The following is a 53,875-nucleotide window of genomic DNA, read 5'->3' as shown; positions in this document are numbered from 1 at the left end:
GGGCTTCTTGCCCACTGAGTTGGAATGGTGTGGGTCCGACGACCGTCGGCTTCTCGATGAAGTTCGGCATGTGCCCCATCCTGTCCCAGGGTGCCGGTAAATCGTTGGCGGCCCCGCCCGGGTGCTTGGGACCGTGGCGTGGACGGGGATTCACCCCGAAGCGAGCACGGGGGAAGGGGCGCCTCATGTCCACACTCAGGGTCACGGTCGAGCGGTTGGTCGTGCACGCACACCCCGACGCCGACGCGCTGGAGTTGGCCCAGGTCGGGCTGTACCGCGCCGTCGTCGCCAAGGGGGCCTATGCCACCGGTGACGTCGCGGTGTACATCCCGGAGCAGGCGGTGTTGCCGCACCCGCTGATCGAGGAACTCGGGCTCACCGGGCGGCTCGCCGGGTCGGCGAAGAACCGGGTCCGGGCGATCCGGCTGCGCGGCGAGCTCTCGCAGGGCATCGTGTGCCGGCCGGCCGCGCTGGCCGGCTTGGACTGGGAGGGCGCGCTCGCCGACGACAAGGACTTCGCCGAGTCACTCGGCATCGTCAAGTGGGTGCCGCCGATCCCGGTGCACATGAGCGGCGAGATCGTGCCCGCGGCCGAGCTGCTGCCGTGGGTCGACATCGAGAACGTGCGGCGCTACCCGGCGCTGTTCACGGCCGGTGAGCCGGTGGTGGCGACCGAGAAGGTCCACGGGACCGCGTGCCTGTACACCTACGTGGCCGACACCGGCGAGAGCTTCGTGTCCTCGAAGGGCTTCGGTGCCAGGTCCCAGGCGCTGGCCCGGGACGAGCACAACCTCTACTGGCGCAGCGTGCTCGCGCACCGGTTGCCCGAGGCCGCCGCGGAGTTGGCCGCGCGCTCGGGCGCGGCCCGGGTGGGCGTGTTCGGCGAGGTGTTCGGGCAGGGCGTGCAGGACCTGGCGTACGGGGCGCAGGGTCGGTCGGAGCTGCCGGGCTACGCGGTCTTCGACATCGCGCTCGCGGACGCCGCCGGCGCGGTGCGCCGGGTGGACGCCGAGCAACTCGCCGACCTGCTCGGCGGCTTGCGGACCGTGCTGCCGGTGGTGCCGACGCTGTATGCCGGGCCCTACGACGAGGCCGCGCTGCTGGCGCTGGCCGAGGGTCGGGAGACGGTCTCGGGCACGGCCGCGCACCTGCGGGAGGGGCTCGTGGTGCGCCCGGCTCGGGAGCGGTACAGCGACGTGGTCGGCGGGCGGGCGATCGGCAAGATCGTCTCCGCCGCCTACCTGACCCGCAAGGGCGGCACCGAGTACGAATAAGGGCTCGGGCGTGGCCCACCGGTCCGGACCGAATGAGAGAGGATGGCGTCCATACGTCTGGAGAGGATCCTTCATGAGCATCGACCCGTCCTCGCTTCCGAGGTCGACCTTCGTTCCGGCCGCACCGGTCGTCAAGCCGTCGGCGGATCTGATCAACCAGGTCCTCGACGAGCTTCAGGTGAACCATTTCACCGACGAGGAAGGTGACATCTGCGCGCCTTGGGACGGCTTCCGCGTCTACTTCATGCTGCGTGGGGACAAGCACGAGATCTTCACGGTCCGGATGTTCCTGGACCGTGAGTTCGACCCGGCCGACCGGCCGCGGATGCTGGAGCTGCTCGACGAGTGGCACCGCCAGTTCTTCTGGCCCAAGGTCTACACGCACGAGCACGAGGGCAAGCTGCGGCTGATCGGTGAGGCGCAGCTCGACTGCGAGCCCGGCATCAACCGCGAGCTGTTCGTGTTCACCACGCGCGCGTGGATCAGTACCTGCATCTCGTTCGGGAACTGGATCAACGAGCAGTACGGCCCCGAGGACAAGCCGGCGGCCGACGGCGAGGCGTAGCCGCCGCGGGTGTGTGGGGGCGCCCGCCCCCACACACGCCCGCCGGAGCCCCGGGTGAGGGTCCGGCTCAGTCGGTCGCCGCGAGCCGCTTGGCCGCCTCCTCCAACACCTCGACGCGCTTGCAGAAGGCGAACCGCACCAGCGGTCGGCCGACCTCGACGTCGTCGAAGAAGACCACCTCCGGGATCGCGACCACACCGCGCAGCTCGGGCAGCCGGCGGCAGAAGTCCAGGCCGTCGGCGTAGCCGAGCGCGGTGATGTCGGTGGTGGTGAAGTAGGTCCCCTGCGGTTCGTACACGGTCAGCCCGGCCGCGCGCAGGCCGCCGCCGAGCAGGTCGCGCTTGTGGCGCAGGTCCTCGCGCAGCCCGCTGAAGTAGTCGTCCGGCAGGCGCAGCGCGTGTGCGATGGCGGGCTGGAACGGCGCGCCCGAGGTGTAGGTCAGGAACTGTTTGGTCGTGCGGACCGCCGCGATCAGCTCCCGAGGCGCGCACACCCAGCCGATCTTCCAGCCGGTGAACGAGAAGGTCTTGCCCGCCGAGGAGATGGTGACGGTGCGCTCGCGCATGCCCGGCAGGGTGGAGATCGGGATGTGCTCGCCGGTGTAGACGAGGTGTTCGTACACCTCGTCGGTGACCACGATCAGGTCGTGTTCGATCGCGATCTCGGCGATCGTCTCCAGCTCGGCCCGGGTCAGCACGGTGCCGGTCGGGTTGTGCGGGCTGTTGAGCATGATCACCCGGGTGCGGTCGGTGATCGCCGCGCGCAGCTCGGCCGGGTCCGGCCGGAAGTGTGGGGGGCGCAGGGTGACGCCGACGCGGCGTGCGCCGGCCATCGCGATGCAGGCGGCGTAGGAGTCGTAGAACGGTTCGAGGGCGACCACCTCGTCGCCCGGTTCGAGCAGCGCGAGCAGGGCCGCGGCGATCGCCTCGGTCGCGCCGGTGGTGATCAGCACCTCGGAGTCGGGGTCGAAGGTCTGCCCGTAGAAGCGCTGCCGATGCTCGGCCACGGCCAGGCGTAGGTCGGGGATGCCGTCGCCCGGCGGGTATTGATTGGCGCCGTCGCGCATGGCGGCGACCGCGACCTCGAGCACCTCCGCCGGGCCGTCGGTGTCGGGAAAGCCCTGGCCGAGGTTGATCGCGCCGGTGGTGCGGGCGAGGGCGGACATCTCGGCGAAGATCGTGGTGCCCAGGCCGTCCAGGTGTCGGGCCAGCAGCGGTCGGTTCATCCGTACGGCTCCTTCGCGGGGTTTCGGTCTACCCGCCCATCCTCGCGTGCGGGTCGGGGCCGCCCACAGGGTGGCCTTCACCCATTCGTGTCAGTGCCTTTCACCTTCGCGGGTGACGACGCTGTGCCTTTGGGCACCTACGGTGAGTCATGTCCCCTGGTTTGCAACAGATTGCCGCCCCCGGGAGCCTCCCGTGTGGGTCTTCCCCGTTGCCCGGACAGATGAGCGCGAGAATGCACGCCACACTCACCACCACGTACACCGACACCCGTGCGGACGACCTCGGCTGGTGCCTGGGCCTGCCACCGCTTCCCGCGCTGGCCGAGCGCACCGTCGAACTCGGAGGGCTGAAGCTGGAGCTGCGGCTGCTGGGCGCGTCGCACCAGATGCTGCTCACCCCCGCACGGGGGGAGGGCGAACCGGTGTCGGAGACCGTCGCGTGCGTGCCGGGCGCCGCCACTCCGTTGCCCGCCCGGGCGGCCACCCGGCTCGGCGGGTGGGAGTACGAGTTCACCGCGCTCACCCAGCGCTTCGAGGACACGGCGTTCGTCGCGCGGGTGCGCGAGATCGTCACCCTGGCGAGCGGGCACGAGTACGGCCTGATCGGCGACTATCCGGGGTTGCCGTACGCGGTCACCGCGATGGTGGTCGAGCGGTGCGGGGCCGGTGCGGTCTGGTCCACCTGGCACACCTATCCACAGGAGTGCCGGATCGTGAACACCCGGAGTCGCGCGATGTGACCATCACACGAGGCGATCCGACACAATGACGCCCCATCGGATGATCCGACGACGATGGGGGACGGCGCCATGTTCAGGGACCTTGCGGAGGGTGTCGGCTACGCGTTCGCGTACGGGGGAGTGGGCATCGTGCTCATGGTCCTCGGGTTCGTGCTCGTGGACGTGCTGACGCCCGGCAACCTGGGCCGGCAGATCTGGATCGAACGCAATCGCAACGCGGCACTGGTGCTTTCCTCGGCACTGCTGGGCGTGGGCATGATCGTCACCACGGCCATCGCGACCACCTACGACGAGTTCGGCAAGGGCCTCGCCTCCACGGCGATGTTCGGCGTCTCCGGGCTGATCCTGATGGGCATCGCCTTCCTGGTGATCGACCTGGTCACCCCGGGCCGCCTCGGCGCCACCGTGGTCGAACGCGAACCGCACCCGTGCGTGTGGGTCACCGCGTCCTCCCAGATCGCGATCGCCGCGATCGTGTCGGCGTGCATCGCCTGAGCCGGCGGGGCGAGGCGGGGCCGGCCCGACCCACCCGACCCACCCGGCCCGACGTGGTCCGGCCCGACGCGGGCGACTCGACCTGATCAGGCGTGATCCGCCCGACGCGATCGACCCGCGCCGGGATCGGTGCCGCACGCGTGAACGGGCACCGGTTCCCGGCTTGCGGCATGCGCACTAGCCGGTTCGAGTGAATTGTCGGCGCGTTCCACGCCGCCCGCGTACTTCGCGCCTACCGTGCTCGGGTGAACTCCCCCGCGCCGCGCGCTCCGACCATCGCGCGCGTGTCCGCGGCCCGGCCGCGCCCGGCCGCGATCGCGCCCGGGCCGGCGCGGTTCGTGGTCCTGCTCGCCGTGCTGGTCTGCGCGGCGTGCGGGCTCGTCTACGAACTCGCACTGGCCGCGCTCGGCGGCACGCTCGGCGGCGACCCGGTGGTGGAGACCTCGATCGTGCTCTCGGTGATGGTCTTCGCGATGGGCGTCGGCGCACTGGCCGCCAAACCGCTCGCGCGCCGGGCCGCGGCGGCGTTCATCGCCGCCGAGATCCTGCTCGCGGTGTGCGGCGGGATGTGCGCGACCGTGTTGTACGCCGCGTTCGCCTGGTACGACGTCTACCGCTGGCCGATGATCGCCGTCTCGGCCGTGCTCGGGCTGCTGATCGGGGCCGAGATTCCGCTGCTGATGACGCTGGTGCAGCGAATCCGTCCGCAGGAGGCGGGCAGCGCGGTGGCCGACCTGTTCGCGGCCGACTACGTGGGCGCGCTGATCGGCGGCCTGCTCTTCCCGTTCCTGCTGCTGCCGCATCTGGGCCACCTGCGCACCGTGCTGCTCGCGGGCGGGGTCAACGCGATCGCGGGCGCGCTCGTGGTGTTGCGGTTGTTCCGCACCGATCTGCGGCTTCGGCTGCGGGTGGGCATGTACGCGGCGGTGGGCACGGCGCTCGCGCTGCTGGCCGGCACCTGGCTGTACACGCCCGCCATCGAACGGGCCGCGCGCGACGCGCTCTACGACGGGGAGGTGGTGTCCGCGCGCGAGGACGTGGTGCTCACCCACACCGGCGCCGGTCCCGAGGTGTACGTGGACGGCGAGCGGCGGGTGGCGGCCCCGGGGGCGAGCGAGGCCGCACAGGCGCTCGTGCACCCCGCGATGGCCGGCCGACACGAGCGGGTGCTCGTGCTCGGCGGCGGCGACGGGCTGGCGCTGCGCGAGGTGCTGCGCTACCCGGCCGTGCGCGAGGTGCAGCTCGTGGTCGCGCGCGTGGCCGAGACCGCGCCCGCGCGCACCGATCCGGTGCTGCGTGCGCTGGCCGGCGACGCGTTCGCCGATCCGCGTGTGCGGGTCGTGGGCGCCGACGCCTTCGCGTGGGTGCGGGCCGCCGCGGAGCGCTTCGACGTGGTCGTGGCCGACCTGCCCGGGCCCACCACGGGCGCCGCCGCGCGGCTGTACACGCAGGAGTTCTACGGCCTGACCCGAACCGTGCTGCGCCCGGCCGGCCGGATCGTGGTGCACGCGCCCGCGCCGGACGCGCACCCGCGCGCCTACTGGTGCGCGGAGGCCGGCCTGCGCGCCGCGGGCCTGCGCACCATGCCGTATCGGGTCACCGTGCCGGGCCCGGCCGACCGCGGCTTCGTACTCGCCGCGATCGCGCCCGGCGCCGGGCTGCGGGCCGCCGACGACGCGCCGGACCCGGCCGTGGTGCCGTTCCTGGCCGTCGACCGGCTGGCCCGGGCCGGCTGGTTCCCGCCTCACGAGGCGCGCGTGGACGTGCCGCCGTCCACCCTGAACAACCCGCGCATCGCCGACTACGCGCGCGGGTGAGCGGGCCGGGTACGGTCCTCGCCCACATGGCCCATCACGGCCGCACGGCCCTCGTACAGCCGCACGGCCCTCGTGGGGCTCTCAGCGGATCGACATGTACGCCCGGAACGCCTTGTGCAGCGCCGGCACCACCGGGTACTCCCACTCGCCCAGGTTCTCCACGACCCGCCCGTTGGTACCCAGCTTCCAGCGCAGCACGCCGAACAGCCGGTCGTCCGGGTCGATCACCGGGCTGACCCCGCGCATGTCGTAGACCGGCACGCCGCGTTCGTGCACGTCCTGGATCATCCGCCACTGGAGCGCGTGGCTCGGGCGCACCCCGCGCCCGTGGTCGGTGGACGCGCCGGTCTGGTACCAGACCCGTGAACCCGCGCTGATCAGCGTGTGCGCGGCGAGCAGCCGGTCCTCGAAGCGGGCCAGATAGAGCTTCATCCGGCCTGCGGACTCGGTATTCAGGGCACGGAACTGGCGTTCGTAGTACGGAAGTTCGCGACCCAGACGGAAGCCGTTGCGGCGCTCGGTGACCTGGAGCAACTCGAAGAACGCGGGCAGGTCCTCGTAACCGCCGACGGTGATGTCCACCCCGGACTTGCCCGCCTTGGCGATCGCCCGCTTCCACTCCTGGTTGAAGCCCGCCTTGACCTGGTCCAGCGGCCGGTCCTCGAAGGGCAACTCGAAGGTGTACCGGGGCTGTGCGTCCGCGCCGTCGCCCGATGTGCGCCAACCCAGGTCGCCCAGCCGCAGGGCGACGGTGGCGCCGAGCGGGTCGATCTCGTCGGGGGTGACCCGGTCCAGGTGCTTGAGACCGTGCTTGACCGCGTCCTTGACGGTCTGCGCCTGCCACCGCCGGTACGCCAGCGGTGGACCCATTCGCACGGTGAACACATTGCGCCTGCGCATGAGTTCGATCAGCGGGGCGAGCCAGCGCTGTGGATTCGGATCGGCCCAGTCGATCACCGGACCCTCGGGTAGATAGGCGAACCAGTACGGCACCTTGGGCATCTTGCGGTACAGCACCAGGGCCGACCCGACCACCACCCCGTTCGCGTCGTACCAGCCGATCCCCTCGCTGCGCCAACCCTCCTTGACCACGGCCCAGGAGGGGTATTGCAGGAAGCCCGCGTCGCCGCGTCCGTCCAGATGGGCCAGATGCGCGTCGGACGTCAGCCGGGCGACCCGCAGCTTCGGATCCCCCGGTGCGGTGGGCGCGACGGTGCCGGCGGCGGGTGCGGCGGGCGCCGCTGCGGGAACGTTCGAGCGCGCGGGCGGAGCCGGAAGCAGCGTGACCACGGGACGTCTCCTCGGGGACGGAGGGATGCGGGGGAGCCCCGCATTCCTTTAAGAGCCCGTGGCAGCGGGTTTCGTCACCAAGAAATTCGGATGCAACGGAAGTGGTCTCCCGAGGACTCAGACAACGGGGGAGCATGTCGCAAACCCCGATCGAGCCCGAATTGGAGTCGTTTGTGAGCCATGTCGTCTCGGCGCCGCCTCGGGGCAGGCACGCTCGTGATGAGGGCCGCGACCCCGCGTCCGGGACATCCGCCGCGCAGTCGGCGCGGTCGCCGGCAGCCGCTCGCGGCTCGGTCGCGGGAGGCGGTGCCGTGGCCGCCGGCCGGTCGGTGCTGCGTGGTGGCGCGAACCTTGCCCTGGGCTCCGCGGTGTCCCGGCTGACCGGCTTCGCCCGCAGCGCGACGGTGGTCGCGGCGCTGGGCACAGGGCTGTTCGCGGACGGCTACAACGTCGCGAACACGGTGCCCAACATCCTCTACATCCTGCTCGTCGGCGGCGCGCTCAACTCGGTCCTGGTGCCGCAACTGGTACGTGCCGCCCGGCGGGACGCGGACGGCGGAGCCGGCTACACCGACCGGCTGCTGACCGCGGTCGGCTGCGTGCTGCTCGTGCTCACCGTCGTGGGCGTGCTCGCCGCACCCGCGATCGTGACGGCCTACGCGGACTACGACGGCGCCCAGCGCGAACTGACCATCGCCCTGGCCCGGATGTGCCTGCCGCAGATCCTCTTCTACGGCGTGTTCGCCCTGGTCGGCGAAGTGCTCAACGCACGCGGCCGGTTCGGGCCGATGGCCTGGACGCCGATCCTGAACAACATCGTGGTGATCGCGGTCTTCGGATCCTTCCTGCTGGTCGCGCACGATGTACGGGACGCGGCGGGCATCACCCCGGCGCAGACCCGGCTGCTGGGCCTGGGCACCACGCTGGGGATCGTGGTGCAGGCCGCCGCGCTGGTGCCGTATCTGCGCGCCGCCGGGGTGCGCTGGCGACCGCGTTTCGACTGGCGCGGGCACGGACTCGGCACGCCGCTGCGGATGGCCGGTTGGGCGGTCGCCATGGTCGGCGTCTCGCAACTGGGCTATTGGCTGGTCACCCGGCTCGCGGTCGAGGTCTCCGACAAGGCGGTCGAGTCCGGGCTCGGCCATGGTGTGGGCTATACCGCCTACGCCAACGCCCAGTTGTTGTGGATCGTCCCGCACGGCGTGGTCACCGTGTCGATCGTGACCATGCTGATGCCCCGGATCAGCCGGGCCGCGGCGGACGGACACCCGGCACAGGTACGCGAGTTGATCTCCCGGGGCCTGCGGCTGAACGCGCTGGTGATCGTGCCGGTGTCGTTCCTGTTCCTGGCGCTGGGCCCGCAGGTGACCGCGGTGGTCTTCCAGCACGGCGTCACCACCGAGGCGGACACCCGCGCGATGGGACTGATGCTGACAGCCTTCGCGCCCGGGCTGATCGCGTACTCGGCGCAATACCTGATCCAGCGCGGGCTGTACGCGGTCCAGGACGCCCGCACGCCGTTCTGGGCCAATGCCGCGATGACCGCGGCCGGGGCACTGTTCTCGCTGGTGGCCTACTGGACGCTGCCCGCCGAGTGGGCGGTCACCGGGATGGCCGCCGGGTACAGCCTCGCGCAGCTGATCGGCCTGGTGTGGCTGGCCCTGGTGCTGCGCCGGCGGCTGCGCGGCCTGGACACGATTCGGGTGGCGCGTACCCACCTGGGCCTGGCGATCGTCTCCGCCGGCGCGGCGGGCGGCTCGTGGTTGTTCGCCCGCTGGTGTGCGCACGCGCTCGGCTCCGGGCCGCCGGGCGCGGCCCTCGCGTTGGCGGGGGCCGCGGTGTTGTTCGCGGGTCTGGTGGTGCCGGTCGCCTACCCGCGGGCGCGCCGGTTGCGGTTGCCCGAGGGGCCGGCGGTCCCGGACCCCGATCCCGAGGCGACGCCGCGCGTGATCGACCCGGACGCGCCGACCGGGCGGCACCGGCGCATGTGATGGGGTGGGTGGTAGCCGCCGACCGCACGGGTCGGTCCACGGGCACGCCGGTCGAGCATCGGCCGCTGCCACGAACGGGGAGAACGGATGCAGTACGAAGTCGTCGTGCCGATCCCGGTCCGATCGATCTGGGACACCTTCCACGACGCGGAACGACTGGCCCAGTGCGTGCCCGGCCTGCTGTTGGACGAGCCGGCCCGGACCGGTGCCGAGGGTGTCGAGCTGACCGGGCGGTGGCAGTTGCGGGTCGGCGCCGAGACGGTCACCTACCGCGGCACGCTGCGGCTCGCGGACGCGGTCGAGCCGCTGGCACTGGTCGCGAGTGTGGCGGGCACCGAGAGTGGCGCCGGGGACGCTGCGGGCCGGATCGGCGCCGAGTTCACCGTGCGGCTGTACGACTTGGTGGCGGACGAGCAGGACGGGCCGAGCGAGACCCGGATCGTGTTCGCCGACACGCCGGGACACACCGACGCGGATGTCGCGGGTGACCCGAGCGAGGCGGGCGACCGGACCGGTTCGCACCCGACTCGGCCGGACGCCGCGTTCGCCCGGGCCGCCGACCTGTTCGCCGCCGCGCTCGCCGACGAACTGGCCCCGGTGCCGGCGGCGGACACCCCGTTCGAGGCGGTCGAGCCGATCGCGGACCCGTTCGCGTCGGAGCGTGAGCGCATGCGTCGGGCGCAGCCGCCCGCGCCGCGGCCCGCCGCGGTCGACGCGGAGCCGGATCTGTGGTCCGAGGCCGGCCACGGCACCGGCCGTGCCGCGCGGCGCGCGATCCGGGTACTGGTGCCCGCCCTCGGCGCGCTGTTGGTCTGGCGCCTGGTGCACGTGCGCCGCCGTCGCGGCGCCTAGGCTCCGGGGCCTCCCCGGAATCCGTCGGACAAGCCCCGGGGCCTCCACCGGGATCCGCCGGAAAGGGCCTAGGCTCCCATGCCATGAGTTCCGACCGCGATGCGCTCCTCGACCAGATCAAGACCAAGGCCGTCGTGCACGGCAAGGTCGTCCTCTCCTCCGGCCGGGAGGCGGACTACTACGTCGACCTGCGCCGGATCACCCTGGACAGCGAGGCCGCGCCGCTGGTCGGCCGGGTCATGCTGGAGCTCACGTCGGACCTGGAGTTCGACGCGGTGGGCGGGCTGACCCTGGGCGCCGACCCGGTCGCCGGAGCGATGCTGCACGCCGCCGCCGCGCAGGGGCGCAAGCTGGACGCGTTCGTGGTGCGCAAGGCCGGCAAGGCGCACGGCCTTCAGCGCCGCATCGAGGGTCCGGACGTCAAGGGCCGTCGGGTGCTGGCCGTCGAGGACACCTCCACCACCGGTGGCTCGGTGCTGACCGCGGTGGAGGCGCTGCGCGAGGCCGGTGCCGAGGTCGTCGCGGTCGCGGTGATCGTCGAGCGCGGGGCCGCGCCGACGGTGGAAAATGCCGGCCTGGAGTACCGGGTCGCCTACCACCTGGAAGACCTCGAGCTGAACTGAATCAAATCCCCGGGGTCCATTCGACCGGCGGCCGCACCGTGTGATGCCTTACGCATGCATGGCGCGGCCGTTGCTTTTTTCGCGGTCTCGGATATTGTCGGTTCCGGTTCCGACGTCGGCGCTTCCGCCGACCGGACTTCCCGGGGGGGAAGTATGAATTCGTCGTGTATGTCGTCCTGCGCGCTCGCCGCGATCCCGCGATCGAGTCAATTCGCGCCGATCAGGACGTGAACACCCCTGCCCTTTCCCCTCGGGCCGCCGGGTCGGTTCCCCGTCCGACCCGGCGGCCATCTCCACCGTCGGTACCGCGCTCGGCGCGCGTGCCGCCGCAGGAGCGGCGCTCCACCCGACCGGTGGACGCCGCACCGAAAGCCGCCCTGCTCCCGGTCCCCGTCCGGGGGCAGGGTGTTTTCGTCACCCCGTAATAGGCGCGGATCGGCCCGACGCACGGCGGCCTGAAAAGGTTGTACGCCCGCGCATTTCAATTCGGCCGATTGGCGGCGCCGGCGCGGACAACGAAAAGCGGCGGTGCGCAATGGCACACCGCCGCTTCGCAGCGTATGTGTTCAGTTACTCGACGACGATGAGGCGGCTTCGCGCTTCGCCTCGCGCTTGCTGCGAATGACCTCGATGATGATCGGCAGCAACGAGATCAGCACGATGACGAACACCCCCGGCAGCAGGTACTTGTCGATACTGCTGCCGATCGTGTCGCCCAGCTTGTAGCCGAGCAGGATGATTCCGTCGGTCCACACCAGGCCGCCGATGACGTTCCACAGGAAGAACGTGCGCGCGGGCATCTCCAGGACGCCGGCGACGGGGTTCAGGAAGGTGCGGACGATCGGGATGAACCGGGCGAGCAGCACCGCCTTGGCCGGGCCGAACTTCTCGAAGTACTGCTCGGCCTTGGTCACATACTCGGCCTTGAACAGCTTCGAGTCCGGTTTGTTGAACATCTTCGTGCCGAACCGGGCGCCCAGGAAGTGGCCGAGTTGGGCGCCGGCGATCGCGCACAGCGGTGCGCCCAGGAGCAACCAGGGCAGCGAGATGGACGTGCCGACGATCTCTTCCGCCGACGAGGACGCGGCGACGCCGGCCAGGAACAGCATCGAGTCGCCGGGGAAGAAGAACCCGACCAGCAGACCCGTCTCCGCGAAGATGATCGCGAGGATGCCGATGAGTCCGAACGTCGAGATGAGGGACGTCGCGTCGAGGACGTTGACAGCTTGGAATTCCACCTCTGGAGGGTAGTCCGCGCGGCGCGTGCCTCGTCACCCGTCCCCACCTCGGACCCCGCATCATTACCAGGTCGGGACCTTGCCGACGGGGACGGCGCGCCTCGTCGACGGCGGCCGGGCACTCACGGGCACACGCACGCACACAGAGTCAGGGGTAGTACGTGGGTATCGAGCGGCTGGTGGTGATCGGCGGCGACGCCGCCGGAATGAGTGCGGCGTCCCAGGCCCGACGGCGGCGTGGTGAGGACGATCTGGAGATCGTCGTGATCGAGCGCGGCCGGTTCTCCTCGTACTCCGCGTGCGGCATCCCGTATCTGGTGTCCGGCGAGGTGGACGGCCTCGACGCGCTGATCGCGCGCACTCCGCAGGAGCACCGCAAGCGCGGGATGGATCTGCGGATGGGGGTCGAGGCGGAGGGCCTGGACCTGGATCGGCGCGAGATCGCGGTCCGTGACCTGGGTACCGGACGGGCCGACCGGATCGGCTTCGACCAGCTCGTGCTCGCCACCGGCGCGGTGCCGATCAGGCCGCCGCTGCCGGGCATCGACGCGCCCGGCGTGTACGGCGTGCAGACCCTGGAGGACGCACGCGAGCTGACCGGGTGGCTGGCTCCCGAGCACCGTACGGCGGTGGTGATCGGCGGCGGGTACATCGGCATCGAGATGGCCGAGGCGATGGTCCGCAAGGGCCTGCGGGTCACCGTCGTGGACCGGTCCGCGCACCCGATGTCCACGCTCGACCCGGACATGGGCGCGCTGGTGCAGGAGGCGATGGAGGGGATGGGCATCGAGGTCGTGACCGGGACCGAGGCCCGGGAGATCGAGGTGGTGGACGGTCGGGCGAGTGCCGTGCTGACCGCCGACGGCCGCTTTCCCGCGGACATCGTGGTGCTCGGCCTGGGTGTGCGGCCCGCCACCGAACTGGCCCGCGAGGCGGGTCTGCCGCTGGGTGCGAGCGGTGGTCTGCACACCGACGTGCGGATGCGGGTCGGCTCGGACGGCATCTGGGCGGGCGGGGACTGCGTCGAGGTGCTCAACCTGGTCTCCGGCCGCCGACAGCACATCGCGCTCGGCACCCATGCGAACAAACACGGCCGGGTGATCGGCACCAACATCGGCGGCGACTACGCGACCTTCCCCGGCGTGGTCGGCACCGCGGTGAGCAAGGTCTGCGACCTGGAGATCGGCCGGTCCGGGCTGCGCGAGAAGGACGCCGCCGCCGCGGGCTACGAGTTCGTGACCGCGACCATCGAGTCCACCGGACGGGCCGGCTACTACCCGGGCGCGCGGTCGATGACGGTCAAGATGATCGCGGAACGGCTCACCGGTCGGCTCCTGGGCGTGCAGATCGTCGGCCGGGACGGCGCCGCGAAGCGGATCGACACCGCGGCGGTCGCGCTCACACACCGGATGACGGTCGAGGAGATGACCTCCCTGGACCTCGGCTACGCGCCGCCGTTCTCGCCGGTGTGGGACCCGATCCTGGTCGCGGCGCGCAAGGCGGCACAGAAGGTGGCCGAGGGCCACTGACCACACCCACCACGGCGCGGACCGCGGCCCGTGCCGTGGTGGGTGTGGTCGGAGATCAGTCGGTCGTGCGGGGCTTGAAGCCCGACAGGTCCACGGACGCGACCACGCGGTCGATGGCGGTGTCCGCCTTCGCGTCCGCGCTGGTCGCGAAGATCTCGATGCCCAGATCCGGCATCGACCAGGTCCGCACCTTGAAGTCCTGGCCGCCCTTGCAGGTCACCGAGATCACGCGGTACTCCGCGCCGTGCCCACCGACCGTGCGCTTGTCCCGGGTCACCACCTTGGGCGTGATCGTCTCGGTGCTCTCCAGCAGGACCAGGTGCCCGTCCTTCGCGCACATCGGCTGGGTGGCGTAGTTGTACGCGGAGACATCCAGCGATTTCGCGTAGCTCCATACGTCCGGATCGCCGACCCGGTTGATCAGGATCCGCGCGGAGTCGAGATCGCAGGGGTACTTGACCTCCCCCGTCACGGGCGCGGAGAAGCAGCGGCTGGGGATCGTGCCGTCGCTCAGGGGGGCACCGGGCTGGTCGCGCCACCCCGACGGCACGGTCACCTTGATCGCCTGGGCCCCGAACGTTTTGCTCGCCGTCCGGGTGCCCGTCGGCAGGCTCTGGGTGCTCGGACGACTCGGGGGTGTCGTCGACGGAGTGCTCTCGGGCGGTGGCTCCGAGGCCGGCACCGACGCGGGAGCGGTGGTTCCGGGTGCGCTCGGCGAGGTCGCCGCGAGCGGCGGCGCCTCGGACACCGCGGTGTGCTCTCGGGTCGGCAGCGCGCTCACCGACATCGGCCGGTCCGCGGGTGCGCCGGCGGTGTGCTTTGGCGCGCCGATCAGGGACACTCCGCCGAAGGCCGCGGCCGCTGCGGCCAGCACGGCGAGCGGAACGCCGATCCTCCCGAGCCGACTCCGGTGATCGTTCCCGGACGTGGGTGGGCCCGGCGGTCGCAGCGAGCCGAGCGTGACTGAGTCGGCGCGCGAGGCCAGGGCCGCGCGCAGCAGATCCTCCATCGATTCGTCGCGCGCATCGCGTTCGGTCACGACTGTTCGTCCTTCATGAGTTTTTCGAGGGCGTCGATGGCACGGCTTGCCGTGGACTTCACCGCTCCACGGGAAAGCCCGAGGGTCTCGGCTATCTGGGCCTCCGTCATATCGGACCAATAGCGCAGCACCAGCACTTCGCGCTGTCGCGGGGCCAGGCGTTGCACCGCACCGAGCACCCGCAGGTGCTCCTCGGACAGGACCACCGCGTCCTCGGGCGAGGAGGCGTCGGGTTCGTGCGGGGGCACGTAGGCACGGGCGGTACGCCGGCGGCGCAGTACCGAACGCGAGAGGTTGACCACGGAGGTGCGCAGGTAGGCCAGCGCGTTGTCGACGTCCTCCAGTTCCTCACCGAAGCGTCGGTACAGCGCGGTGAAGGCGTCCTGGACGACGTCCTCGGCGGTGCCGAGGTCGTCGACGAGCAGGATGGACAGCCGGACCATGCCGAGCCGTTGGGCGTGATAGAGCTCGGTCAACGTCGGGCGGGCCGGCGGTTCCCCGCCGCCGCCCCGCAGGATGCGAAATCGCGACCGACGTGATGCCTCGGGCGCCACCGTGTTCTCCGACGGGGAGCCGGACGACTGCTGGTCGCCCCCGAATGCCGGCATGCTCAGCAGCGCCACAGCTCCGCCGCCCCCTTCGCTGTCATGTGACCGCCCCCTCCGTGCACAGCCTGTGTCCTGGTGACGCCCCGCACCCCGAGGGGTTGCGTGATGACCCGAAGTTCTTTTCCTCGTAGCTCAGTTGGTGCGTCGCGGCGGTTCGGTTCCCGACCCGACCCGACGCCGCCGCATCGCGACGATGGGCATCCGCCCATCGATCTTCACAAAGACACTCATAACGGGCGCGCGCATGACAGGGGTGTCCCCTGGGGAAGGTTGTGGACAAGGAAACGAGGTTTCCCGAGATCCCGGCGCCACCCGCGACGCCGACCTGACGCTTCGTCAGGCATGGCATCCGGTCCCCCGAACGGGGAGGGCGGGATGCGGTGTCGTCCGGAGCGGTCTGCCAGGATGGGCGGCAAGCGGGGATACGGCCATCCGTGTCCGAAAACCCTCATATCACCGCTTGGCTGAGCAACGAGGAGCAGACGCATGCCCATCGCAACTCCCGAGGTCTACGCCGAGATGCTCGACCGGGCGAAGGCCGGTCGATTCGCCTACCCGGCGATCAACGTGACCTCGTCCCAGACCCTGAACGCCGCCCTGCGCGGCTTCGCCGAGGCGGAGAGCGACGGCATCGTCCAGGTGTCCACGGGCGGCGCGGAGTTCCTGTCCGGCACCACCGTCAAGGACATGGTCGTGGGCTCGGTCGCGTTCGCCGAGTACGCGAAGGTGGTCGCGGAGAAGTACTCGGTGAACATCGCCCTGCACACCGACCACTGCCCCAAGGACAAGCTCGACGGGTTCATGCGCCCGCTGATCGACATCTCCGCGGAGCGGGTGGCCAAGGGGCAGGACCCGCTGTTCCAGTCGCACATGTGGGACGGCTCGGCGGTACCGCTGGACGAGAACCTGGAGATCGCGCGTGAGCTGATCGCCAAGTGCGCCGCCGCGCGGATCATCATGGAGCTGGAGATCGGCGTCGTCGGCGGCGAGGAGGACGGCGTCGACAACGAGATCAACGACAAGCTCTACACGACCCCGGCCGACGCGCTGGAGACGGTCGAGGCGATCGGCCTGGGCGAGAAGGGCCGCTACATGCTGGCCGCGACGTTCGGCAACGTGCACGGTGTGTACAAGCCGGGCAACGTCAAGCTGCGCCCGAGCATCCTCAAGGACATCCAGGACGCGGTCGCCGCCAAGTACGGCCGGGAGAAGCCGTTCGACCTGGTCTTCCACGGCGGCTCGGGCTCGCTCCTGGAGGAGATCCGCGAGGCGCTCGACTACGGCGTGGTCAAGATGAACGTCGACACCGACACCCAGTACGCCTTCACCCGCCCCGTCGTGGACCACATGCTGCGCAACTACGACGGCGTGCTCAAGGTGGACGGCGAGGTCGGCAACAAGAAGCTGTACGACCCGCGTTCGTACGGCAAGGCGGCCGAGACCGGGATGGCCGAGCGCGTGGTCGTGGCCTGCCGGGACCTGCGCTCCGCGGGCACCCGGCTGAAGTAGGCGACACCCGAGCCCGACCCGCGGCACCGAAGCCCGCGACCACGAGGTCGCGGGCTTCGCGTCGTGATGGGCGATCATGGGCACCATGACCATCGATCAGAACCTTTTCGGCGGACCCGACCCCACCTACCTGCCCGAGGAAGCCGAGCCGCTGGCGCTGCTCGTCGACGGTGTGCCGCCGGCCGAGGTGGCCGCGAAGTTCCCGACCTTCTCGCTCGCGTGGGCCGACCTGGCCGACGACGCGTTCGCCAAGGGCAACGTGATCGAGTCCTACGCCTACGCCCGAGTCGGCTACCACCGCGGCCTGGACGCACTGCGCCGCTCCGGCTGGCGCGGCCACGGTCCGGTGCCGTGGGAGCACGAGCCCAACCGCGGCTTCCTGCGCTCGCTGCACGCGCTGGCGCGGGCGGCGGGGGCGATCGGCGAGGAGGAGGAGTACTCGCGCTGCACGATCTTCCTGCGGGACAGCAGCCCGGCGGGTGCGGACGCGCTGGAGGGCTGAACCACGGCCTTGGGCCGAGGTGGCCTCGAAAGGCCGGGCTGAACTCTCTTCGGCCCGGCCGGTCTCCTCGGCCGCGGTTCCGGCCCGCCGGTTTGCCGGCGGTTCCGGTGCCGGGCTATGCGGGGACGAACAGGCGCCATCCCGTCGGCCGCACCGTCCAGGTGCGCAGCCGTACCGGTCCGGTCGCCATGCCGTCCGCCGCATAGGTGAAGTCGCGACCGCACACCGTGATCTCGTGTGCGCGCAATTGCACGAGTGCGTCGCGGGCCTGGGCCGCGCCGAACCGGGTCGCCCCCGGATGCCCGGTGATCATCACGCTCGCCGTCCCGGCACCGTTCGCACCGTTCGCGTTGGATGCTCGATTGCTCCTGTTCGTGCCATTCAGGCTGTTCGGGCCGTTCATACCGTTCACGCCATGGGTGCCTTCGGACCCGTTGGACGTGACTTCCGTCATCTTCGACCCGGGTGTCACCAAGCCGTCGCAGCCCAGATGCACGGACAACACCGGCCGATCCGTGTCGGCCACGACACACCCGTCCGCCTCGATCCGCAGCCGGTGCCCCGCGGGCCCCACCGCCGCGCCGACGGTGTTCGACACGGTCCGTACGGCGTGGTCGACCAGGTCGCGCCAGCCCCGCCCCGACGTCGGCCGCACCGGCGCCGAACGGGTCGAGCGGACCCCGTGACCGATCCGGACCGAGCGCAGCGCGAGGCCGCCCAGGTCGTCCGACATCAGGTCGAAGGAACGTTCGTTCTCGCCCAGTGCCACCCGTGCCGCCTTGGCGGGCTCGGCCGGCAGGCCCAATGCCTCGGCCAGTCCGTGGCCGCTTCCGGTGTCCACCGGGACGATGCCCAAGGGCGTGTCGCCGAGCTCGCCCGCACGATCGAGTAACCGCGCCACGGCGTGCACTCCGGCATCCCCGCCGATCACCACGACACGCCGACGCCCCCGCCGCGCGAGCGCGCGCTGCAGGTCGGCGGTGTCCGTGGGAATGACGATCTTGCTGGGGGCGCAGGCCCGCAGAACATCGAGCGCGACCCGGACGGATTCGCCGTCCGCCGAGCGAGCCGCAGGGTCCGTGATCACGAGCAGCGAGCGCTCGGCCGACACCGGTCGTCCTTCCTCAGGTAACCTCTCCCCGCAAGAGCCCCTTGCCGCGCACCGCGTCAAGGGGCTTGGACCGTCCGGGGCTCCCGTTGTCAAACATGCCCCGCCTGGAAGGGGTGTACGCCTCATGCCCGCACTCGTACTCGTCGGCGCCCAATGGGGAGACGAGGGCAAGGGGAAGGCTACCGACCTGCTCGGCGGATCCGTCGACTACGTGGTCCGGTACCAGGGCGGCAACAATGCCGGCCATACCGTTGTCATCGGCGATCAGAAGTATGCCCTCCACCTGTTGCCCTCCGGCATCCTCACGCCCGAGTGCACGCCCGTCATCGGCAACGGTGTCGTGGTCGACCCGGGGGTGCTGCTCCACGAGATCAGCACCCTGGTCGAACGCGGCATCGACACCTCCAAGTTGCTCATCTCGGGCAACGCGCACCTGATCACGCCGTACCACCGCACCCTCGACAAGGTGACGGAACGGTTCCTCGGCAAGCGCAAGATCGGCACCACCGGGCGCGGTATCGGCCCGGCCTACGCCGACAAGATCAACCGGGTCGGGATCCGCGTCCAGGACCTGTTCGACGTCGGCATCCTGACCCAAAAGGTCGAGAGCGCGCTGTCGGACAAGAACCAGATGCTGGTCAAGATGTACAACCGCCGCGAGCTGCGGGTCGAGGAGGTGGTCGAGGAATACCTCGGCTACGCCGAGCAGCTCAAGCCGTACGTCGCCGACACCACGCTGGTCCTGAACCGAGCCCTGGACCAGGGCAGGGTGGTCCTGCTCGAAGGTGGGCAGGGCACGCTGCTGGACGTGGACCACGGCACGTATCCGTTCGTGACGTCCTCCAACCCGACGGCGGGCGGCGCGTGTGCCGGATCCGGCATCGGCCCGACCAAGATCACCGGCGTGATCGGCATTCTCAAGGCGTACACCACGCGCGTGGGTGCCGGACCGTTCCCGACCGAGCTCTTCGACGAGGACGGCGAGGCGCTGCGTCGGATCGGCCACGAGCGCGGGGTGACCACCGGTCGCGACCGGCGCTGCGGGTGGTTCGACGCGGTCATCGCGCGCTACGCGACCCGGGTCAACGGGCTCACCGACTTCTTCCTGACCAAGCTGGACGTGCTGACCGGCTGGGAGGAGATCCCGGTCTGCGTCGCGTACGACATCGACGGCGTGCGGTACGACGAACTGCCGATGTCGCAGACCGACTTCCACCACGCGAAGCCGATCTACGAGAAGCTCCCCGGCTGGACCGAGGACATCACCGGCGCGCAGACCTTCGAGGACCTGCCCAAGAACGCGCGGGCGTACGTCCGGGCCCTGGAGGACATGTCCGGCGCCCCGATCTCGGCGATCGGCGTCGGCCCCGGCCGCACGCAGACCATCGAGATCAACAGCCTGCTCCGCGGCAAGTAGCCGACGGCGAAACGCAGCACCGGCCCCGGTCCGACACACTGTCGGCCGGGGCCGGTGATCGTTGACAATCTGACGGTTCGAGCGGCGTTTGTCCGGCCGTAGGGTGGCCGCATGAGCACTCTGGACCCGGCGGCCGGGCAGGCCGTCTACGACGCCGACCGCGCCCATGTCTTCCACTCCTGGTCCGCGCAGGGGCTCATCAGCCCGCTGGCGGTCGCGGGTGCCGAAGGTTCCTATTTCTGGGACTACGACGGCAACCGGTACCTGGACTTCGCGTCGCAGCTGGTCAACACCAACATCGGACACCAGCACCCCAAGGTCGTCGCGGCGATCAAGGCGCAGGCCGACAAGCTGTGCATGATCCAGCCGGCCTTCGCCAACGACGCCCGCAGCGAGGCCGCGCGGCTGATCACCGAACTCGCCCCCGGCGACCTCAACCGAGTCTTCTTCACCAACGGCGGCGCCGAGGCGAACGAGAACGCGATCCGGATGGCGCGCCTGCACACCGGCCGGCACAAGGTGCTCTCCACCTACCGCTCGTACCACGGCGCCACCGCCAACGCGATCGCGCTGACCGGCGACCCGCGCCGCTGGCCGAACGAGACCGGCGTGTCCGGCATCGTGCACTTCTGGGGTCCGTACGCCTACCGCTCCGCCTTCCACGCGGACGGCGAGGCGCAGGAGTGCGAGCGCGCGCTGGCGCACCTGGAGAACACCATCGTGTTCGAGGGCGCCCAGACGATCGCCGCGATCGTGCTGGAGACCGTGGTCGGCACCGCGGGCATCCTGGTGCCGCCGGCCGGCTACCTCGCCGGTGTCCGGGCGCTGTGCGACAAGTACGGGATCATCTTCATCGCCGACGAGGTGATGGCCGGCTTCGGCCGCACCGGCGCGTGGTTCGCGGTGGACAACTGGGACATCACCCCGGATCTGATCACCTTCGCCAAGGGCGTCAACTCCGGATACGTCCCGCTCGGCGGCGTGATCATCTCCGACCGCATCTTCGAGACGTTCCGCGAGCGCCCGTTCCCCGGCGGCCTGACCTACTCCGGTCACCCGCTCGCGTGCGCCGCCGCCGTCGCGACGATCACCGCGATGCGCGAGGAGAAGATCGTCGAGAACGCCAAGTGGCTCGGCGAGAGCGTGATCGGCCCCGAGCTGCGCGCGATGGCCGAGCGGCACGCGAGCGTCGGCGAGGTCCGCGGCCTCGGCGTGTTCTGGGCGATCGAGCTGGTCAAGGACAAGGAGACCCGCGAGCCGCTGGTCGCCTACAACGCCGCGGGCCCGGCCGCGCAGCCGATGAACGAGTTCACCGCGGCCTGCAAGGCCCGCGGCCTGTGGCCGTTCGTCAACATGAACCGCACCCACGTGGTGCCGCCGTGCACGAGCACCGAGGGTGAGGTCAAGGAGGGCCTGGCCATCCTGGACGAGGCGCTGACCGTCGCGGACGCGTTCTGCGCGTAAGCACCCGCCGGCCCCTTCCGCGGATCCGCCCGACCGCCTCGGGCGGTCCGGGTCGGGCCCACGCAACGAGCCGTACCCGCACCCCGACCGGTGCGGGTACGGCTTTTTCGGCGTCCGCGGCCCGCCGTCGGCGGATCCGACGGACGAACTCCCGACGTCGCGGGCGAAATCGGATGGGCACGTTGCTCCCCAAATCGGATATCCGTTCATATGATCGACGCGATCGACTTGATCGGACGGATGCCCGTCGACGCGACGGCGTCGACGGCCGGCGGGAAGAGACCGCGTGCAGTCGGCACAGGGCAGTGTTTTAGACGGCGGCCTGTTTTTCGGCGCGGCCGATCCCCTCGGCGGGAAGGCCCCGTTGCGGCGGATCAGCCTGCGCCAGGAGATCGCCGAAGTGCTCAGCGACGACCTGGTGACCGGGCGACTCGCGGCCGGCACCTCGCTCACCGTCAACGAGACCGCGCAACGCTTCGGGGTCTCGGCAACTCCCGTGCGGGAGGCGCTGATCCAACTGGCCGCGCAGGGTCTGCTGCTCGGCGGCCACCACCGCGGCTTCCAGGTGTGCACCTTCACCTGGACCGACTTCGCCGAGATCGTCGAGTCCCGCCGACTGCTCGGCGTGCCGCTGATCGGCCGGGTCGCGCGCACCGCGCCGGAGGAGGCGATGCCCGCGCTGCGTGCGCTCGGCGACCGGCTCGACGCCGCGCGGTGGAACGGCGACGTGTCCGAGGTGGCCCTGCTCGATCGCCGCTTCTTCGCCGAACTCGGGCGCTGGAGCGGCAATCGCCGACTGGCGGACGTGCTCGCCGTGCTCCGGGTCCAGGCCTGGATGTACATCGTTCCCTACCTGCGCGACGCACCGCCGACCACGTCGGGCTGGGGCCGCTACCGCGAACTCGCCGACCGGGTCGCGCGGCGCGACGCGGAGGCGGCGATGGCGCTGATGCGCGACTACACCTCGGTCGGCCGCCGGCTCGCCCGCGAACTGGCGGACGCGCGCTGACGATCGCTTCGCCGCAGGACGGTACGGTGGCGCCCTGACCCGCCACCCGCACCGACAAGACCGGGAGCTGCACCGTGGATTGCGACGTCTGGCTCGTTCCGCTGGTGGACGCGCTGTGTCACAACCCGGAGAATCCGTTCCGCGACGAGCTGGCCGCCTACGATGCCGCGCTCGTCGTCAACGGCCTGCCGGCCGTGCCGGTGCGCACGTGGCAGCCGGGCACCGCCGAGGTACGCCTCGCGGGCGCGTTCGACCACGAATCGCTGCACTACCTGCGCCGCGCCTATCTGCTGCACCGCACGGGGTTCCCGGTCACCCCGGTGGAGCGGCTGGGCGAGGACTACGACCGCCTCCTGGAGACCTTCGAGGCGGCCGCCCAGTTCTCCCACCTGGTCTGGCACTACGACCACGCGGGCGCCTACCTGCCCGTCGACTTCCCGCAGCCGCTGATGGACGACCCGCTGCCCGAGGACGGCGGGCCGTTGGGCTCCAGCCTGGGCATGCTGCGCGAGCTGGAGGACCTGGCCCCCTACATCGGGGTGGACCTGCTCGACCCGCCCCGGCCCACGCCCACCTACGACGGCGCGCCCTTCGCCCGCGAGCGCTTCGTGTGGGCGACCCTGTACGCCGCAGCCCAGGAAAGTGTGACGCTGGGCGCGATGGTGGTCTTCGCCTGAGTTCGGTGCTCGTGGCGCACGGCACTAGGCTGCCGGTGTGAAGGTCCTCGTGATTGGCAGCGGTGCCCGTGAGCACGCGCTGTGCCGCTCGCTCTCCCTCGACTCCGCGGTCTCCGCCGTCTACTGCGCGCCCGGCAACGCCGGCATCGCCCAGGTGGCCGAGCTGCGCCAGGTCGACGCCCTCAACGCCGGGGACGTGGCCGACCTCGCGCAACGGCTCGGCGTCGACCTCGTCGTCGTCGGCCCCGAGGCGCCGCTGGTCGCCGGGGTCGCGGACGCCGTGCGCGCCCGTGGCATCGACTGCTTCGGCCCGTCCGGCACCGCCGCCCGGCTGGAAGGCTCCAAGGCGTTCGCCAAGGAGGTGATGGCCGCGGCCGGCGTGCCCACCGCGCGCAGCTACGTGTGCACCACCCCCGAGGAGGCCGACCACGCGCTGGACGCGTTCGGGCCGCCCTACGTGGTCAAGGACGACGGCCTCGCCGCCGGCAAGGGCGTCGTGGTCACCGACGACATCGAGGTCGCCCGCGCGCACGCCGCCTCCTGCGACCGTGTGGTGATCGAGGAGTTCCTGGACGGCCCCGAGGTCTCGCTGTTCGTGCTGTGCGACGGCAACGACGTGGTGGCCCTGCAGCCCGCCCAGGACTTCAAGCGGGTCGGCGACGACGACGCGGGCCCCAACACCGGCGGCATGGGCGCCTACACCCCGCTCCCGTGGGCCCCCGAGGGCCTGACCGAGGACCTGGTGCGCACCGTCGCCCAACCCACCGTGGACGAGATGCGCCGCCGGGGCACCCCGTTCTCCGGTGTGCTGTTCATCGGGCTGGCGCTGACCTCGCGCGGCCCGCGCGTGATCGAGTACAACTGCCGGTTCGGCGACCCGGAGACCCAGGTCGTGTTGGCGAGCCTGGCCACCCCGCTGGCCGGCGTGCTGCACGCGTCCGCCACCGGGCGCCTGGGCGGGCTGGAGCCGCTGCGCTGGCACGAGGGCGCGGCGGTGACCGTCGTGGTGGCCGCGGAGAACTACCCGGCCACCCCGCGCACCGGCGACCCGATCAAGGGCCTGGCCGAGGTGGCCAAGCTCCCGCACACCTACGTCCTGCACGGCGGCACCCGCCGCGGCGAGGCCGGCGACGTGTTGTCCTCCGGTGGCCGGGTGCTCTCGGTGACCGGCACCGGGGCGACCCTGGAGCAGGCCCGCGACCGCGCGTACGAGGGTGTCGCGCTGATCGGCCTGCCCGGCTCGCACCATCGCACCGACATCGCCGCCAAGGCGATCCGGGGCGAGATCAGCGTCGCCGGTGGGGTCGCGAACGGCTGAATTCGGCCGTTCGCGAGCGTCATCGGTCGGCTCAAACACACGCAGCCGTCCGGCCCCGGATCTCACTCGCAGGGATGGTGTTCCGCCCGAAGGGGCTGAACACCCGAACTCGTCGCATTATCGTGCGAGCACCGCGGGTCGTGACCGACGACCCGGACGAGTGATCCCCGGATCCAGGATCGGATGGGGGCGATGCGTGTGGGCGAGTCGGCCGAACCGCTGGCGCTGGCCGAGGCGCGCGCGCGGGCGCGCGCTGTGTTGTGGGTGCGCAACGGCGCTGTCCTTGCCACGCTCGCGGCCGCCGGCCTGCTGCTGTACGGCGCCTCGCGCACCTACGGCGAAAGCGCGTCGGGAACGCTGCTCGCCGCCTTGGCGGCGGCCCTGGTGGCCGTGCTCGCCTGGGTCGCACTCGACCTCGCGCTGGTGCGCAGGACCGGCGTCCCGGCGATCACGCTGAACCCACGGGACGCCCCCGAACTGCACACGATGGTGCGCGCACTGGCCGAGGAACTGCGCGTCCCGACGCCGGACGGCATCCGGCTGTGCCCCGAATGCGACAGCTGGCTGGAACCCGACCCCCGACGGGCCCGGCGCACCGTGCTGGTGATCGGCGCCCCGTTCCTGTGGTGGCTGCGGGAGGGCGAACTGCGCGCCCTGCTCGCCCCGGTCGTGGCGGGCACCGAGGCATCGGCCGAACCTGCCGTCGCGGGCGCGCGCCGCTGGGTGCGCAGACTGGACGCCGTCGCCGACGTACGACGCTCGCCCGGCCCGCGCCCGCTGCGCCCGGCCCGCCGCGTCTCCCGCGCGTTCGCCCGGCAACTGCTGGGCCTGTGCCGGGGGCACGCCGAGCTGATGGAACGCGAGATCGCGGTCGGCGCGGCGGCGCTGGCCATCCCGCTGGAGCCGGAACTGCGGGCCGCCGCACACGAACAGGTCGGCCTGGCCTACGCGGGCTGGGACCGGCTGCTGACCCGGCTGGCGGCCCCCGCCTGGACGATCGGACGGCGCCCGGACGCGCTGATGGCGGGCGTGGTGTCGGCGCTGACCGAGCTGTCCCGGCGGGACAAGCTCGCCGACGCGTTCGGCGCGCGGCTGGCCGAGCGGCCCGCCAGCGACCTGCTCACCGACCCGATCGCCATGGACGGCGAGGTCTCCCGCCTCGCGGCGGACATCTTCGCGGACGGCCCGACCCCGGACCCGGTCCGCTGGGCGGACTACCCGCGAGCGGTCATCGAGCCGGTCTGGCGGGCGAGGGCCGAGGCGTTCGCGGCCCCGGTCGACGACGCCCTGGCGGGGCTGCGCCGGGATCCGGACGAGGGCCGGCGCGAGGCCGCCGACCACCTGTTCGCGGTGGTCGCGTGCGCGGCCCTGGACACCGGCCGGATGCGGCCGGCGGTGGACTGGCTGGACGGCCCGGTCCTGGTCGACGGCGCCGGCCGGGCGGTCGACCTGGCGACCCTGATCACCCGCGCCGTCGACGAGGGCAACGACGCCCCGCTGCGCACGTGGCTGGCCCGCATCGGCATCCCCACCCGAGAACCGGTCCACCCGGGCGGCTCGGCGGCCTGAACCCGGTCCGGCGAACCCTGGAGCGGACGCGTCGCCCGGGGCACCGCATCCGAGGCGCGGGCTCCTCGCCGCACCGGCGAACAGCCGATCGGACCACCGCGCGGCTGCTTCCCCGGGCGCGCACGCCGGACGCGCTCCGCGCGCTCCGGGGAAACCGCCGATCACAGACCACTACGCGGCTGCTTCCCCGGCACGCCGAGGCACGCCGCCGTACGACGCCGTGGCCCGACCCACCGGAATCCGCCGGCCGTGGCTTGGGTCGGGCCGTCCGGCATCCACGCACGAGCGGCCCCGCCGTCGGCCCGGCGCGTTCCGGCGTCGACCGGTGCCGTGAAAGACTCGGCTCGCCTCGCCCCGGCGCACACGCGGCGAGCCCACGACCCGAGAAAGTGCTGGTTTCAGTGAGCGGATTCGTCACCAAGCCCGAGCCGGTCGAGGTTCCCGGCCTGACCCACATCCACACCGGCAAGGTGCGTGATCTGTACACCGACGCCGAGGGCAACCTCGTGATGGTGGCGAGCAACCGGATGTCGGCCTTCGACTGGGTCCTGGACCCGGAGATCCCGGATAAGGGCCGGATCCTCACCAGCATGTCGCTGTGGTGGTTCGAGCTGCTCGCGGACCTGTGTGCCAACCACGTGATCTCCACCGAGGTACCGGCCGGCGCCCCCGCCGACTGGGCCGGCCGCGCGCTGGTGTGCCGACGCCTGGACATGGTGCCGGTCGAGTGCGTGGCGCGCGGCTACCTGGCCGGATCCGGCCTGGTGGAATACCGCTCCTCGCGCACGGTGTGCGGGATCACGCTGCCCGAGGGCCTGACCGACGGCTCCGAACTGCCCGCACCGATCTTCACCCCGGCCACCAAGGCCGAGGTCGGCGAGCACGACGAGAACGTCTCGTACGACTACGTCGCCGAGAACCACGGCGCCGAACTGGCCACGTCGCTGCGCCAGGCCACGCTGGCCGTCTACAGCCGGGCCCGGGACATCGCCCGCGAACGCGGGATCATCCTGGCCGACACCAAGTTCGAGTTCGGCTTCGATACGGATGGCCGGCTCGTGCTGGCCGACGAGGTGCTCACTCCCGACTCGTCGCGTTTTTGGCCGGCCGACGAATGGGAGCCCGGCCACGCCCAGCCGTCCTTCGACAAGCAGTACGTGCGCGACTGGCTGGCCTCGCCCGAGTCCGGCTGGGACCGCGCGGCGGACACCCCGCCGCCGGCTCTGCCCGAGGAGGTCGTCCGGCGTACGCACGAGAAGTACGTCGAGGCGTACGAGCGGCTGACCGGCCGCCGCTGGGCCTGACCACGACACCCGATCACCGCCGGACCCCCGCCGGGTCCGGCGGTGTCGCCGTCTCGGCCCCGCGCGCCCGCTTCCCACGGGCCCGGGAGATGCGGCACACGCTTTTCGCGCACAGCAAGAAGGCCGGATCACAAGTGATCCGGCCTTCTCATGGAGCGGACGACGAGATTCGAACTCGCGACCCTCACCTTGGCAAGGTGATGCTCTACCAACTGAGCCACGTCCGCACGACCCGGGGTTTTGCCCCGCGTTGTGTCCCCAACCCTACCCGATCCGCGGAGGTGGTTGCCACCGACCTCGGTTCGAGGGGTCGAGCAGAGCAGGCGACAGGAATCGAACACTGCGTCTCCCCCTTGGAAAGGGGGCGCTCTACCACTGAGCTACGCCTGCGTGTGTTCCCCGGTTTCCCGGGTGCAAGAGAACTCTATAGGACCCCCGGAGGTGCCAAGCACGCTCCGGAGTCGGATCGTTACGGATGTCCGACTTTGCCGGAAAAGTTCTTTCGCGGTTGCCCCGATCCCCGCCCTGCCGACTGGTGCGGGACGGGGATCGGAAGGCCCGGCCGGGCGTCGATCGCGGGGGGCGCCGGGAGGGTGGTGATGTCAGTTGGCGGTGTTGGCGGCCTCGAATTCCGCGTACACGCGGGCCGGGATGCGCCCGCGGGCGGGCACGTCCATGCCGCGCGCCCGAGCCCAGGCCCGCACCGCCGCGGGGTCGGAGGCGACGGTCGTCTGACGGAACGGCTTTCCCGTGCGCGCGGTTCGCCGTGCGACCGCGAGATAAGGGGCCAGGGCATCCCGCATCTGCTGAACGTGCTCTTCCGAAAGGTCGATTTCATACGACTTGCCGTCGAGGCCGAAACGGATGGTTTCCGTGGCCTCGCTTCCGTCGATGTCGTCGTGCAGGCTGACGACTACACGCTGGGCCATGGCGGTGTCCTCTCGGGTGATAGCACCGAGGCGAAAAACAAAACTACATTGCCGAGTCTAAGCGCTAAACGCGAAGCGTCGCGGTGTGGTCCGCAGTTCTTCGGTTCGGTAAGCGCTAATTTACCGGTCGGCGATTCGTTTTCACGATACGCGAGATATTCCTCTCGCCGGGCGCGGGTGGGCGTGTCCGTCCGCCGGCCGACGGAGGATCCACAGCCTGTGGATAACATTCGGCCGCACTCGCGGCCCGGGAGGGCCGAGCGGGGAACATTGCCCGTTTGGAGGCGATTTATTGACATCAGGGCTCGATGGGCACGCCTGTGGACAACCCCAAAGCTGTGGATAACTTGACGTCGGGGCGGTCGCCCGGAGGCGGCCGGTACCCTGATACCGCCGATCCATCGGGTGCCGGCGTCGACCGACCCGATCCAGCAGCAGGGTCCGAACCCCCGTATCCCGGATACGGACCGGCCCGAACCATCACAGTGGGAGTGCCTGTGGCACGCGTCGTCGTCGACGTCATGCTCAAGCCGGAAATCCTCGATCCCCAGGGGCAGGCCGTGCAGCGCGCGCTGCCGCGTCTGGGATTCGACGGAATCACCGACGTCCGCCAAGGCAAGCGTTTCGAACTGGAGCTGGAGGGACCGGTCGACGAGGCCGCCCTCGCCCGCATCCGCGAAGCCGCCGAGTCGTTCCTCGCCAACACCGTGATCGAGGACTTCGTGGTCCGCGTCGAGACGGAGGAGGAGAAGTGACGATCCGCGTCGGCGTCGTCACCTTCCCCGGCTCGCTCGACGACCGCGACGCCCAGCGCGCGGTGCGTATCGCCGGTGCCGAGCCGGTCGCGCTGTGGCACAAGGACAAGAACCTCCAGCAGGTCGACGCGGTCGTCCTGCCCGGTGGATTCTCGTACGGCGACTACCTACGTTGCGGCGCGATCTCGCGCTTCTCGCCGGTCATGGAATCGGTGATCGAGCAGGCGCAGGCCGGCCTTCCGGTATTGGGCATCTGCAACGGTTTCCAAATTCTTTGCGAATCCCACCTGCTGCCGGGCGCGCTCACCCGCAACGATCACCTGCACTTCATCTGCCGTGACCAAAAGTTGCGCATCGAGAACGTGTCCAGCGCATGGACGTCGGACTTCGCGCCGGGGCAGGAGATCACCGTTCCGCTCAAGAACATCGATGGCGGTTTCGTCGCCGACGAGCGCACCCTGGACATGTTGGAGGCCGAGGGGCGCGTGGTCGCGCGATACCTCGACGTCAACCCGAACGGATCGCGTCGCGACATCGCCGGCATCAGCAACGCCGCCGGGAATGTGGTCGGCCTGATGCCGCACCCCGAACACGCGGTCGAGCCGCTGACCGGTCCCACGACCGAGGGCCTTCCGTTCTTCACCTCGATCCTGAAGCGCCTGGTGAACGCCTGATGAGCCTGGACACCGTCAAGAACGCGCTCGAGCACCCCGGGGTCGAGCAGCCCTTCGCCGAACTCGGCCTCAAGCCGGACGAGTACACGCGCATCCGGGAGATCCTCGGCCGCCGGCCGACCTCTTCCGAGTTGGCGATGTACTCGGTCATGTGGTCCGAGCACTGCTCGTACAAGTCGAGCAAGGTGCACCTGCGCCAGTTCGGCGACAAGATGCCCGAGAACGACGCCATGCTCGTGGGCATCGGCGAGAACGCCGGCGTCGTCGACGTCGGCCAGGGCTACGCGGTGACCTTCAAGGTCGAGTCGCACAACCACCCCTCCTACGTGGAGCCCTACCAGGGCGCCGCGACCGGCATCGGTGGCATCGTGCGCGACATCCTGGCGATGGGCGCCCGCCCGGTCGCGGTGATGGACCCGCTGCGGTTCGGCGCTGCCGAGCACCCCGACACCCGGCGTGTGCTGCCCGGCGTGGTCGCGGGCATCGGCGGCTACGGCAACTGCCTGGGCCTGCCCAACATCGGCGGCGAGATCGTCTTCGACCCCTGCTACCAGGGCAACCCGCTGGTCAACGCCCTGTGTGTGGGTGTGATGAAGCACGAGGACATCCACCTCGCGCAGGCGTCCGGCGCGGGCAACCTGGTGATCCTGTACGGCGCCCGCACCGGCGGCGACGGGATCGGCGGCGTCTCGGTCCTGGCCTCGGAGACCTTCACCGAAAACGATGGTGGTGGGTCCGGCCCGGCCAAGCGCCCGGCCGTCCAGGTCGGTGACCCCTTCCAGGAGAAGCTGCTGATCGAGTGCACCCTGGAGCTGTTCCGCGAGCACCTGGTCGCGGGCATCCAGGACCTCGGCGGCGCTGGGCTGTCCTGCGCCACCTCCGAGCTGGCCTCGGCCGGCTCCGGTGGCATGCGGGTCGAGCTGGACACCGTTCCGCTGCGCGACCACACGCTCTCGCCCGAAGAGATCCTGATGAGCGAGTCGCAGGAGCGCATGTGCGCGATCGTGGAGCCGGCCCACGTGGCCCGCTTCATGGAGATCTGCGACAAGTGGGACGTGATCGCCACCGTCGTCGGCGAGGTCACCGAGGGCGACCGGCTGGAGATCTTCTGGCACGGCGAGCAGATCGTCGACGTGCCGCCGCGCACGGTCGCGCACGAGGGTCCCGTCTACGAGCGCCCCTACGCCCGCCCGCAATGGCAGGACACGCTCCAGGCGGACGCCGCCGAGCGGCTGCCGCGCCCGGGTACGGCCGAGGAGCTCAAGGCAACCCTGCTGAAGGTTGTCGCCTCGCCGAACCTGGCGGACAAGTCGTGGGTCACCGCGCAGTACGACAAGTACGTGCTCGGCAACACCGTGCTGGCCCAGCCGGAGGATTCCGGCATGGTCCGGATCGACGAGGAGAGCGGCCTGGGCGTCGCGCTCGCCACCGACGGCAACGGCCGCTTCTGCAAGCTCGACCCGTACACCGGTGCGCAGCTCGCACTGGCCGAGGCGTACCGCAACGTGGCCACCACCGGCGCCAAGCCGCTGGCCGTCACCGACTGCCTGAACTTCGGCTCGCCCGAGGACCCGGCGGTGATGTGGCAGTTCGCCGAGACCACGCGTGGTCTCGCCGATGCGTGCCAGATCCTGGGCACGCCGGTGACCGGCGGCAACGTGTCCTTCTACAACCAGACCGGCGAGACGGCGATCCACCCGACGCCGGTGGTCGGCGTGCTGGGTGTGATCGACGACGTCGAGCGGCGCACGCCGATCGGCTTCGCCGAGGAGGGGCAGATCATCCTGCTCCTGGGCGACACGCACGAGGAGCTCTCCGGCTCGGCCTGGGCCCAGGTGGCCCACGACCACCTGGGCGGCCTGCCGCCGAAGGTCGACCTGGAGCGCGAGCGGCTGCTCGCCGAGATCCTGATCGCGGGTTCGCGGGACGGCATGATCGACGCCGCGCACGACCTCGCCGACGGCGGCCTGGCCCAGGCGCTGGTCGAGGCGTGCCTGACCGGCGGCAACGGCGCCCGGGTGGTGCTGGCCGAGGACCTGGACCCGACCGTCGCGCTGTTCAGCGAGTCGGCGGGCCGGGCGATCGTCGCGGTGCCGCGGAGCGAGGAACTGCGCTTCAGCGACATGTGCAAGGTGCGCGGCCTGCCGTGTGCCCGGATCGGCGTGGTCGACGGCGACACCCTCGACTTCCAGGGCCACTTCACGGTGGCGCTGGACGAGGTGCGCGCCGCCCACGAGGGGACCCTGAAGGGTCTGTTCGGCTGAGCCGCCCGCACCGAGGGTGCCCGTGCGACGTGCTTTGCGCACGCCGCACGGGCACCTTCGGCGTTTCGACCGCACGATCCGATCGAAGCGCGCCCGCACCGCCGACCCCGCCGGGGACCGCGCGGTGCTACGTCCCCAACCGATATGGGCGGAAGGTGCCGTGTCCGGGCCAGTACGGATAGGGCACCGTGCCGTGGTGCGCGCCCTTCGAGGCGCTCTCCTCGTACGCGTGGTAGCTCGTGTGCGCCGCATCGGCCCAGCCCGCGAAGATCAGCGTGTGTCCGGCCGCCCCCGGCGCGGTGTTCAACAGGATGTCGCCCGGCCGCAGGTCGTCCTCGGCGATCCGGTGGGACACCTCCGGCAGGGTCACCGTGGTCAGCCCCGGGGGCGGCAGCCCCCAGGCCATCGAGACCAGCCCCGAACAATCGGTGCGGTAGCCGTCGTGCAGTCCGCTCATGCTGTAGCGCAGGCGCAGGTCGGCCCACCGCTTCGCCCGGGCCACGATCTCGTCCGCATCCGGCACCGATGACGCGACGGGAGTGACCGACGCGGCCGGTGTGTCGACGGCGACCGGTGTGATCCGGGTGATGCCCGCGCCGCGGCCGATCGGCCGGACGGTGACCGGTCCGTCGAACGCCTCGGGCAGCGTGAACGGCGGTTCGGCGACCCGGACCGAGGCGGCGGCCGGCGGGGCGGCGCCATTCGGCGCGGCCAGGTCGAGCAGTCGGGTCGCCGCGACCGAGTCCACATCCGCGTACGCCCGAGCGTTTTCGGCCAGCCGATCGGCCAGATCCACCCCGGTGCGCTCGGCCCGATCCAGTGTCTCCACCGCCTCGCGCAGCCGAGCGAGCACCGCCTCGAAGGTGGGTGGCGCCAGCGGCCGACTCGCCGCCACATCGACCGCCGCGACGCGCTCGCGCAGCGCCCACACCTCGCCGGCGATGGCACGCAGCCGGCCCGCGAGCGCCACCAGCACATCCGGTGCCGCGCTGAAGGCGCCGGTCACCGCGGCGCCCACAGCTCGTCCAACCAGGCCGCGCTGCCGCCGGCCGGAAAGTGCTCGTGCCCGCCGGGCCCGGCCGCCTCCCGGGCCGCCCGCTCGTTGGCCGCGATCCGGGCGAGCGCGGCCCGCATCGCCGCCGCGTGCGCCCGCAGCGCCTCGACCACCGCGAGCACGGCCGGCTCGGTCGCCGCGCACTCCCGCCGCCAGGTCTGCGCGCGAACCGCGAAGGCGTCCGCCGCGTCGCCGTGCCAGTCGGCGGCGATGACCGGCCCGGGCCGTACCCGTTCGGTCGCCGCCGCCAACTCGGCCGCGATCGTGTCGATGCGGCCCGGATCCCCGTAATTGCTCATGCGCCCAGCGTCACGATTTGTTGGCCGGTCCGGGTGATCGCGTGCCGAATCTGTGCAGAAACGAATCGGCTACGCGCGCTCGGCCACGCGCTCCGGGCCTCGTCCGGTGGACCCGCCGAGATCCGCCGGACAGGGCCTAGCCTGCACCCATGACGAGCCGCCCCGCCGCCCCCCGCCCCCGCAAGGTCGACCCGGTCAAGGTGCGTGCCGCACTGGTCGCGCAGTGGCGCGCGATCGTGGACGTCACGGCACGGTTGACCCCGGCCCAGCTCGCCGCCCCCTCCGGCCTGACCGGCTGGTCCACCGCCAACCTGGTCGGGCACTTGGCCGCGAGTATCCAGGCCGTGCCGCGCTGGCTCGCCGAGCCGACCCCGACCGGCCCGGTGATCACCGTGGAGCAGTGGGCGAACGGCACCTCCGCGTACGCCGCCGTGATCTCCTCCATCGCCGACGAGATGGCCGAGGCCGGCCACACCCCCGCCGACTACGCGGACGCCGCGATCGCGGCCCTGGACGGCGTCTCGGACACCCGGATCACCATCACCCGGATCGGCCCGATGCGCGTCGCCGACATGCTCGTGACCCGCCTGGTCGAGGGCGTCGTGCACGCCGACGACCTCGAACGTGCCACCGGCGAGCCGTTCCCGCACGACCGGCACGCACTGGCCACCGTGGTCCGGGCACTGGCCGACGCGCTGGCGAGCCGGGTGCCCGGCCACTCGGTCGAGGTCCGCGTCCCGCCGTTCGCCGTAGTGCAGTGCGTCACAGGCCCCCGGCACACTCGGGGCGTTCCGCCCAACGTGGTCGAGACCGACCCAAGGACCTGGATCCGACTCGCCACCGGCCGCCTGACCTGGGCGGACGCGGTCGAGGACGGTCGGGTGCTGGCCAGTGGCGAACGCAGCGACTTGTCCGGATACCTGCCACTGATGGGGTGATCCGCGACTGATCCGGCGCTGTCGTAGACTCGATCACGTGCCACGTGGCGATGGACGACTCAACCACGATCTCTTCCCCGGCGAGAAGGGCCCGCAGGATGCCTGCGGCGTCTTCGGCGTTTGGGCCCCCGGCGAAGAGGTCGCAAAACTCACCTACTTCGGTCTCTACGCATTGCAGCACCGCGGAACGGAATCCGCCGGGATAGCTGTGAGCAACGGATCCCAGATCCTGGTCTTCAAGGACATGGGCCTGGTTTCCCAGGTCTTCGACGAAACCACCCTGGGCTCGCTCCGCGGGCACATGGCCGTCGGCCATGCCCGCTACTCGACCACCGGTTCGTCGGTCTGGGAGAACGCCCAGCCGACCTTCCGGGCAACCGCGACCGGCAGCATCGCGCTCGGCCACAACGGAAACCTCACCAACACGGGTGAGCTGTCCCGTCTGGTCGCCGAGCAGGGCCCCGATCGCGGCGAACTGAACTACCCCTACCAGGGCCGGATCGAGGCCAGCAGCGACACGGATCTGCTGACCTCGCTCCTGGCCGGCAGTCCGGACCTGTCCCTGGAACAGACCGCGATGCAGGTGTTGCCCCAGGTCAAGGGCGCCTTCTCGCTGGTCTTCATGGACGAGACCACGCTCTACGCCGCGCGCGATCCCCAGGGCATCCGGCCCCTCGTGCTCGGTCGGCTCGAACGCGGCTGGGTGGTCGCGAGCGAGACCGCGGCCCTGGACATCGTCGGTGCCTCGTTCATCCGCGAGATCGAGCCGGGCGAGCTGATCGCGGTCGACGAGCACGGCCTGCGCACCCGACGCTTCGCCGAGGCCAAGCCCAAGGGCTGCGTCTTCGAATACGTCTACCTGGCCCGCCCGGACACCACGATCGCCGGCCGCGGCGTCTACGCGTCCCGGGTCGAGATGGGCCGCCGACTGGCCCAGGAGTTCCCGGTCGACGCCGACCTGGTCATGCCGACCCCGGAATCGGGCACCCCCGCCGCGATCGGCTACGCCGAACAGTCCGGCATCCCGTACGGAAACGGCCTGGTCAAGAACTCCTACGTGGGCCGGACCTTCATCCAGCCCAGCCAGACCATCCGGCAACTGGGCATCCGGCTCAAGCTCAATCCGCTGCGCGAGGTCATCCAGGGCAAGCGACTGGTCGTCGTCGACGACTCGATCGTGCGCGGCAACACCCAGCGGGCGCTGGTGCGCATGTTGCGCGAGGCCGGCGCGGCCGAGGTGCACGTGCGGATCTCCTCGCCGCCGGTGAAGTGGCCGTGCTTCTTCGGCATCGACTTCGCCACCCGGGCCGAGCTGATCGCCAACGGTCTCTCGGTCGACGAGATCGCCAAGTCCCTCGGGGCCGACTCGCTCGCCTACATCTCGATCGACGCGATGGTCGAGGCGACCACCATCCCCAAGGACCGGCTGTGCCGGGCCTGCTTCGACGGGGAATACCCGATCGAACTGCCCGATCCCGAGCGGCTGGGCAAGCACCTCCTCGAAGGCATCGAGCAGACCGTCCGCACCGACGTGGACGGCGTGCAGGCCCTCCTCGGCGGTGGCGGGGCCGAGGACGCGCTCCGCCGTCCCTGATCAGCCGAGTCCCCGAGTTCTCTTCTTCGGATCGCCACGTCGTGTCCCCTTCCCGGGGGGCACGACGGGGCGTCCGAGGAGATCCACCGACCCGACCCGAAAGGGCCGCCGCCGTGAGCGACCAGTCCACCCCCACCCCCCGCACCGCGACCTATGCCGCGGCCGGCGTCGACATCGAGGCCGGTGACCGCGCCGTCGAACTCATGAAGCAATGGGTCGGCAAGGCCACCCGGCCCGAGGTCGTCGGCGGCCTGGGCGGCTTCGCGGGCCTGTTCGACGTGTCCGCGTTCAAGCGGTACGAACGCCCCCTGCTGGCCACCGCGACCGACGGGGTGGGAACCAAGGTCGCCATCGCGCAGGCGATGGACAAGCACGACACGATCGGCCACGACCTGGTCGGCATGGTCGTCGACGACCTGGTCGTGTGCGGCGCCGAGCCGCTGTTCATGACCGACTACATCGCCACCGGCAAGGTCGTTCCCGAACGCATCGCGGCGATCGTCAAGGGCATCGCCGAGGGCTGCGTACTGGCCGGCTGCGCGCTGGTCGGCGGCGAGACGGCCGAGCACCCCGGCCTGCTCGACCCGAACGAGTACGACGTCGCGGGCGCCGGCACCGGGGTCGTGGAGGCCGACGGCCTGCTCGGCGCGGCGCGGGTGCGCGAGGGCGACGTGGTGCTCGCGATGGCCGCCTCCGGTCTGCACTCGAACGGCTACTCGCTGGCCCGCCACGTGTTCTTCACCCTCGCCGGCTGGAGCCTGGACCGGGACGTCCCGGAACTGGGCCGCACGCTCGGCGAGGAACTGCTCGAGCCGACCCGGATCTACTCGCTCGACTGCCTCGACCTGGCCCGGCGTACCGACGTGCACGCCTACTCGCACGTCACCGGAGGCGGCCTGGAGGCCAACCTCGCGCGCGTGCTTCCGACCCACCTGGACGCGCGCCTGGACCGCTCGACCTGGACGCCGGCCCCGGTCTTCGGCCTGGTCGGCGCGCTCGGCGACGTGGCCCGCGCCGAGTTGGAGAAGACGCTGAACATGGGTGTGGGCATGGTCGCGGTGGTCGCCGCCGACGCGGCCGACGCGGCGCTCGCGGTGCTCGCCGAGCGCGGCGTACCGGCCTGGATCCTGGGCGACGTCGTCACCGGCTCCGGCCGGGCCGTACTGAGCGGTGATCACAAGGCATGACGAAGGCACCCTCGGCGGTGGCCGTCGTCCCGGATCGGGACGGCGGTGCCTCCGTGGGCGCGTTCGCGAACACGCCAAACGGCCCGGGGTCGAGTAGTCGTCCTACTCGGTCCCGGACCGGGCGGTGTCACAGCGCACGGGCGCCCCGGCTGAAGAGGGCGTTCGTTCCCGTGCCCGAGAACGAAGAACGCAGGGTCAACGATGGCGCGATCGGCCGTCGTCTTCCTCGTCTTCGTCATCGTTGTAACGAGCCGAATACCCCGCGTAGGGGTCGTCGAACTCGTCTTCACTCGTGTCGTCGTCAACCTCAGGCTTGCCGATCGGCAAGTCGGTTGGCGACGACGCGCCCAGCTCTTCAGCCAGACGGCTCAGATCCGTCCCGCCGCTGTTGTACTTCAGCTGGCGGGCGACCTTTGTCTGCTTGGCCTTGGCCCGGCCGCGCCCCATGGCTCGACCCCCTCAACGACGGGGCTCACGGCCCCGGGTCTTGACACGCGTTCATAGTCAGGGTCGGTTCGATGGCACTTGAGAACCGGCCCGTAGGGGATTAACGGTACCTGCTTCCGCCGCCGGACGGTACGTCGCATGGGTGACAGCGGGGCTCGGACCCCGACCGGGCTGTGCCGTTCCGGCTGGTCAGGGGCCTGGTCTGGGGTCCTTTGCCGAGTCTGACGATACCGTGTCGGTCAGCTTTGGAGGTAGATGTCACGCAGGCGGCCCACATCCGCCATGCGCCGCTCGGCCAATCGGTCCGCCGCGACGGCCGGTGGCACACCCTCCTCGTCGGCCAGCGCGAAGATCTTCGCGGTCGTCGCGCGGATGCCCGTGGCCTTGCGCTTGGCCCGTTCGAAGTTGAATCCGTGCCGCTCGTCGGCGACCTGGATCACCCCGCCGGAGTTGACCACGTAGTCCGGCGCGTAGAGCACGCCGCGTTCGGCGAGCGCCTTCTCGATGCCGGGGTGGGCCAATTGGTTGTTGGCCGCACCGCACACCACGGCGGCGGTCAGCACCGGCACGGTGTCGTCGTCGAGCGCGCCGCCCAACGCGCACGGCGCGTACACGTCCAGGTCCGAGAGCCGGATCAGGGTGTCGGTGTCGGCCACGGAGTCCACCTCGGGGTGCTCGTGCCGCACGTGCGCCACCGCACGCTCGTCCACGTCGGTGATCACCACCGAGGCGCCGTCCGCGACCAGGTGCCCGACCAGATGCCGGCCGACCTTCCCGACGCCCGCCACGCCCACTCGGCGCCCGCGCAGCGTCGGGGTGCCCCAGCGGTGCTCGGCGGACGCCAGCATGCCCTGGAAGACCCCGTAGGCGGTCAGCACGGACGAGTCGCCCGCACCGCCGTTCTCGGGGGAGCGGCCGGTGACGTAGGCGCACTCCTTGGCCACCACGTCCATGTCGTCGACGTAGGTGCCCACGTCGCAGGCGGTGATGTAGCGACCACCCAGCGATTGCACGAAGCGTCCGTAGGCGCGCAGCAGCGCCTCGCTCTTGTCCCGGTTCGGGTCGCCGATGATCACGGCCTTGCCGCCGCCGTGGTCGAGTCCGGCGAGGGCGTTCTTGTAGGCCATGCCGCGGGAGAGGTTGAGGACGTCCGCGACGGCCGCTTCCTCGGTCTCGTAGGGGTGGAACCTGGTGCCGCCGAGGGCGGGTCCCAGGGCACTGGAGTAGATCGCGATGATCGCGCGCAGGCCGCTCGCGCGGTCCTGGCAGAAGACGACCTGTTCGTGGCCGGTCGACCTGCCGAACACCAGGCCCGACGTCGTGCCGTCGGGGCCATCCATCCTGTCGGTCACTGTGGTGACTCCATGGGATCGTGGTGATGTATCCGCCGCGCGGATCTGCGCGGCTGTCCAAGCCTAGAACCCGGGCGGATCACCGGGTTGGACCTTCTTCACGTCGGGGCCGGGCCGACGTGCCAAGATTCGTTCGTGCGGACTTCGGTGGTTGCCCCCTACGCGGCGTACCTGCGGGTGTACGAGCCGCTTGCCGCGTTTCCCGAACCGGAACGCGAGCGGTGGGCCGCCTACGCCGCCACACAGCCGGCAGGCACCCCCGCGTCGCCCGAGGCACCCTCGCCCGCCGGGCTGACCGCGCAGGAGCACCGGAGCGGCCTGGAGAACCTCCTGGCCACCCCTCCCGTGATCGCGCCGCCGCACGAGAGCGAGGACGCCTACGTGCACGTCCTGGACGGCGTCACGGTGATCTGCCCGCGGCAGACCCGGCTGCGCTGCTGGACGGCGCTGGCCGAGCTGCGTCGGGAGTATCCGGCGACGGTGCTGGACGTGTTCTGGCCGCGGATGGTGATCGATCAGGCGCACGTGGAGCACGAGCGGTGGAAGTCCGCGCATCCCGACGTGCAGCCGCACATCCACAGCAGCACGTGGCACGTGCCGGTGCGCTGGTTCGTGCTGTTCGCCCCGGACGAGCGGGTCCTGGTGCCCGCGGCCGAGGACGCGTCGGCGGGGCCGGGCGAGCTCTACTACCGGACGCCGATGGTGCAGGCCCGACGTCGGGTCGCCCGGGCGCTGAAGGTGCTCCGCGAGACGGTCGAGGACGGTGCGCTGATCACCGGGTTGGAGAACGTGGGCCGCTGGCTGGAGGAGTTCCATCCGCGCGCGCTGGTCGAACTGGACTACGGCGGTCTGGTGCGACTGCTCGGAACGGGTGATCCGGCGGCCGAGAACTCGGTCGGGGACGTCGCGGAGGGCATCGCCGCGCTGGGTTCCGGTGACGGAGCGCGAGCATCGGCGGCCTACCGCAGGATTACGGAGCGTTGGCAATCGGTACGTGCGCTGGAGCACGCGAGCTGAGCAAGCGTCCGCATTTCATGAAGTTTCGGCGTGACCGTCGTCACTCTTTCGTGTTCACTCACCCTGCGATCTGAAAGCCTCTCAACCTGCTGGTTCGAGTTGTGGGACTCCCAGCCCTCCAGGTTGGTGGAGATCGACTCACAACAAGGTGCATACGCCAGCGAATGGTTCGTATATGATGAAAAGGACAAACCAGATGTAGTCGGTCTGGTCCGGTCGGGTCATCGGGGATACTTCGTTGCTGGTGGGACGGGGTGGACACGAGGGGCCGATCGGGCTTGAGTGACTCATCGTCACAGTCGAGTGACTGTCCGCTATGCCTGGTCCTTCGGGATCGCGTGGCTTGAACCCTGGGATGCCAATTCCGGCGGTTTGACCAACCGGGTGCGGCGGATGGTGTACTTGTACTGTGAAGGACAAGCCGTTCGTCCTATAACCGACTTGGCCCTCGTGAACTATTTAGGACATCGTGGGTCAAGGTGCAGAATTTGAAGAAAGAACCGTGTTGGTTCGGTTCTCCCGAGGAGGCCGCTCATGACCGCTCGTACGCCTGATGCCGAGCCGCTGCTGACGCCGGCCGAGGTTGCCAGCATGTTCCGCGTCGACCCCAAGACGGTGACGCGCTGGGCCAAGGCCGGCAAGCTCACGTCGATCCGCACGCTCGGCGGACACCGTCGCTACCGCGAGGTGGAGGTTCGCGCCCTGCTCGCGGGCATTCCGCAGCAGCGCAGCGAAGCCTGAGGGCTGCGTCGAAAGCTTTTCCCCCGAGTGCTGCACCGGACCCCGCCGGGTCCGGTGCAGCACTCTTTTGTGCGCCCGGTGAGGTCGATCCGGCGTGCCGGTCGGCCCGGCGTCGCTTCGCTGCTGCTCCGGGGGCCGGCCCGGGGTCCGGACGGCGGGTCGGATGGCGGCTCGCCGGCGTCCGGCACGGTCGGTCGGGGCGCCACGGGGGGCCCGCCGGGCCGTTTTCACCGGGGATCCATGACGGCGTCCAGTAAAATATCACATAGAATGAACGGTCGATTTCCGGCCGTCGATGAAAACCATTTCCAGTCAAAACAGTGACCTTGGTCACACAGGTGTTCCCGGTCGGCCCGCGCGGGCGCTCGGGGCAGTGGTCCGGACCTTTCCCCGGTCCGGCCGATCGACGAAGCCCTCGGCGGGGCGGCGCGAGCCCGTGGGACACCGGGAGCCCCCGCCCGGTGGCGGGGATGCCGCGGGCGTCGGGACGCCGGTGGGCGCCGTAGGGGCCGCTCGCGGCGCGGTCGGCCGGGGGACGCCGCGGCGCGGCTCGGTGGACTCGGGGTCTTCGCGCCCCATTCGGGTCGCGCGGACACGACGACCGGGGGCATCGGGGCGGATTCGACGGGCCCGGCCCGACAACGCCGATTGAACACGCTGAGTGAGGATTCGAGTGTTCGCGGCGCGATTTCGATTTCGCCGAATCGCCGGCCTTGGTGACTGTGCGCAATCAACGTGGGCGTGCGCGCGGTGGTGGGTCGGTCAGTCCTCGTCGAGCCAGGCGAGCCGGGTGTCCTCGTCCGGCGCCGGGCCGTCGATCACGTGCGGCAGGAAGCGCGCGTACCCGTCGGTGACCGGGCCGCTGGACTCGCGGATGCCGACGCCCGCGGACTTCCCGTCCACCACCCATGCGCCGAGCACGGGCTTGTTGCCGTCGAAGTCGGGCAGCGGCACGTACTCCTGGAAGCACCAGCCCTCGTCGCCGTACGCCTCGGCGGGCTGGATGTGCTCGCCGGCCGGGGTGACGATCCGGATCGCGTCGCCCTCGCGCCCGTGCAGCGGCTTGGCCACGTACGACTCCATACCGCGCGGTGAGTCCAGGAAGGCGGGCAGCAGGTTCGGGTGGCCGGGATACAGCTCCCACAGCACCGCGAGCAGCGCCTTGTTGGACAGGATCGCCTTCCAGGCCGGTTCGATGAACAGGCACGAGCGGGGGTGGCTCACCAGGTGCTTCCCGAACGGCTCGGCGAGCATGTCCTCCCACGGATAGAGCATGAACATCGTGTCGATGCCCCGCTCCTCCAGGTCGACGAAGCGCAGCCGCTCGCTGTCCCAGCCGATCTCGGCGACCTCCAGGCCGATCGTGGTCAGTCCGGCCTCGGACGCGGTGTCGCGGAGGTAGGCGGTGTGCAGCCACTCCTCCTCGTCCTCGGTGCCCTCCACGTGCGCGAAGTGCATCGTCTCCGAGCGCAGGTAGGGCTTGATCCGCCGCCACGCGTGGACCAGTCGCTCGTGCAGGCTGTTCCACTGGTCGCGCTCGGGGAAGCGGTCGCGCAGCCAGTACCACTGGACCAGGGACGCCTCGATCAGTGCGGTGGGGGTGTCCGCGTTGTACTCCAGCAGCTTGGCCGCGCGACCGTCGCCGCCCCACGCGAGGTCGAACCGCCCGTAGACGCTCGGGTGTTCCTCCTCGAGCGTGATCCGCAGGTAGTCGCGGGCCTCGTCGGGCAGCCCGAACGCTGTCAGGTCGCCGCGCTCGATCACGTGCCGGGCCGCGGCGACCGACATCTCGTGCAGTTCCTCGGTGACGTCCTCGAGCCGGTCCACCTCGTCGAGGGTCAGCTCGTAGTACGCCTCTTCGTGCCAGTACGGCACCTCGGTGCCGTCGTCGTCCTCCCAGGACGCGTAGAGCAGCCCCTGTGACTCGACGAGCGGCTTCCAGCCCGGTCGAGGTGTGGTGGGTATACGGCGCATGGCTCAAGCCCTCCCCGGATGTGACACCGCGTCAACTTGAACTCTTCGACGGGCACGAGCCGAAGCCGCCGCGTTCCACTTTGCCCTTGCGCGGGTGATCGAAGGATCCCTGCCCGGCGACGAGTGCCGTACCCCTGGCGGGGGTGAGGGTCTGTCCACACGAATGCGGGACGTAGTACCAGGACAGGGTCGGATCGGTTCGGCCCAGGCAGCGGAAGTCGTCCACGCGCACGTTGTGCGTGCGATCCGCGCAGACCTCCGCGTAACCGCTCCTGGCGGAGTTCTTGCCGCCGCCGCTCCCGCACGCGGTGAGCGCGCCCGCGAGGGTCAGGGTCAGGGTCGCCGCGACGGCGGTCGACGTCATGCCGCCCTTGCGCTGCGGACGCGTGCCCGACGACACGAGCCTGACGATACGAGAGGGGGTGCCGGCCACGAGTCCTCCGCTCCATGGGCTGTCGGTGACGGTCCGATGCGAACCGACTCCGAGGACGGTACCGACACCCGTGCGCCCGCGGTGGGCCGGTGAGTGGGAAAACACTGAAGTCCTCGGCGACTTCGGGTCGATTTGTTCGACGGTGGCGGGGATGCCCGATCCCGGACGCGGGCGGATGTTCGACCGCCCGCCGTGCTCGCCGGCATCGCGGGCCGCCCGATCGTCGGTGTCGGCGGTGGCCTGGTCCAGCCGAAGCGCGAGCGCTGGGACCGCCGGCTCGACGTCGCCGAGCGTGAGGCCGCGCGGGCCGGCGTGAACGCCTGCCGGCAGGGCCGCGGCGACGCGATCGCCGGGCAACCCGTTCCGCTCAGACCCCGCTCGCACCGAGCAGGGTGCCCACCGCGTAGGTGACCGCCATCGCCAAAGCTCCGCCGGCGGCGGTGCGTACGATCGCGCGGACCGGCGCCGCACCGCCCAATCGGGCTCCGCTCCAGCCGCACAGTACGAGTGCGACCAGTACGGCGGCCACCGTGATCGGCAGCCGGGTCGAGGCGGCCGGCAGCACCATCGCGAGCAGCGGCAACAGCGCGCCGACGGTGAAGGCCAGGAAGCTGGCGCCCGCCGCGTGCCACGGGTTGGTCAGCTCGTTCGGGTCGATCTTGAGTTCGGCCTGGGCGTGAGCGGCGAGCGCGTCGTGGGCGGTGAGTTGTTCGGCCACCGCGCGCGCGAGCGACTCGGTGAGCCCCTGCTCCTCGTACAGCCCGGTCAACTCGTTGAGTTCGGCCTCGGGTTCGTCGGTCAACTCGCGCCGCTCCTGGACCAGCGCCGCCTTCTCCGCGTCGCGCTGTGTGCTCACCGAGACGTACTCGCCCGCCGCCATCGACAACGATCCGGCGAGCAGTCCGGCCAGCCCGGCGGTGAGCAACTGGGCGCGCTCGTCGGTGGCTCCGGCGACGCCGACCACGAGACCCGCGGTGGAGACGATCCCGTCGTTGGCGCCCAACACCGCCGCCCGCAGCCAGTTCAGCCGCGTCCCCATCGCCTCGTCGTGCGGGGAGTGGACAGGCATCCGGTCGGGGGTGTCCGCGGCGCTCATGACCGAAGTATCACGACGAAGTCCGGGACGAACGGCGCGGACACGAGCGCGTGCCGGGTGCTGCACCCGGGCGGGTGAGCCGGCCGGGTGCGTCGGCATCCGACCCGCGTGGTCGGCCCACCGTGATCGGGGCGACAACGCAAGAACGCCCCGGACGATGAATCGTCTGGGGCGTCGGTATCTCCGGCTGCGGTGGCCAGGGGCGGGGTCGAACCGCCGACCTTCCGATTTTCAGTCGGACGCTCGTACCAACTGAGCTACCTGGCCTCGATGGATCAGGGCGCCTCTCGGCGCCCCGACCTCTCCATCTTGCGGTCCTGACGGGATTTGAACCCGCGGCCTTCACCTTGACAGGGTGACGAGCACTCCAAACTGCTCCACAGGACCTCTACCCGCGTTTCCTTGGGCTTCCTTCGTGTTGAACCTTACCGTACTGGCTGTGCGGCTTGTTCCGGCCCCCCGGAGGGGGTTTGTTGCGTGCCCCCAACGGGATTCGAACCCGTGCTACCGCCTTGAAAGGGCGACGTCCTAGGCCACTAGACGATGGGGGCTTGTTGGCCGTGTCCGGCGTCTTGTTGCCGTCGGGGACGTCCCGAACTATACGGGGTTTTCGGCGGCGCTTGCAAAGCGGATAACCGGGGGCCGGCGCGAGCCCGGGACCGGCCCGGTGAACGGGGGTGCGAAGCCGCAGAATGGGGGAGTGCTGGAGATGTCGCGCGAGGAGTTCGAGGAACTGGTGGCCGAGGCCCTGGACCGGATCCCGCCTGAGCTGACCAGGCTCATGGACAACGTGGCGATCTTCGTCGAGGACGAGCCCGCCCCCGACGGCGAACACGGGACCGGCCTGCTCGGCCTGTACGAGGGCATCCCGCTGACCGAGCGCGGCGACTGGTACGCGGGCGTGCTGCCGGACCGGATCACCATCTACCGCAACCCCATCCTGCGGATCTGCGAGACGTACGAACACGTCGTCGAGGAGGTGGAGGTGACCGTCGTGCACGAGGTGGCGCACCACTTCGGGATCGGGGACGAGTGGTTGCACGAGCACGGGTACGGCTGACCGCGCGTCAGCCGGCCGCGGCGTGGCCGAGGGCGGCCGCGGCCAGGCCCAGGATCAGGCTGAGCAGGACGTAACCGGCGGCGACGGCGCGCCGGCCTCGGGCGTAGGTGTCCACGGTCGCGTAGCCGAAGGTGCTGAACGTGGTGAGGGCGCCGCAGAAGCCGGTGCCGATCAGCGCGGTGATCCGCTCGCCGGGGGCCAGGCCGGTGAGCACGCCCAGGATCAGCGAGCCGACCACGTTCACGGTCAGCACGCCCCACGGGAAGGCCGATCTCGTGCGTGCGGACACGTGCAGGTCGGTCAGGTAGCGCAGCGGGGCGCCGATCAGCGCGCCCAGGACCACCATCAGCGGGATCATCCGGCGACTCCGCGCCGGCGGCGGGCGCCGGCGAGGCCGACCTGTACGGCGGCCAGTCCCAACGCCACGCTGCCCGCGGCATAGAGGCAGGCCGAGGCCCACGCGTGGCCGGCCGCCAGGGTGCGCGTCTCGACGGCGAACGTGGAGAACGTGGTGAAGCCGCCCAGCACGCCGGTGCCCAGGAAGGGGCGGGTCAGCGGTCCGGGCGGCATCAGGCCCATCAGGATTCCCATCAGCAGGCAACCCGTGACGTTGGTGAGCAGGGTCGCCCACGGAAAGGCCGTGCCGCTGTGCGGGAGCGCCTCGGCGAGCGCCCAGCGGCCCAGTGCCCCGATGGCGCCGCCGATCGAGACCGCGGTGAGTACTCGGGTCTGTGACACCCGAACACGCTAGGGCCTGTCCGGCGGACAGGGCCTGGTGCCGGGCTCGGGTTCGAGATCGCGCGCTCCCGTCGCGCCCTCACGCGCTGCGGCCGAACGGGTGACGGGAGGTGTCGCGAGATTGGAGCCGGGGTTTCCCATGCCCATGCTGAAGCGGTGACCACGCAGGGGGACATCGGGCCGATGCCGGACTTCGCCGACGAGCCCGAGTTTCCCGGAACCGGAGCAACCACCCGAATGGGCGAGCCCGCATCGGCCGCGTCGGTCGTGCCGCGCGCTCGCGGCGAGCGGCGGCACCCGCCGGGACCGCAGGCGTACGGACCGGTCCCCGGCCAGGCGTGGGGGGATCCGGAACCGCGGACCCGGGAGAGGGGACGCGCGGGCGCCGGGGAGCCGGCGCCGGCGGAGGGCGCCGGGGAGCTGGACGCGTTCGCCGAGCCGGCCGAGCCGGCCGAGGGGAGCGGGCAAGTCCCGGGGCGGGCAGCCGAGTTCGCCCCGTTCCGGGTGACCGGCAACCTCGCGGCGGGGTTGGCCGAGGTCTCCTGCGCCGAGCCGGTCTCGATGCTCACCCGGTGGTTCGGCGTGCAGGTCGCAACCGAGCCCGGGCCCGCCGTGGAACACGGATCCCCGGTGGTGCCGGATCGGCGGGCCACCAGGCGTCGCGGGTCCACGCACCGTGCCCATCGGGTCGTCGAGACGGCGCACACCGAGGTCGCGAAGGGCCCTGCGGAGGGGCGATCGGCAAGCCCCGGCGGCGAGTTCGCCACCGCCTTCGTGGTGGCCGCGCTCGTTCTCACGGGGTTGCTCCACCACTTCGGCTGGGCACGTGCCTCGGCCCGGTCCGACTACCTCGGGTTCGACGAGAGCGTGCTGGACACGCCGACGCTGGAGTATCTGGCGGACGGCCTGCGCACGCTGTACCGGCCGCTGCTCGTACTGGTCGCCGCGCTGCTCGCGGTACGGGTGACGCATCCGCGGCTGCTGGTGTGGCTGCGCCGGCATCGGCGGATCGCCGCGTGGTGCGCGTGGTCGCTGCGTTGCGCGTGGTTCGTGGTGCCGGGCGCGACCTGGATCGCGGTGTACCGGTGGCCCGCCCGCGGTGCGCAGTGGTGGTCGCTGCTGCTGCCCTGCTCGCTCGCGGTGGGGCTGTTGATCAGCGCGTACGGAGTGCTGCTCTCGCGCCGGATCGGGGCGCACCGGCGCAGCCCCGCGACCGGTTCGCGGCTGTGGTCGCCGGCGGTGCTGCTGACCGGGGCCGCCGTGGTGTTGTGTCTGTTCTGGGCGTCGGGGACGTACGCGAAGGTGTCCGGGCGCGACGCGGGCAAGGCCGTTGCGCACCAACTGCCCAGGCGGACCGGTGTCGTCCTGTACTCGGTGCAGGATCTGCGGATGCGGTCGGACGACGGGATCGCGGTCGAGGAAGAAATCGGTGCCTCCTACCGTTACCGGTACACCGGATTGCGCTTGTTGCGACGTGCCAGGGGGACACTGTTCCTGCTCCCCGAGCACTGGTCGTGGCAGCGTTCGAGACTGCTCGTCGTACACGAGGACGCACGCCTGCGGGTGGAGTACGAACGCACCCGATAGGCGTAAACGAGCAGTGATCGGGTACGCTGGTGAATCGCTTTGCCCATATCCAGGCGCCGCCATGAGTCGCGACGCCTCGTAGGCTCGTTCTGGTGCTCCGCAGAAGTGTCGCTTTCTCGTGCGACCACATTTCGGCTGCGGACCTTCGAGACGGGCCGCATCCGGAAGGTTTTGCATGCCCCCCTATGCCAATGACACTGCTACGCCCATGCCCGGCACCGAAGGTGCCGAGGTGCAGGAGGGTGTGGCGGGTGCGCAGGCAGCCGAGGTGACCGAGGTCGCCGCGGAGATCACCGAGATCGCTCCCGAGGTCGTCGAGAACGACGACACCAATGACGGCGACACCGAGCTCGCGGCGCAGGACGAGGCCGCGACGGACGCCGATGTGCGCAACGACACCGATGGCGACACGGACGTCGAGGCGAGCGTCGAGGACGACGCCGCCGACGAGGCCGGGCTCGACGAGGCGGACGACGCCGCGGACGGGGTCGACGCCGAGGCCGTGCCCGAACCGACCGGCCCCAGCTTCGCCGAGTTCGGTCTGCACAAGGACGTCGTGGACGCGCTCGCGCGCCGCGGCGTGACCCACCCGTTCCCGATCCAGGCGGCGACGCTGCCGGACGCGATGTCCGGCAAGGACATCCTCGGCCGCGGTCGTACCGGTTCCGGCAAGACGCTGGGCTTCGGTCTGCCGATGCTGACCCGTCTGTCGGGTCGCAAGGCCCGGGCCCGTCGCCCGCTCGCGCTGATCCTCACGCCGACGCGTGAACTCGCGATGCAGGTGCACGACGCGTTGGAGCCCTACGGCCGCATCCTCGACCTGCGGATGAAGACGGTCACCGGCGGCATGTCGATGCCGAAGCAGATCTTCGCGCTGGAGCGCGGCGTGGAGATCCTGGTCGCCACCCCCGGTCGGCTCCAGGACCTGGTGGACCGCGGTTCGGCCGTGCTGGACAACGTCGAGATCACCATCCTCGACGAGGCCGACCAGATGGCGGACATGGGCTTCCTGCCCGAGGTCACCGCGCTGCTCGACCTGATCCCGGCCGGCGGCCAGCGGATGTTGTTCTCCGCGACGCTGGACAAGGGCGTGGACGCGATCGTCCGCAAGTACCTGGTGGACCCGGTCACCCACTCGGTGGACCCGCACTCGTCGTCGGTGACGACCATGTCGCACCACGTGCTGGTCGTGCAGCCCAAGGACAAGACGTACGTCACGGCGGCCATCGCGGCTCGTCGCGGGCGCACGATGATCTTCGTGCGGACCAAGTTCGGCGCCGACCGCGTCGCGCAGCAACTGCGTGAGGCGGGCGTCCGTGCCGAGGCCCTGCACGGCGGGATGACCCAGGGCGCGCGTACCCGCACCCTGGCCGAGTACAAGGAGGGCCGCACGCCGGTCCTGGTCGCCACCGACGTCGCCGCCCGCGGCATCCACGTCGACGGCATCGACCTGGTCCTGCACGTGGACCCGGCCGCCGACTCGAAGGACTACCTGCACCGCGCGGGTCGTACCGCGCGCGCCGGCGAGGCCGGTGCGGTCGTCACGCTCGCGCTGCCGCACCAGCGCCGCACGGTGGACCGCCTGATGGAGGACGCCGGCGTCGAGCCGACCCGCCTTCGGGTGCAGGGCTCCAACGACCCGGAGATGCGCAAGCTCACCGGCGCGCGCACGTTGTCCGAGGTCAAGGCGCAGTCCGTGGCGGACGCCGCGGTCGAGGCCGAGGCCGAGGCCGAGCGGCTCGCCGGTCGGATCATCGAGCTCAAGGCCGAGGCCGCGGAACTGCGCCGCAAGGCCGCCGAGTTGGCCGAGGCCGCGAAGAACGGCGACGTGCCGGCGCGCACCGAGCGCTACGAGCGTCCCGACCGGGGCGACCGCGGCGGCGACCGGCGCGAGGGTGGTTACCGGGGCGACCGCGGTGACCGCGGCAGCGACCGTCCGCCGTACGGCGGCGACCGCGGCGGCGACCGTCGTGGTGGCGCGCCGCGTGGCGACCGGCCGTCCTACGGCGACCGGGACCGGGCACCGCGTTCCGGTGACCGTCCGTCCTACGGCGGCGGCGAGCGGCGCGAGGGTGGCTACCGCGGCGACCGTCCGTCGGGCGACCGCGGCCCGCGTGGCGACCGTCCCGCCTACAACGACCGTCCGGCGTACAACAGCGGCGACCGCGGTCCGCGCACGGGTGACCGACCGGCCTATGGCGACCGGGCGCCGCGTACCGGCGACCGTCCCGCGTACGGGGACCGGGCACCGCGTTCCGGTGACCGTCCGTCCTACGGCGGCGGCGAGCGGCGCGAGGGTGGCTACCGCGGCGACCGTCCGTCGTACGGGGACCGCGCGCCGCGTACCGGCGACCGTCCCGGTTACGGCAACGACCGCGCCCCGCGCGGTGACCGTCCGACGTACAACAACGACCGGCCGTCCTACGGCGACCGCGACCGTTCGCACGACCGCGCGCCGCGTCGGGACGGTCACTACGACCGTCCGGCCGGTGGCCCGGCGGGCGACCGCAAGCCGCGGTGGAAGCGCGACGCGTAAGCGTCGAGTGACCTCGCGATAACTGACGCGTAGTCAAAAACACTGGGCGGGGCGGGATCGATCGCGTATCGATCCCGCCCCGCTCAGTAATGTGGCGACATGAAGCGGACCTCGTTCGGAACCTGGCCGTGTTCCATCGCGCGCGTCCTCGACTTGTTCGGCGACGGCTGGACGCCGCTCGTGTTGCGAGAGGCGTCCTACGGGGTCCGGCGGTTCGAGGATCTCCAGGAGAACCTGGGCATCGGCCGCAACGTGCTGGCGCAGCGGCTGAATCTTCTGGTCGAGGAGGGCCTGCTCGATCGGGTCCCGTACGAGGAGCGGCGCCCCCGGCACGAGTACGTGCTGACCGCCAAGGGCCGTGACTTCTTTCCGGTGCTCGTCGCGATCGGCCAGTGGGGCGACACCTGGCTCGCGGACGAGACCGGACCGCCGGTGGTCTACCGGCACGGTGGGTCCGAGGGGCACGAGGCGGAACCGGCCGTGGTCTGTTCGGTGTGCGGCGACCCGCTCCATCTGGAGGACGTCGAGCCCTTGGCGGGACCGGGTATGACGCCGCGTCAGGCGCATCGGGCGGTCGCCGAGGGGCGCTGTGGGCCGCGTGCCTCACCGGTGCCGGCGCAGCGCGGGAACTGGTTGCCGCGGATCTGATGCCTTCGGGGATCGCACGGTCGCGGATCCGATGTCTTCGTGGATCCGCCGCCTTCGGGACCCGATGTCCGTGCGGGTCCGCCGCCCTTGGGGATCCGATGCCTTCGGGTCTACGAGCGGGCCGGCTCGCCGCGGTCCAGCTTGTCCCGCAGGCCCAGTTCGGCCCGGTCGGCGGCGGCCTGGCCGTGTCGCCACCCGTCCGCGTCGCGACCGCGCAGGCGGTGTGTGGTCTTGGTCGGGAACATGCGCTCGGTGGTCTCCCGAACCGCGACGTCGCGCGCGGCCAGGACCGGCAGCAGGCGGTTCTCCGCGGCCTTGTTCGCGCTCGTCTCGGCCTCCTCCTTGGCGGCGGTGAGCCGCTCGCGGATCCGGTCGGCGTAGGCGATCAGGAACGACTGGCGGAAGGTCTTGGTCCGCCGGGAGCGGCCGGACTCGTGGTAGCGCGAGCCGGCCCGGTTCATCGCGGCGGTGGCCTGCACCAGGAGCGAGGTGTAGAGCAACTCGACCGCGTCCAGGTCGGAGTCGAAGCCGACCACGGTGGAAAAGCCCAGCGAACTCGACCAGATCGCCTGGCAGCCGTTGGCGTCGGCGACCGCGTCCAGCAGCAGTGCCTTCGCGCCCTCGTACGGATTGTCCACGCCGATTCGGCACGCGGCGGGAGCGTGGCGCGAGCCCTCCTGCGCGCCCAGCAGCGCCTCGTCGATCCGATGCCGGGTCATCAGCTCCTGCGCCTTGGCGGTGAACGCCTCGGCCTCCTCCGGGAACTCGCTCGACTCGGCCTTGGCGAGCAGGGCGCGCACCCGGCCGAGTTGGCGGGGTTCGCCGGTCGCGGGCCGGCTGCGGGCCGGCTCCTGGAAGGACGCGGCGGCGAGCGGCTCGATGGCGGGCAGTCGGGCGATCGAGCGGAGCAGTTCGAGCACTCGCGCGGCGGTGCCGAAGCGGTCCAGGTTCTCCCGGGCGCCCAACTCGGTGAGGTAGGCGTCGTCCGAACTCCACCACGGAGTGCTCGCGTCCAGGTCGCGCAGCTGGGCCGTCCATCGGCGGCCGGTGCCCGGATGGCTGCGGGCCTGTGCGGCGACCAGGTCGGCGGCGATCGGGGCGTGTCGCTCGCCCAGCTCGCGGGTGACCGCGCGGACCACGTCGGCGGGTTGCCAGCCGCGCCGCCAGCAGCCGTCCGCGGTGCGCTCGTACAGGGCGAGCACCGCGCGCGAGATCTGCGGCCAGTCGGCGGCGGAGGCCGCGAGCAGGGACGCGCCGAGGTCGATCGTGTCCTCCAGGGCGTCGTCGGACGCGCTCAGGACGGCATGGAATTGGGTTTCGACGAGCGTGGTGGGCACCCGTCAAGGATTGCATTTTCGGCGCGCGGACGATCCGGGCCCGAGCGGCGCCGGACCCGCCCCGGGTCCGCGGGGCTCAGATCCTGGCGTAGCGGCCTGGCGCGGTGCCCACGGCGGCGGTGAAATCGCGGGTCAGATGGGCCTGGTCGGCGTAGCCCAGGTCGGCGGCCAGCGCCGCCCAGTCGATCCCGTCGCCGTGCTCGGCCCGCTCGGCGACCTCCTGGAGGCGGGCCCGGCGGAGCACCCACTTGGGGCCGACCCCCACATATTCGGCGAACAGCCGCTGGAGCCGGCGGACCGGAACACCGACCTCCCGGGCCAGGTCGTCGACCCGGAACAGGTTCGGGTTCGTGGTGACGCGCTCGACGATCGCGGCCACCTCGGCGATCGTCGGGTCGACGCCGGTCGCGGTGTCGAGCGGCGCGGGCAGCACGCCGCGCAGCCAGGACTCCACGAGGGCGACCCGGTCGGACTCGTCGACGGTGTCGAGCACCCGTTCGCCCGCGGCCACGACGCCCGGGCCGAACAGGTCGGCCGCGGCCGGCACCCGATCGGTCAGCGCCGCCACCGGACCGGTCAGGAACGGCCGGAAGCCGCCCGCCCGGAACCGGACCCCGAACACGTGGCCCGCGCCGCTCAGCTCGCGCTCGAACACGTCCCGCACCACGCCGTACACCGCCGGGTGCGGCTGCTCGAAGACCAGGTGCACGTTGGGATGGGAGAGCACCTTCTGCCGGTAGGGCGATCGCCCGCGCAGGTCCCAGCGCACGATCCAGTGGTAGTCGACGAAGGGCGCCAGATCGGCGGCCGGCTCGTACAGGCTCAGGTCCCAGGCACCGGGCGCGACGGCCGCGCGCAGCACCCCGCGAGGGCGGTAGGGAAGCCTCATCCCACCACCGTAGACGGTGCCTGTGACATGGCCCGGGGGTGCGGACGGGCCCCGGTGGTCGGGCCTGTCGCGTTTGTTCAAGACCGGCTTCGGGGGGCCGCATAGCGTCGTATCCATGAACATTCACCACCTCTTCGTCGAAGCCTCCGCCGAAGCCGACCGGCTCGCCCACGGCGTTGCGCCCGAGCAGACCGCCGGACCGACCCCGTGCCCCGAATACGACACCCGGGCGCTGCTCAACCACTGGATCGTCTACACCTCGCACGGCTTGGAGCACCGGGCGCGGCGCACGACGCTGCCCGAGGAGCTGACCACACGCGACTTCGTGGGCGAGCCGGACTGGGCCGACGCGTACGGCGCGCAGCTGCGGCGCGGGGTGGCGGCGTGGGCGGAGCCGGCCGTGTGGGAGGGCGAGATCGACTTCGGCGGTGGCGGGACGATGCCCGCGACGGAGATCGCCGCGATGCTGCTCCTGGAACTGGTCCTGCACGGCTGGGACGTGGCCCGGGCGACCGGACAGGAGTACCGGGCGTCGGTGGAGCTGGGCGAGGCGGTCGAGGGCATCGTGGCGAGGTATGCGCAGATGTATCGCGAGTACGACGGCTTCGCGGTGGCGGTGGTCGTGCCGGAGGGTGCGACCGCGTTCGAGCGAGCGATCGGGGCATCCGGCCGGGATCTGCTCTGGAAGCCCTGAGCGCTGAGCCCTGAGCCCTGAGCGCTGAGCCCTGAGCGGATCGGCGCCCGGGTTGATCGGGGCGCTTGGTGGCCGGATCGTCCGTGGTGGGGCGAGGGGCGTGGGGCGTGGGGCGTGGGGCGAGGGGCGAGGGGCGAGGGGCGTGGTGGCACGGAGGCACGGGGGCGCGGGTGAGGGGCCCTACGTTTTCCGGACGCCTGGCTTCTCTGTCTTTTACGCCGCGAGGCCGAGTTTGTCGTGGTCCCGGAGAGCTTCAAGTGGCGTGCGGTATCCCAGGCCCGAGTGGATTCGTCGGCGATTATAGAAGCCCTCGATGTATCTGACAACTTCGCGGCGTGCCTTCGCATGGTCCGTGAAGACGTAACGGTTCAGGCATTCGTTCTTCAGCGCGCCGAAGAACGACTCCGCCATTGCGTTGTCCCAGCATACGCCGGTGCGTCCGACCGACTGGCGCATGCCGTGACGG

Annotated in this window: 50 protein-coding genes and 5 tRNA genes; 31 read left to right on the top strand and 24 right to left on the bottom strand. The window is 71.2% G+C overall.

Going from position 1 to position 53,875, the window contains the following annotated elements; translation table 11 throughout:
• Nucleotides 1-185: 185 nt before the first annotated feature.
• Both A3IC_RS0139855 and A3IC_RS0139850 read left to right on the top strand, forming a co-directional pair.
• Nucleotides 186-1,274 carry an RNA ligase (ATP) gene (locus tag A3IC_RS0139855; RefSeq protein ID WP_020555653.1) on the top strand — a complete coding sequence of 363 codons (1,089 nt, stop codon included), beginning with the start codon at nt 186-188 and terminating at the stop codon, nt 1,272-1,274.
• 73 nt (nt 1,275-1,347) lie between these two features.
• On the top strand, nt 1,348-1,839 hold the full coding sequence (locus tag A3IC_RS0139850; RefSeq protein WP_020555652.1) for a type III secretion system chaperone family protein: 492 nt from the start codon (nt 1,348-1,350) through the stop codon (nt 1,837-1,839).
• A 67-nt stretch (nt 1,840-1,906) separates the two neighbouring features.
• On the opposite strand, the gene A3IC_RS0139845 is transcribed toward A3IC_RS0139850, so the two are convergent.
• The gene (locus A3IC_RS0139845) at nt 1,907-3,064 is read right to left on the bottom strand and encodes a pyridoxal phosphate-dependent aminotransferase (RefSeq protein ID WP_020555651.1); all 1,158 of its coding nucleotides are present in this window, start codon (nt 3,062-3,064) and stop codon (nt 1,907-1,909) included.
• Nucleotides 3,065-3,297: 233 nt separating this feature from the next.
• On the opposite strand from A3IC_RS0139845, the gene A3IC_RS0139840 reads away from it, so the two are divergent.
• From A3IC_RS0139840 to A3IC_RS0139830, 3 genes are all read left to right on the top strand, one after another.
• Complete coding sequence (locus A3IC_RS0139840; RefSeq protein WP_020555650.1) at nt 3,298-3,804, top strand: DUF2617 family protein; 507 nt, start codon at nt 3,298-3,300, stop codon at nt 3,802-3,804.
• A 69-nt stretch (nt 3,805-3,873) separates the two neighbouring features.
• Nucleotides 3,874-4,299 (top strand): DUF350 domain-containing protein, encoded by a 426-nt coding sequence (locus A3IC_RS0139835; RefSeq protein WP_026219280.1) that lies wholly within the window; start codon nt 3,874-3,876, stop codon nt 4,297-4,299.
• A gap of 245 nt (nt 4,300-4,544) precedes the next feature.
• Nucleotides 4,545-6,116: a polyamine aminopropyltransferase gene (locus A3IC_RS0139830; RefSeq protein WP_245599791.1), complete on the top strand. Its 1,572-nt coding sequence runs from the start codon at nt 4,545-4,547 to the stop codon at nt 6,114-6,116.
• Between the two features lie 81 nt (nt 6,117-6,197).
• Here the strand turns inward: A3IC_RS0139830 and A3IC_RS0139825 are convergent, their stop codons facing one another.
• On the bottom strand, nt 6,198-7,406 hold the full coding sequence (locus tag A3IC_RS0139825) for a lipid II:glycine glycyltransferase FemX (RefSeq protein WP_020555647.1): 1,209 nt from the start codon (nt 7,404-7,406) through the stop codon (nt 6,198-6,200).
• A gap of 311 nt (nt 7,407-7,717) precedes the next feature.
• On the opposite strand from A3IC_RS0139825, the gene murJ reads away from it, so the two are divergent.
• The 3 genes from murJ (at nt 7,718) to pyrE (ending at nt 10,872) form a co-directional block, all read left to right on the top strand.
• Nucleotides 7,718-9,397 (top strand): murein biosynthesis integral membrane protein MurJ, encoded by a 1,680-nt coding sequence (gene murJ / locus A3IC_RS0139820; protein ID WP_020555646.1) that lies wholly within the window; start codon nt 7,718-7,720, stop codon nt 9,395-9,397.
• 87 nt (nt 9,398-9,484) lie between these two features.
• Nucleotides 9,485-10,249 (top strand): SRPBCC family protein, encoded by a 765-nt coding sequence (locus A3IC_RS0139815; protein ID WP_020555645.1) that lies wholly within the window; start codon nt 9,485-9,487, stop codon nt 10,247-10,249.
• An 83-nt stretch (nt 10,250-10,332) separates the two neighbouring features.
• Nucleotides 10,333-10,872 carry an orotate phosphoribosyltransferase gene (gene pyrE, locus A3IC_RS0139810; protein WP_020555644.1) on the top strand — a complete coding sequence of 180 codons (540 nt, stop codon included), beginning with the start codon at nt 10,333-10,335 and terminating at the stop codon, nt 10,870-10,872.
• 566 nt (nt 10,873-11,438) lie between these two features.
• On the opposite strand, the gene A3IC_RS0139805 is transcribed toward pyrE, so the two are convergent.
• Nucleotides 11,439-12,110: a DedA family protein gene (locus A3IC_RS0139805; RefSeq protein WP_020555643.1), complete on the bottom strand. Its 672-nt coding sequence runs from the start codon at nt 12,108-12,110 to the stop codon at nt 11,439-11,441.
• A 161-nt stretch (nt 12,111-12,271) separates the two neighbouring features.
• Between A3IC_RS0139805 and A3IC_RS0139800 the strand changes: the two genes are divergently transcribed.
• Nucleotides 12,272-13,639: an FAD-dependent oxidoreductase gene (locus A3IC_RS0139800; protein ID WP_020555642.1), complete on the top strand. Its 1,368-nt coding sequence runs from the start codon at nt 12,272-12,274 to the stop codon at nt 13,637-13,639.
• Between the two features lie 55 nt (nt 13,640-13,694).
• Here A3IC_RS0139800 and A3IC_RS67015 read toward each other — a convergent pair whose 3' ends face one another.
• Nucleotides 13,695-14,678 carry a hypothetical protein gene (locus tag A3IC_RS67015; RefSeq protein WP_052174025.1) on the bottom strand — a complete coding sequence of 328 codons (984 nt, stop codon included), beginning with the start codon at nt 14,676-14,678 and terminating at the stop codon, nt 13,695-13,697.
• Entirely contained in the window at nt 14,675-15,301 is a 627-nt protein-coding gene (locus A3IC_RS0139790; protein ID WP_020555641.1) for a SigE family RNA polymerase sigma factor, read from the bottom strand. The genes A3IC_RS67015 and A3IC_RS0139790 overlap by 4 nt, the downstream gene beginning before the upstream one ends.
• A gap of 471 nt (nt 15,302-15,772) precedes the next feature.
• Between A3IC_RS0139790 and fbaA the strand changes: the two genes are divergently transcribed.
• Nucleotides 15,773-16,795 carry a class II fructose-bisphosphate aldolase gene (fbaA, locus tag A3IC_RS0139785; protein ID WP_020555640.1) on the top strand — a complete coding sequence of 341 codons (1,023 nt, stop codon included), beginning with the start codon at nt 15,773-15,775 and terminating at the stop codon, nt 16,793-16,795.
• An 85-nt stretch (nt 16,796-16,880) separates the two neighbouring features.
• On the top strand, nt 16,881-17,297 hold the full coding sequence (locus A3IC_RS0139780) for a DUF3151 domain-containing protein (RefSeq protein WP_026219278.1): 417 nt from the start codon (nt 16,881-16,883) through the stop codon (nt 17,295-17,297).
• Between the two features lie 115 nt (nt 17,298-17,412).
• On the opposite strand, the gene A3IC_RS63300 is transcribed toward A3IC_RS0139780, so the two are convergent.
• Entirely contained in the window at nt 17,413-18,408 is a 996-nt protein-coding gene (locus A3IC_RS63300) for a diacylglycerol kinase family protein (protein ID WP_020555638.1), read from the bottom strand.
• A gap of 124 nt (nt 18,409-18,532) precedes the next feature.
• Here A3IC_RS63300 and A3IC_RS0139770 point away from each other — a divergent pair, with 124 nt between their 5' ends.
• The 7 genes from A3IC_RS0139770 to A3IC_RS0139735 all read left to right on the top strand — a co-directional run bounded on the left by A3IC_RS0139770 (nt 18,533) and on the right by A3IC_RS0139735 (nt 27,166).
• Nucleotides 18,533-19,825: an adenylosuccinate synthase gene (locus tag A3IC_RS0139770; protein ID WP_020555637.1), complete on the top strand. Its 1,293-nt coding sequence runs from the start codon at nt 18,533-18,535 to the stop codon at nt 19,823-19,825.
• 111 nt (nt 19,826-19,936) lie between these two features.
• Entirely contained in the window at nt 19,937-21,289 is a 1,353-nt protein-coding gene (locus tag A3IC_RS0139765; RefSeq protein ID WP_020555636.1) for an aspartate aminotransferase family protein, read from the top strand.
• 286 nt (nt 21,290-21,575) lie between these two features.
• Nucleotides 21,576-22,298 carry a GntR family transcriptional regulator gene (locus tag A3IC_RS0139755; protein WP_079026987.1) on the top strand — a complete coding sequence of 241 codons (723 nt, stop codon included), beginning with the start codon at nt 21,576-21,578 and terminating at the stop codon, nt 22,296-22,298.
• 74 nt (nt 22,299-22,372) lie between these two features.
• On the top strand, nt 22,373-22,975 hold the full coding sequence (locus A3IC_RS0139750) for a hypothetical protein (RefSeq protein WP_020555633.1): 603 nt from the start codon (nt 22,373-22,375) through the stop codon (nt 22,973-22,975).
• Nucleotides 22,976-23,012: 37 nt separating this feature from the next.
• A complete protein-coding gene (gene purD / locus A3IC_RS0139745) occupies nt 23,013-24,293 on the top strand; it encodes a phosphoribosylamine--glycine ligase (RefSeq protein ID WP_020555632.1) in 1,281 nt (426 codons plus the stop codon).
• Nucleotides 24,294-24,485: 192 nt separating this feature from the next.
• The gene (locus A3IC_RS70350; protein ID WP_026219277.1) at nt 24,486-25,862 is read left to right on the top strand and encodes a M48 family metalloprotease; all 1,377 of its coding nucleotides are present in this window, start codon (nt 24,486-24,488) and stop codon (nt 25,860-25,862) included.
• Nucleotides 25,863-26,263: 401 nt separating this feature from the next.
• Nucleotides 26,264-27,166 carry a phosphoribosylaminoimidazolesuccinocarboxamide synthase gene (locus A3IC_RS0139735; RefSeq protein WP_020555630.1) on the top strand — a complete coding sequence of 301 codons (903 nt, stop codon included), beginning with the start codon at nt 26,264-26,266 and terminating at the stop codon, nt 27,164-27,166.
• Between the two features lie 151 nt (nt 27,167-27,317).
• On the opposite strand, the gene A3IC_RS0139730 is transcribed toward A3IC_RS0139735, so the two are convergent.
• The 3 genes from A3IC_RS0139730 to A3IC_RS0139720 all read right to left on the bottom strand — a co-directional run bounded on the left by A3IC_RS0139730 (nt 27,318) and on the right by A3IC_RS0139720 (nt 28,095).
• A tRNA-Gly gene (locus tag A3IC_RS0139730) sits at nt 27,318-27,393 on the bottom strand.
• Between the two features lie 91 nt (nt 27,394-27,484).
• Nucleotides 27,485-27,556 (bottom strand) — tRNA-Gly (locus tag A3IC_RS0139725).
• A 212-nt stretch (nt 27,557-27,768) separates the two neighbouring features.
• Nucleotides 27,769-28,095, bottom strand: a complete 327-nt coding sequence (locus A3IC_RS0139720; RefSeq protein ID WP_020555629.1) for a histone-like nucleoid-structuring protein Lsr2 — start codon at nt 28,093-28,095, stop codon at nt 27,769-27,771.
• A gap of 497 nt (nt 28,096-28,592) precedes the next feature.
• Between A3IC_RS0139720 and purS the strand changes: the two genes are divergently transcribed.
• The 3 genes from purS to purL are packed head-to-tail and all read left to right on the top strand — an operon-like array spanning nt 28,593 to nt 31,788.
• A complete protein-coding gene (gene purS / locus A3IC_RS0139715; protein ID WP_020555628.1) occupies nt 28,593-28,850 on the top strand; it encodes a phosphoribosylformylglycinamidine synthase subunit PurS in 258 nt (85 codons plus the stop codon).
• Entirely contained in the window at nt 28,847-29,524 is a 678-nt protein-coding gene (gene purQ / locus A3IC_RS0139710) for a phosphoribosylformylglycinamidine synthase subunit PurQ (RefSeq protein WP_020555627.1), read from the top strand. Before purS ends, purQ begins: the two co-directional genes overlap by 4 nt.
• Nucleotides 29,524-31,788 (top strand): phosphoribosylformylglycinamidine synthase subunit PurL, encoded by a 2,265-nt coding sequence (gene purL, locus A3IC_RS0139705; protein WP_020555626.1) that lies wholly within the window; start codon nt 29,524-29,526, stop codon nt 31,786-31,788. Before purQ ends, purL begins: the two co-directional genes overlap by 1 nt.
• 127 nt (nt 31,789-31,915) lie before the next feature.
• Here purL and A3IC_RS63295 read toward each other — a convergent pair whose 3' ends face one another.
• Nucleotides 31,916-32,806, bottom strand: coding sequence for an NlpC/P60 family protein (locus A3IC_RS63295; protein ID WP_020555625.1), 891 nt, complete (start codon nt 32,804-32,806; stop codon nt 31,916-31,918).
• Nucleotides 32,791-33,141, bottom strand: coding sequence for a hypothetical protein (locus tag A3IC_RS0139695; protein WP_020555624.1), 351 nt, complete (start codon nt 33,139-33,141; stop codon nt 32,791-32,793). Before A3IC_RS0139695 ends, A3IC_RS63295 begins: the two co-directional genes overlap by 16 nt.
• Nucleotides 33,142-33,290: 149 nt before the next feature.
• On the opposite strand from A3IC_RS0139695, the gene A3IC_RS0139690 reads away from it, so the two are divergent.
• From A3IC_RS0139690 to purM, 3 genes are all read left to right on the top strand, one after another.
• On the top strand, nt 33,291-34,079 hold the full coding sequence (locus A3IC_RS0139690; RefSeq protein WP_020555623.1) for a maleylpyruvate isomerase family mycothiol-dependent enzyme: 789 nt from the start codon (nt 33,291-33,293) through the stop codon (nt 34,077-34,079).
• A 37-nt stretch (nt 34,080-34,116) separates the two neighbouring features.
• Nucleotides 34,117-35,673, top strand: coding sequence for an amidophosphoribosyltransferase (gene purF / locus A3IC_RS0139685; RefSeq protein WP_026219276.1), 1,557 nt, complete (start codon nt 34,117-34,119; stop codon nt 35,671-35,673).
• A 113-nt stretch (nt 35,674-35,786) separates the two neighbouring features.
• Entirely contained in the window at nt 35,787-36,860 is a 1,074-nt protein-coding gene (gene purM / locus A3IC_RS0139680) for a phosphoribosylformylglycinamidine cyclo-ligase (RefSeq protein ID WP_020555621.1), read from the top strand.
• 195 nt (nt 36,861-37,055) lie between these two features.
• Here the strand turns inward: purM and A3IC_RS0139675 are convergent, their stop codons facing one another.
• Both A3IC_RS0139675 and A3IC_RS0139670 read right to left on the bottom strand, forming a co-directional pair.
• Nucleotides 37,056-37,307, bottom strand: coding sequence for a DUF3073 domain-containing protein (locus A3IC_RS0139675; protein ID WP_020555620.1), 252 nt, complete (start codon nt 37,305-37,307; stop codon nt 37,056-37,058).
• A gap of 239 nt (nt 37,308-37,546) precedes the next feature.
• Complete coding sequence (locus tag A3IC_RS0139670; RefSeq protein WP_020555619.1) at nt 37,547-38,647, bottom strand: Leu/Phe/Val dehydrogenase; 1,101 nt, start codon at nt 38,645-38,647, stop codon at nt 37,547-37,549.
• 147 nt (nt 38,648-38,794) lie between these two features.
• Here A3IC_RS0139670 and A3IC_RS0139665 point away from each other — a divergent pair, with 147 nt between their 5' ends.
• Both A3IC_RS0139665 and bldC read left to right on the top strand, forming a co-directional pair.
• Nucleotides 38,795-39,676: a DUF8083 family protein gene (locus tag A3IC_RS0139665; protein ID WP_040877918.1), complete on the top strand. Its 882-nt coding sequence runs from the start codon at nt 38,795-38,797 to the stop codon at nt 39,674-39,676.
• Between the two features lie 534 nt (nt 39,677-40,210).
• Nucleotides 40,211-40,417, top strand: coding sequence for a developmental transcriptional regulator BldC (gene bldC / locus A3IC_RS0139655; RefSeq protein ID WP_020555617.1), 207 nt, complete (start codon nt 40,211-40,213; stop codon nt 40,415-40,417).
• A 762-nt stretch (nt 40,418-41,179) separates the two neighbouring features.
• Here the strand turns inward: bldC and A3IC_RS0139650 are convergent.
• The 6 genes from A3IC_RS0139650 to A3IC_RS0139625 all read right to left on the bottom strand — a co-directional run bounded on the left by A3IC_RS0139650 (nt 41,180) and on the right by A3IC_RS0139625 (nt 44,471).
• A complete protein-coding gene (locus A3IC_RS0139650) occupies nt 41,180-42,391 on the bottom strand; it encodes a glutathionylspermidine synthase family protein (RefSeq protein ID WP_020555616.1) in 1,212 nt (403 codons plus the stop codon).
• A gap of 31 nt (nt 42,392-42,422) precedes the next feature.
• Nucleotides 42,423-42,791 (bottom strand): hypothetical protein, encoded by a 369-nt coding sequence (locus tag A3IC_RS69220; RefSeq protein ID WP_158696289.1) that lies wholly within the window; start codon nt 42,789-42,791, stop codon nt 42,423-42,425.
• A gap of 400 nt (nt 42,792-43,191) precedes the next feature.
• Nucleotides 43,192-43,920: a VIT1/CCC1 transporter family protein gene (locus tag A3IC_RS0139640; RefSeq protein WP_020555614.1), complete on the bottom strand. Its 729-nt coding sequence runs from the start codon at nt 43,918-43,920 to the stop codon at nt 43,192-43,194.
• Nucleotides 43,921-44,113: 193 nt separating this feature from the next.
• A tRNA-Phe gene (locus A3IC_RS0139635) sits at nt 44,114-44,187 on the bottom strand.
• A 45-nt stretch (nt 44,188-44,232) separates the two neighbouring features.
• Nucleotides 44,233-44,307 (bottom strand) — tRNA-Asp (locus A3IC_RS0139630).
• 91 nt (nt 44,308-44,398) lie between these two features.
• Nucleotides 44,399-44,471, bottom strand: a tRNA-Glu gene (locus A3IC_RS0139625).
• 149 nt (nt 44,472-44,620) lie between these two features.
• On the opposite strand from A3IC_RS0139625, the gene A3IC_RS0139620 reads away from it, so the two are divergent.
• Nucleotides 44,621-44,980 carry a metallopeptidase family protein gene (locus A3IC_RS0139620; protein ID WP_020555613.1) on the top strand — a complete coding sequence of 120 codons (360 nt, stop codon included), beginning with the start codon at nt 44,621-44,623 and terminating at the stop codon, nt 44,978-44,980.
• 7 nt (nt 44,981-44,987) lie between these two features.
• Here the strand turns inward: A3IC_RS0139620 and crcB are convergent, their stop codons facing one another.
• A complete protein-coding gene (crcB, locus tag A3IC_RS0139615) occupies nt 44,988-45,338 on the bottom strand; it encodes a fluoride efflux transporter CrcB (protein WP_020555612.1) in 351 nt (116 codons plus the stop codon).
• On the bottom strand, nt 45,335-45,718 hold the full coding sequence (locus A3IC_RS0139610) for a fluoride efflux transporter FluC (RefSeq protein ID WP_020555611.1): 384 nt from the start codon (nt 45,716-45,718) through the stop codon (nt 45,335-45,337). The genes crcB and A3IC_RS0139610 overlap by 4 nt, the downstream gene beginning before the upstream one ends.
• Before the next feature lie 156 nt (nt 45,719-45,874).
• Here A3IC_RS0139610 and A3IC_RS0139605 point away from each other — a divergent pair, with 156 nt between their 5' ends.
• The 3 genes from A3IC_RS0139605 (at nt 45,875) to A3IC_RS0139595 (ending at nt 50,489) form a co-directional block, all read left to right on the top strand.
• Complete coding sequence (locus tag A3IC_RS0139605) at nt 45,875-47,305, top strand: hypothetical protein (RefSeq protein WP_026219273.1); 1,431 nt, start codon at nt 45,875-45,877, stop codon at nt 47,303-47,305.
• Nucleotides 47,306-47,513: 208 nt separating this feature from the next.
• The gene (locus tag A3IC_RS0139600) at nt 47,514-49,841 is read left to right on the top strand and encodes a DEAD/DEAH box helicase (RefSeq protein WP_020555609.1); all 2,328 of its coding nucleotides are present in this window, start codon (nt 47,514-47,516) and stop codon (nt 49,839-49,841) included.
• A 99-nt stretch (nt 49,842-49,940) separates the two neighbouring features.
• The gene (locus A3IC_RS0139595; RefSeq protein ID WP_020555608.1) at nt 49,941-50,489 is read left to right on the top strand and encodes a winged helix-turn-helix transcriptional regulator; all 549 of its coding nucleotides are present in this window, start codon (nt 49,941-49,943) and stop codon (nt 50,487-50,489) included.
• A gap of 110 nt (nt 50,490-50,599) precedes the next feature.
• On the opposite strand, the gene A3IC_RS0139590 is transcribed toward A3IC_RS0139595, so the two are convergent.
• Nucleotides 50,600-51,826: a DUF2786 domain-containing protein gene (locus A3IC_RS0139590; protein ID WP_020555607.1), complete on the bottom strand. Its 1,227-nt coding sequence runs from the start codon at nt 51,824-51,826 to the stop codon at nt 50,600-50,602.
• 76 nt (nt 51,827-51,902) lie between these two features.
• Nucleotides 51,903-52,715, bottom strand: a complete 813-nt coding sequence (locus tag A3IC_RS0139585; protein WP_079026986.1) for a helix-turn-helix domain-containing protein — start codon at nt 52,713-52,715, stop codon at nt 51,903-51,905.
• A gap of 115 nt (nt 52,716-52,830) precedes the next feature.
• On the opposite strand from A3IC_RS0139585, the gene A3IC_RS0139580 reads away from it, so the two are divergent.
• Nucleotides 52,831-53,409, top strand: a complete 579-nt coding sequence (locus A3IC_RS0139580) for a TIGR03086 family metal-binding protein (protein WP_020555605.1) — start codon at nt 52,831-52,833, stop codon at nt 53,407-53,409.
• Between the two features lie 213 nt (nt 53,410-53,622).
• Here the strand turns inward: A3IC_RS0139580 and A3IC_RS59260 are convergent.
• Nucleotides 53,623-53,875: integrase core domain-containing protein (locus tag A3IC_RS59260; RefSeq protein WP_020555604.1), on the bottom strand; the 253-nt coding region annotated here is incomplete at its 5' end.

It is taken from the genome of Embleya scabrispora DSM 41855, from assembly GCF_000372745.1.
Classification (GTDB): domain Bacteria; phylum Actinomycetota; class Actinomycetes; order Streptomycetales; family Streptomycetaceae; genus Embleya; species Embleya scabrispora.
The sequence above is the reverse complement of the archived record's forward strand: the minus strand, read 5'-3'. Positions and strand labels throughout refer to the sequence as shown.

Excerpts from the sequence above, each read along its gene's own strand:
- A3IC_RS0139670 (WP_020555619.1), bottom strand. The coding sequence starts at position 38,647 with ATGGATGGCCCCGACGGCACGACGTCGGGCCTGGTGTTCGGCAGGTCG.
- A3IC_RS0139690 (WP_020555623.1), top strand. The coding sequence starts at position 33,291 with ATGACGAGCCGCCCCGCCGCCCCCCGCCCCCGCAAGGTCGACCCGGTC.
- A3IC_RS0139580 (WP_020555605.1), top strand. The coding sequence starts at position 52,831 with ATGAACATTCACCACCTCTTCGTCGAAGCCTCCGCCGAAGCCGACCGG.
- purL (WP_020555626.1), top strand. The coding sequence starts at position 29,524 with ATGAGCCTGGACACCGTCAAGAACGCGCTCGAGCACCCCGGGGTCGAG.
- A3IC_RS0139840 (WP_020555650.1), top strand. The coding sequence starts at position 3,298 with ATGCACGCCACACTCACCACCACGTACACCGACACCCGTGCGGACGAC.
- A3IC_RS0139585 (WP_079026986.1), bottom strand. The coding sequence starts at position 52,715 with ATGAGGCTTCCCTACCGCCCTCGCGGGGTGCTGCGCGCGGCCGTCGCG.
- A3IC_RS0139600 (WP_020555609.1), top strand. The coding sequence starts at position 47,514 with ATGCCCGGCACCGAAGGTGCCGAGGTGCAGGAGGGTGTGGCGGGTGCG.
- A3IC_RS0139835 (WP_026219280.1), top strand. The coding sequence starts at position 3,874 with ATGTTCAGGGACCTTGCGGAGGGTGTCGGCTACGCGTTCGCGTACGGG.
- A3IC_RS0139850 (WP_020555652.1), top strand. The coding sequence starts at position 1,348 with ATGAGCATCGACCCGTCCTCGCTTCCGAGGTCGACCTTCGTTCCGGCC.
- A3IC_RS0139720 (WP_020555629.1), bottom strand. The coding sequence starts at position 28,095 with ATGGCCCAGCGTGTAGTCGTCAGCCTGCACGACGACATCGACGGAAGC.
- A3IC_RS0139855 (WP_020555653.1), top strand. The coding sequence starts at position 186 with ATGTCCACACTCAGGGTCACGGTCGAGCGGTTGGTCGTGCACGCACAC.
- bldC (WP_020555617.1), top strand. The coding sequence starts at position 40,211 with ATGACCGCTCGTACGCCTGATGCCGAGCCGCTGCTGACGCCGGCCGAG.
- A3IC_RS0139845 (WP_020555651.1), bottom strand. The coding sequence starts at position 3,064 with ATGAACCGACCGCTGCTGGCCCGACACCTGGACGGCCTGGGCACCACG.
- A3IC_RS0139770 (WP_020555637.1), top strand. The coding sequence starts at position 18,533 with ATGCCCGCACTCGTACTCGTCGGCGCCCAATGGGGAGACGAGGGCAAG.
- A3IC_RS0139675 (WP_020555620.1), bottom strand. The coding sequence starts at position 37,307 with ATGGGGCGCGGCCGGGCCAAGGCCAAGCAGACAAAGGTCGCCCGCCAG.
- A3IC_RS0139640 (WP_020555614.1), bottom strand. The coding sequence starts at position 43,920 with ATGAGCGCCGCGGACACCCCCGACCGGATGCCTGTCCACTCCCCGCAC.
- A3IC_RS0139695 (WP_020555624.1), bottom strand. The coding sequence starts at position 33,141 with ATGAGCAATTACGGGGATCCGGGCCGCATCGACACGATCGCGGCCGAG.
- A3IC_RS0139815 (WP_020555645.1), top strand. The coding sequence starts at position 9,485 with ATGCAGTACGAAGTCGTCGTGCCGATCCCGGTCCGATCGATCTGGGAC.
- pyrE (WP_020555644.1), top strand. The coding sequence starts at position 10,333 with ATGAGTTCCGACCGCGATGCGCTCCTCGACCAGATCAAGACCAAGGCC.
- A3IC_RS0139780 (WP_026219278.1), top strand. The coding sequence starts at position 16,881 with ATGACCATCGATCAGAACCTTTTCGGCGGACCCGACCCCACCTACCTG.
- fbaA (WP_020555640.1), top strand. The coding sequence starts at position 15,773 with ATGCCCATCGCAACTCCCGAGGTCTACGCCGAGATGCTCGACCGGGCG.
- A3IC_RS70350 (WP_026219277.1), top strand. The coding sequence starts at position 24,486 with ATGCGTGTGGGCGAGTCGGCCGAACCGCTGGCGCTGGCCGAGGCGCGC.
- crcB (WP_020555612.1), bottom strand. The coding sequence starts at position 45,338 with ATGATCCCGCTGATGGTGGTCCTGGGCGCGCTGATCGGCGCCCCGCTG.
- A3IC_RS0139595 (WP_020555608.1), top strand. The coding sequence starts at position 49,941 with ATGAAGCGGACCTCGTTCGGAACCTGGCCGTGTTCCATCGCGCGCGTC.
- A3IC_RS0139650 (WP_020555616.1), bottom strand. The coding sequence starts at position 42,391 with ATGCGCCGTATACCCACCACACCTCGACCGGGCTGGAAGCCGCTCGTC.
- A3IC_RS0139765 (WP_020555636.1), top strand. The coding sequence starts at position 19,937 with ATGAGCACTCTGGACCCGGCGGCCGGGCAGGCCGTCTACGACGCCGAC.